General features: G+C 38.1%; 31 protein-coding genes. 23 read left to right on the top strand and 8 right to left on the bottom strand.

The window, feature by feature from the left end:
* Window positions 1-150: 150 nt before the first annotated feature.
* From BC008_RS45650 to BC008_RS45640, 3 genes are all read left to right on the top strand, one after another.
* Window positions 151-1,797 (top strand): dynamin family protein, encoded by a 1,647-nt coding sequence (locus tag BC008_RS45650; RefSeq protein ID WP_036265505.1) that lies wholly within the window; start codon window positions 151-153, stop codon window positions 1,795-1,797.
* A gap of 71 nt (window positions 1,798-1,868) precedes the next feature.
* Complete coding sequence (locus BC008_RS45645) at window positions 1,869-3,881, top strand: dynamin family protein (RefSeq protein ID WP_027843392.1); 2,013 nt, start codon at window positions 1,869-1,871, stop codon at window positions 3,879-3,881.
* Window positions 3,882-4,004: 123 nt separating this feature from the next.
* Window positions 4,005-4,346 (top strand): hypothetical protein, encoded by a 342-nt coding sequence (locus BC008_RS45640; RefSeq protein WP_027843393.1) that lies wholly within the window; start codon window positions 4,005-4,007, stop codon window positions 4,344-4,346.
* Window positions 4,347-4,418: 72 nt separating this feature from the next.
* On the opposite strand, the gene BC008_RS45635 is transcribed toward BC008_RS45640, so the two are convergent.
* On the bottom strand, window positions 4,419-5,276 hold the full coding sequence (locus BC008_RS45635; RefSeq protein WP_027843394.1) for an alpha/beta fold hydrolase: 858 nt from the start codon (window positions 5,274-5,276) through the stop codon (window positions 4,419-4,421).
* 417 nt (window positions 5,277-5,693) lie between these two features.
* Window positions 5,694-6,431, bottom strand: coding sequence for a M50 family metallopeptidase (locus BC008_RS45630; protein ID WP_027843395.1), 738 nt, complete (start codon window positions 6,429-6,431; stop codon window positions 5,694-5,696).
* Between the two features lie 569 nt (window positions 6,432-7,000).
* Here BC008_RS45630 and BC008_RS45625 point away from each other — a divergent pair.
* Together BC008_RS45625 and BC008_RS45620 are read left to right on the top strand one after the other, a co-directional pair.
* Window positions 7,001-7,639 (top strand): DJ-1/PfpI family protein, encoded by a 639-nt coding sequence (locus BC008_RS45625; RefSeq protein WP_027843396.1) that lies wholly within the window; start codon window positions 7,001-7,003, stop codon window positions 7,637-7,639.
* A gap of 187 nt (window positions 7,640-7,826) precedes the next feature.
* On the top strand, window positions 7,827-8,801 hold the full coding sequence (locus tag BC008_RS45620) for an aromatic ring-hydroxylating oxygenase subunit alpha (protein WP_058184911.1): 975 nt from the start codon (window positions 7,827-7,829) through the stop codon (window positions 8,799-8,801).
* 100 nt (window positions 8,802-8,901) lie between these two features.
* Here the strand turns inward: BC008_RS45620 and BC008_RS45615 are convergent, their stop codons facing one another.
* Complete coding sequence (locus BC008_RS45615; protein WP_321170117.1) at window positions 8,902-12,693, bottom strand: WD40 domain-containing protein; 3,792 nt, start codon at window positions 12,691-12,693, stop codon at window positions 8,902-8,904.
* 187 nt (window positions 12,694-12,880) lie between these two features.
* Here BC008_RS45615 and BC008_RS45610 point away from each other — a divergent pair, with 187 nt between their 5' ends.
* Window positions 12,881-13,381, top strand: coding sequence for a cupin domain-containing protein (locus tag BC008_RS45610; RefSeq protein WP_058184909.1), 501 nt, complete (start codon window positions 12,881-12,883; stop codon window positions 13,379-13,381).
* A gap of 44 nt (window positions 13,382-13,425) precedes the next feature.
* On the opposite strand, the gene BC008_RS45605 is transcribed toward BC008_RS45610, so the two are convergent.
* The gene (locus BC008_RS45605) at window positions 13,426-13,926 is read right to left on the bottom strand and encodes a hypothetical protein (RefSeq protein ID WP_027843398.1); all 501 of its coding nucleotides are present in this window, start codon (window positions 13,924-13,926) and stop codon (window positions 13,426-13,428) included.
* Between the two features lie 223 nt (window positions 13,927-14,149).
* Window positions 14,150-14,527, bottom strand: a complete 378-nt coding sequence (locus BC008_RS45600; RefSeq protein ID WP_027843399.1) for a hypothetical protein — start codon at window positions 14,525-14,527, stop codon at window positions 14,150-14,152.
* An 872-nt stretch (window positions 14,528-15,399) separates the two neighbouring features.
* On the opposite strand from BC008_RS45600, the gene BC008_RS45595 reads away from it, so the two are divergent.
* The 9 genes from BC008_RS45595 (at window position 15,400) to lpxB (ending at window position 30,213) form a co-directional block, all read left to right on the top strand.
* Window positions 15,400-16,548 (top strand): NAD-dependent epimerase/dehydratase family protein, encoded by a 1,149-nt coding sequence (locus BC008_RS45595; protein WP_027843400.1) that lies wholly within the window; start codon window positions 15,400-15,402, stop codon window positions 16,546-16,548.
* Between the two features lie 754 nt (window positions 16,549-17,302).
* The gene (locus BC008_RS45590) at window positions 17,303-18,439 is read left to right on the top strand and encodes a glycosyltransferase family 4 protein (protein ID WP_027843401.1); all 1,137 of its coding nucleotides are present in this window, start codon (window positions 17,303-17,305) and stop codon (window positions 18,437-18,439) included.
* 706 nt (window positions 18,440-19,145) lie between these two features.
* On the top strand, window positions 19,146-21,755 hold the full coding sequence (locus BC008_RS45585; RefSeq protein WP_027843402.1) for a GAF domain-containing protein: 2,610 nt from the start codon (window positions 19,146-19,148) through the stop codon (window positions 21,753-21,755).
* 219 nt (window positions 21,756-21,974) lie between these two features.
* Window positions 21,975-22,724, top strand: a complete 750-nt coding sequence (gene purC, locus BC008_RS45580) for a phosphoribosylaminoimidazolesuccinocarboxamide synthase (RefSeq protein WP_027843403.1) — start codon at window positions 21,975-21,977, stop codon at window positions 22,722-22,724.
* Between the two features lie 126 nt (window positions 22,725-22,850).
* On the top strand, window positions 22,851-25,790 hold the full coding sequence (locus BC008_RS45575) for a BamA/TamA family outer membrane protein (protein ID WP_235596039.1): 2,940 nt from the start codon (window positions 22,851-22,853) through the stop codon (window positions 25,788-25,790).
* A gap of 305 nt (window positions 25,791-26,095) precedes the next feature.
* Window positions 26,096-26,971 (top strand): UDP-3-O-acyl-N-acetylglucosamine deacetylase, encoded by an 876-nt coding sequence (lpxC, locus tag BC008_RS45570; protein WP_027846569.1) that lies wholly within the window; start codon window positions 26,096-26,098, stop codon window positions 26,969-26,971.
* Window positions 26,972-27,071: 100 nt separating this feature from the next.
* Window positions 27,072-27,602, top strand: coding sequence for a 3-hydroxyacyl-ACP dehydratase FabZ (gene fabZ, locus BC008_RS45565; protein WP_027846570.1), 531 nt, complete (start codon window positions 27,072-27,074; stop codon window positions 27,600-27,602).
* A 197-nt stretch (window positions 27,603-27,799) separates the two neighbouring features.
* Window positions 27,800-28,615 (top strand): acyl-ACP--UDP-N-acetylglucosamine O-acyltransferase, encoded by an 816-nt coding sequence (gene lpxA / locus BC008_RS45560; RefSeq protein WP_027846571.1) that lies wholly within the window; start codon window positions 27,800-27,802, stop codon window positions 28,613-28,615.
* Between the two features lie 356 nt (window positions 28,616-28,971).
* Complete coding sequence (gene lpxB, locus BC008_RS45555; RefSeq protein WP_027846572.1) at window positions 28,972-30,213, top strand: lipid-A-disaccharide synthase; 1,242 nt, start codon at window positions 28,972-28,974, stop codon at window positions 30,211-30,213.
* Here the strand turns inward: lpxB and BC008_RS49185 are convergent.
* Window positions 30,149-30,388 carry a hypothetical protein gene (locus BC008_RS49185; protein WP_161938236.1) on the bottom strand — a complete coding sequence of 80 codons (240 nt, stop codon included), beginning with the start codon at window positions 30,386-30,388 and terminating at the stop codon, window positions 30,149-30,151. The two genes, lpxB and BC008_RS49185, sit on opposite strands and share 65 nt — an antisense overlap.
* The gene (locus BC008_RS45550; protein WP_027845059.1) at window positions 30,385-31,350 is read right to left on the bottom strand and encodes an aldo/keto reductase; all 966 of its coding nucleotides are present in this window, start codon (window positions 31,348-31,350) and stop codon (window positions 30,385-30,387) included. Before BC008_RS45550 ends, BC008_RS49185 begins: the two co-directional genes overlap by 4 nt.
* A 579-nt stretch (window positions 31,351-31,929) precedes the next feature.
* Here BC008_RS45550 and mnmH point away from each other — a divergent pair.
* Window positions 31,930-32,997, top strand: coding sequence for a tRNA 2-selenouridine(34) synthase MnmH (gene mnmH / locus BC008_RS45545; RefSeq protein WP_027845058.1), 1,068 nt, complete (start codon window positions 31,930-31,932; stop codon window positions 32,995-32,997).
* Between the two features lie 332 nt (window positions 32,998-33,329).
* Here mnmH and BC008_RS45540 read toward each other — a convergent pair whose 3' ends face one another.
* A complete protein-coding gene (locus tag BC008_RS45540; protein ID WP_027845057.1) occupies window positions 33,330-34,160 on the bottom strand; it encodes a prohibitin family protein in 831 nt (276 codons plus the stop codon).
* A 407-nt stretch (window positions 34,161-34,567) separates the two neighbouring features.
* Here BC008_RS45540 and nfi point away from each other — a divergent pair, with 407 nt between their 5' ends.
* From nfi to BC008_RS45505, 7 genes are all read left to right on the top strand, one after another.
* Window positions 34,568-35,239: a deoxyribonuclease V gene (nfi, locus tag BC008_RS45535; RefSeq protein WP_027845056.1), complete on the top strand. Its 672-nt coding sequence runs from the start codon at window positions 34,568-34,570 to the stop codon at window positions 35,237-35,239.
* A 135-nt stretch (window positions 35,240-35,374) separates the two neighbouring features.
* Window positions 35,375-36,070: an FHA domain-containing protein gene (locus BC008_RS45530; RefSeq protein ID WP_082650762.1), complete on the top strand. Its 696-nt coding sequence runs from the start codon at window positions 35,375-35,377 to the stop codon at window positions 36,068-36,070.
* Window positions 36,071-36,267: 197 nt separating this feature from the next.
* Window positions 36,268-38,283: an FHA domain-containing protein gene (locus BC008_RS45525; protein ID WP_027845055.1), complete on the top strand. Its 2,016-nt coding sequence runs from the start codon at window positions 36,268-36,270 to the stop codon at window positions 38,281-38,283.
* Between the two features lie 259 nt (window positions 38,284-38,542).
* On the top strand, window positions 38,543-39,274 hold the full coding sequence (locus BC008_RS45520) for a GDSL-type esterase/lipase family protein (RefSeq protein WP_036266902.1): 732 nt from the start codon (window positions 38,543-38,545) through the stop codon (window positions 39,272-39,274).
* A gap of 478 nt (window positions 39,275-39,752) precedes the next feature.
* Window positions 39,753-40,178: a hypothetical protein gene (locus BC008_RS45515; RefSeq protein WP_027845053.1), complete on the top strand. Its 426-nt coding sequence runs from the start codon at window positions 39,753-39,755 to the stop codon at window positions 40,176-40,178.
* A gap of 676 nt (window positions 40,179-40,854) precedes the next feature.
* Window positions 40,855-42,534, top strand: coding sequence for an iron uptake porin (locus BC008_RS45510; RefSeq protein ID WP_027845052.1), 1,680 nt, complete (start codon window positions 40,855-40,857; stop codon window positions 42,532-42,534).
* Between the two features lie 372 nt (window positions 42,535-42,906).
* Window positions 42,907-43,134 (top strand): DUF4277 domain-containing protein (locus tag BC008_RS45505; protein WP_153009509.1); only part of this gene is annotated, 228 nt, incomplete at its 3' end.

Raw genomic sequence — 43,134 nt, 5'->3', positions numbered from 1 at the left:
TCATAAATCGGAAATTAGAGATTTGAAAAAAGATTTAGAAATTATTGTTCCAAAGGCAGCTTGAGCATTTCATTCACGGGTATTGCGTTTAAGCAATGTACTGTAATTGCAAATTGTCTTTTTTCTGAGAATAAAGAATTAGGAAAGCAGATGTCTGCATTTTTAACAGCCATTAATCACAGACAAACTCTACCAGGATTTCGCCTCGCATTTGTTGGTGAGTTTAGTCGGGGTAAAAGTTACCTAATTAATCGCTTATTAAATAGAAATATTTTACCTGAAGGTAGCTTACCCACCACAGCAAGTCTCACCTCTATTGTTGCAGCTTCCGAAGAACAGATCGAAGTCAGAGTAAGGGGAAAAATAGATATTCGACCTCTAGAAGAAGCATCTTGGGAGCAACTATTCGCAACTGATCGAGCAGGTTCCGAACAAGAAGTATTTGCTGGGGTACGTATTAACTTGAATCACGAATGGTTGCGATCGCTAGATGCAGAAATTATTGATACTCCCGGTGCAGGAGACCTGAGTGATCGGCGAACAAATATGGTTTATGACTTATTAAACCAATGCGATGCAGCAGTTTTACTTGTCAGTGCAACCTCTCCATTCAGTATGACAGAAGCAGCTTTTCTCGAACAAGAAGTAATCGGTCGCCATATCCCTCGTATTATGGTTGCAGTATCTAAATTAGATATGATTCCTGCAGAGGAAAGAGCGAAGGTAATGGAGAGCATTAAGCATCGAATTGCTAATGTTGCGAGTAATGTTCCTGTACTTTCGACATATCCCATTGCACAATCACAGCAAGACATAGACGCTTTAGCAAGTATCAGAACTCAAATAGAATTTTTAGTAGCTCAAGGTGAACGTCGAATATGGCGCAGTCGTCAAGTATCCGAACAACTTAGTGACTGGCTAACTCAGGTCGTAGAGATAGCGCAAGGGGCTATCTCCACTATACAGATGAATGCAGAAGAAAGAAAACGCTCTATGCAGCAAGTTGAGAATGAACTGGAAAAAGCAGACATCAATTGGGAGAATCTAAGACTTGAACTAGATACGTTACGGTTGAAACGGGCTCAAGAAATACGTCACAAAATTACAGATTGCAAAGAAGAACTTATTGAAAACTTAGAATTTGAGATTCAAAGAACTCCAGATTTAAAACTTTGGTGGGAACGGGACTTACCTTTTCGTCTCAGACGTGAATTAACAATTTTGAGTCGTAAATTCGAAAATTCTTTATTGAAATTTTTAACTCAAGATATTGAATGGTTACAAAATGAGGTAGAAACACTTTTTCATACAACAGTAAAACACCAAGTTTTTACACCACAGCAAAATACAGGAATTCAGTTTCAACTTGAGAGTCGAGACATCACTGACGTAAAAAAATATCGCTTACTTACAAGAATTGGTAGTACCGCAGCAATGATTAGTGGTTCAGTTTTAGGTGGTCCAATTGGAATCGCCGCTAGCACAGGAGTTTTACTAGTCAGCGAACAGTTTCTTAACAAAGAGTTAGATGTACAAAGAGAAGTTTTATCAGAGGAATTGAAACGTGTAGTTGAAATTTCTATTGATGAGTATTGTCAACAAGTTTCAGAGCGTTTACGCCAGTTATATCAAAGAATTATAGATGATGTACAAACAGAACAAAATGCTTGGATATTTACCAATAAAAACGCTTTAGATATCAAAAACTCTGTTGTTAACAATGAAAATGATTGGCAAAAAATTATCGAATTAAGTTTAAATTTGCAGCAAGAAATAGTTTCTGCTTTTTCAATGTAAATGATTAGAAGTCAAAAGTTAAAAGTTAGACATCTGCTTAAAGTAAATAAAAATTCATGGAGGATAAAAATATGCTACAGACAATAAATTATAAAGGCTATGAAGAATTTAAGGAAAAGACTAGTATTTTAGTCAATCTAATTGAGCGTCAAATTGGTGTTGTACGACTCCTCAATCAACCCGAACGAGAAACAAATCTTCAATTGTTGAAAGATTTAGTACAGTCGAGTAGTTTTAAAGTTATGGTACTTGGCGAATTTAAACGAGGCAAAAGTACATTTATTAATGCCTTATTAGGTGAAGAAATTTTGCCTGCATACTCTACACCAACTACTGCAATTATTAATGAAGTGAAATGGAGTGACACCAAAAGTGCTTTGTTGCATTTTAATAAATCTGATGGGAAATCATTACAACAGCCTTTAAATGTACCAATAGATCAAATTGAAGAATATGTAGTTATCAAAGATGATGAAAATGAAAGTGAAGCAATTAATGAAAGTCCATATGAAAAACTGGAACTTTTTTGGCCTTTGGAACTTTGTAAAAACGGTGTAGAAATCATTGATTCTCCTGGTTTAAATGAGCATAAAACCCGTCAACAAGTTACTGAGAATTATCTCATTAACGTTGATGCAATAATTCTTGTACTTTCTTGCGAACAACTATTTGCTCGTTCTGAGCAAGAAGTGGTTGATAATAAACTGATACCGATGGGACATGAAGATATTTTCTTTGTCTGCAATCGTATTAATATGATTCGTAAAAATGACATTGAAAAAGTCAAAAATTTTGCTATTAAGAAGTTATCTTCCCGTACTAGAAAAGACGCAAAACGAATTTTCTTTATCAATGCTCTGGGAGCATTAGATGGTAAACTAGACGGCGTACAAGAGGAATTAGAAAAATCTGGCGTACCACAATTAGAAACGGAACTACAGAACTTTTTAACAAATGAAAGGGGTCGAATCAAAATTCTTCGCCCTGCTCAAGAGTTAAAAAATTCAATTCGAGAAGTTAGAACAAGCATACCGGAGCAAAGGAATATGCTTCAGACCGACGTAGTAGAATTGGAACGGCGGTATGCTGCAGCACAAGAACCCTTAAGAAATTTAGAAGGAAAACGTCTGAGTATTGTTAGAAGATTAGAAAACTTAATTCAAGAATCTAAAGAGCAAGTCAATTATAAAACTAAAGATTTTTGTCGAGATTTAGTTCCTAAAATCAAAACTGTCGCTCAGGATTATGAGCTTGAGAGTGAGATTAAGTTATTATTTACTGACCCTCGACCGAGTATAGAAGCAGCAGTAAAAGAAATAGTTAGTTATTTAGAAAGTAAATTAGAAGCAGAGTTTGTAAATTGGCAAAATTTAGAACTAGAGCCATTACTAGAAAAAAGGATGGAATACATTAGAGATTCTCTTGATGTTGAAGCTACAGAATTTGTCAAGCGAGTAGATAAGCTTCGTTTGGAAATCTCTGGAGTTTCTGTTTCTAGAGTAGATGTATCAAAAGGAGATGTTGGTGTTAGGGATGTTTCTGCATTTGAAAGAGTTCTTTCCGCTGCAGGTGGCTTTTTAGTAGGAGGAATTGGTTCGGCTACTATCGGTGCAAGATTTGGCTATCAAGAGATGTTGAAAAGTTTAATTCCACAACTAGTAATTGGAATTATAGGTTACGTAATTTTAGGGGTTAATCCTGTAACTTTAGTACCAATGTTAGTAGCTGCCTTAGTTCACGGTAAATTAATGGAAGGCGGACTTGGAAATAAAATAAAGCAAGAAGTAGCTAAAAAATTCTCAGAACAACTAAACAACACAACAGTTGAGATTATTGAAAATGTTGGTAATAGTGTTTCTGCAGAACTCAGTAAAGTTAAAGACCTTGTAGATGAAGGACTAGGAGCAGAAATTCAAAATATCCGACAACAAGTTAATAATGTACTTGCTGAAAAACAAAAAGGTCAAAAAGAAGTTGATAAAAAACTCAAGCAATTAGATACATTAATTCAAAACGTGAATCGAATTGACCAGGAATTAGACGATTTAATCTCTCAAGTCGCTATTTCCGGTACAAACAAATAAATTCAAAATTCCATCCCATCAAAATACTTTTCCCCAGAAATGTTCTAATTCTCTAGCTCGAATTAATTTAAATAGAGGAGTTGAACAGATTCAGTAGTAAAAATTACTTAAAAGTTAGAAACAATGAATTACTCACTCATCCAAAATATTTCCTGTATTTTCAAATTTACTATCTTGTTAGTTAGTAGTTTTATGTTTGCTTCCAGTGCAAAAGCCGATATTCTTGACGGTTTACAGCAAGAGCTTAATAATACCAATGTGACGATTGGAGAGGCTGAACGAGAAATTGAAAAGCTTCAACCGGAGATACAAAAGCAACGACAGTATGAAGTCCAATTATATAATGCTTGTATTAGGGGCAACCAGTACGCTTGCAAAAAATATCAGAACATACAGAGAAAAAAGCAAAATTGGATGGAACAAAATAACTGTCGCTACAGAACTAGTTTAAACAGATGCAAATGATAGACAAATAACAGACAAAAATACCTTATTATTCCTTAAGTTTTTTAATAAAGGAAAATAATTTTCGTCTTTCTATTTGTTTTCAGTATCTTTACACCGGACAAAAGGTAAGAGGTCTTGCAAAATTACCTCTTGGTGATGTTCCTGGGAGTAATGTCCAACATTATTAAGTTTGATTATCCCTCCATCAGGTAAAGAATCAGCAAACTTTTCTCCCATTTCCAGACTTAACCAGGGGTCATTTTTTCCCCATTGCAATAAAACTGGATTTTGCCATTCTTTAAAACCAGACTCAATTTCTGCTGTAATTTTTGGTAGTTGCAAATTACGAATAGTTGCCAGTAAACTACGACCTGAAGCTGAAGCAGTTAAGAATGGTTTGCGGTAAACTCCCAAATGTTCCTCAGCAATCACATAGCGACTACCTCCTTCCAAGGTTCGGTCTACTAGTAATGGATCCTGAGTCATCATTTCCCCAGCTAAAGGTAAACCCATCTGTTGAATTTTCCAGGGAACTTTAGCTGTAGTGGAAACTGGGGTGTTAAGAATTGAGATATTAGCAATTTTTTCCGGATGACGCAGGGCATATTGTAATCCTACAGAACCTAAAAAACCCTGGATAACTAGAGAAAAGCGTTCCAGTTCTAAGGCTTGAATAAATTCTTCAAAAGCTTTAATAAAAGCATCTGGGGTATATGCAAAGTCTCGTTTTTCTGGTTTTGCAGAGAAACCACATCCAATCCAATCCGGCGCGATCGCTCTTGTTCCTTGTTTTGCGAGTTCAGGTAAAATATAGCGCCAGCTATAACTTTGGGAAACTAAACCATGAAGTAAAACAACTGGAAGTAAATCGCTTCTACCAACCGGTTCGGCTTGACGATAAAACCATTCTAGTGAGTTGACGGTAATTTTATGTTCTGTTATTGACACTGTTTTTAAAGGTTTTTAATTAGTTTAAATTAAAGTTGGTAATAAAGAATACTTTATTAAGGTTCCTAAGGTGCGAACCCTCTCCTAACCTCCCCGAGGGAGGAACTTTGCTTACCTAATTAAAAATTTTTAATTAAAGGTTTGCTGTAGAGAGGTGATCTAACACTTCTCTACATCTATATATCAACAATCATCTCACGAATTGGCTCAGCAATTGGCTTGTGGATATAAACTTGTAGATATAATTCACTGATGTTTTGTTGTAGATTATTCTTTGTCGAAAGTGACACAAGAGGATAACACGGTTTTCGAATACTATCTGTAAAAGATAAGGACGCACCGAAATGCGCCCAACAGGAGTAGTATATTTTTGCTTGTAAATCTTGTATTTCGTTAATTAAAGATTTAAATAACAAACTATATAAAATAAGCAATCCTTAGACTTTGGAGTAAGATTTCTAAAGATGCAATTGTCATAATAATTCCCCAAAACCAGTGAGGTAAAAATAAGTTTTCAGCAATTCTAGCGGTATCGGAAAATCCCCCAGGTATCTGATAAGTAAATAAATAGCCAAAGTTTTTAAACGTACTTATACAAGCCTGAACTCCAATAAATTGAACTGCGAACTTCTGCACATCCAGAGGAGTTTTCAGCGCAATGACCAAAATAAAGAAACCTAATAAGGGAATGACTAAAATTCCAAAACTAGTTCGTACCCAAACTATAGCAGAAAAGATTAAAAATAAACCAAGAACCACTAAAAGATTGTGGGATATCTGCAAATTACGGGAAGCTATAATTAACCCCCCACCAACAATGGGTGGAAACATGGAACCTGAAGCATAAAACAAAGCATTACCAACTCGTCCCAAAAAAAAATTACCACTGCATCGGGCTAATCCATTACCGTTTTTTTCAATTTCTAACCTTTCAAAATCCCCTCCCAAAATTATTCCCATCAACCCATGTCCCATCTCATGAAACCAAGTAGCTAGAATTGTGAAAGGGTAAATCAGGATTTTTCCTCCTGGAATTTGCCATAAAAACACGGTAGCGATCGCAATAGTAATTAATAAAAATAATTCTGGACGAGCATCAGGACTAAGGGTACTAATTCCCAACTCGCGAGCTAAATCATTCCACGATTGGCTCATAAATAATATTCCTAAACATACCGGGGCTATTGTGATTGACCAATAGTTTTTAACTACAGGGCTTATACGAGTTATCCGTAAAAAGACTGGTAGGATTTATTCACATAAGTATCGGACACTTGGTTATTTTATGCTGTATTCTTAGGTTTATGTGATATTCGCGATCAGCATAATTAAAAACTGACAAATACACAAAAAGTATTTATCAGCAAAACTTTGGATAAGAAATATTAGATATATCTTATCAGTAACTCTTTAAGTTGTTCTCTTAAGTTGCGAAATTCACTGGTAGCTTTTCATCAGTTTGTGCAAACTGAATATGTGAATTTCAATTTTCTAATTCTATTGAATTTACAGAAGATTCCTAAAGGTTCTGAAGATATCGGTGCAGTAATTACATACAGAATTGCAATTGAAAGGCAACTAAATCAACAGGATCAATTGAGAAACTGAATAGCTTTTTACCGAGCTAAACACGGTAATTAGTCTGCCTCAAATCATTCAAACACCGGCATTGCAGCCTTGAATCATATCAAAACGAACTCCAGTAAAGATGAAAGGAGAAAATTATGGATATCGCTATTTTACTTTATGATGGATTTACCGCTCTCGATGCGGTTGGACCCTACGAAGTACTAAGTCGTCTACCAGAAGCAAAAGTTTACTTTGTTGCGAAAAACAAGGGACCAATCATAACGGATAATAAAATACTCTCATTGGTTGCAGATTTTGAGCTTTCTGAGGTTTTAAATCCAGATATTATCCTTATCCCTGGGGGAATCGCAGGTACTCTCGCCTCAACCAAAGATGAAATCATTCTCGATTGGGTACGAACAACTCATAGATCTTCCCAATGGACAACATCAGTATGTACTGGCTCACTAATCCTTGGTGCAGCAGGGATTCTTCAAGGTTTGAAGGCTACAACACATTGGTTCGCTAGAGATTTCATTTCAGATTTTGGAGCCGAATATGTAAATAAACGGTTTATTCAAGAGGGAAAAATCATCACCGCTGCTGGGGTTTCAGCTGGTGTTGATATGGCTTTGCACCTGGCTAAAGAAATTGCAGGTTCTGATATAGCCCAAACGATTCAGCTTCTGCTCGAATACGATCCACAGCCACCCTTAGATTCTGGTTCGCTCGAAAAAGCATCCGCCAAAACTATCGAAATTGCTAAAGGTGCAGTTGAAACACTAATGGCTTAAAAAAGCTCACAAATTTTCATATTTTCCTCAAGTGGGCAAATAATGCCCACATTTACTATAAAACTGATTTCAACTTTGATGGTTTTATGTGTGTTCGACAGAATTACGTTTTGGCTGGACTATGCAATCACTGTAATTATATTATCCGTGCCCAAGTCCTATTTGTATTATATCGGAGAATTAAACTATGATTTTCAACTATTGGTACGCTATTTTTGAGTCGAAAAAGCTACGTCATAAGCCAGTTCATATTAAGCGTATGGGTGAAGAGTTGGTTCTTTGGCGAGATGCTAAGGGTAAGGCCATCTGTATGATAGATAGGTGCCCTCATCGAGGAGCTGCTCTAAGCCTCGGAAAAGTAAAAAATGATTGTATTGAGTGTCCCTATCATGGTTTTCAGTATGATATCAAGGGACAATGCAGACTAATGCCCTGCATAGGGAAAAACGCCCTAATTCCACCCGGATTTAGGGTAAAGAAATTTCCTACTCGTGAAGCTCAAGAATTTATTTGGATTTGGTGGGGTGAAGAGCGATTGTCTCTCCCCGATTTACCTTGGTTTGAGGAACTCCCCAACGACTTAGCCCATACTGCAGAGAGTTCCCAGGTGTGGGATATTCATTATTCCCGAATCATGGAAAATAACTTTGACATTCACCATCTACCCTTTGTACATCGTTCTGTTACTCCTGGTGTAGGTACCCTTCTCGACCCCTATAAGGTTGAAGTGAACGGTGATTTTATTCGCACTTGGGGACAATTGCGCCAAGATAATGGCAAATCTGCAGAAGAATCACCAGGGTGGTTTTTTCGGATTATAGTTATCTTTCCCCAATTAACCTTACTGGAGTTGGCACCAAAAGTGCGCCTTGTTGTTGTGGTTACACCCATTGATCGAGATTATTCGTGGGTTGCAATTCGCTACTACCAAGATTATGTCAAATTACCAGTGATTGGTTGGTTTGTATCATGGCTTATTCTGATGGTTGAATTCAAGATCTTCCAAGAAAAGCAAGATTTACCCATACTGCGATCGCTAAAACCCAAAAACGCGAAAAAAAGTACTAATAAACTAGTTTACCCAGATACTGGAAGTGCACACTACTTGAAACGACATGAGCAATTAATGTATCAAAATACTCATAAAAATATAGAACCATAAAAATTAACTTCCCTATACTGGGCAACTTTCCAGCAAGGTTGATTGGCTTGGGGATTTGTCCCATTCATATAGAGATACAGCGATCAACTTAATTATAATTTTAGTATGAAAAAGCACCTAAATCATACAGAGTCGATTTCTGTGCTTCTGATAAACCTGTTACTCCTGTAATATTTGTGCCTTCATAGGGTCTGTCAGTTCTCAAGGTTTTCAAACATTCACCTGTTTTGACATCCCACAATTTAATTGTCTCATCGGCGCTACTACTTGCTAAGATTTGACCAATTCCTTTTCCCGGTGACATTTCAATTACGGGATTCCAAGCTATCGAGCCGACCTGATTGGTATGTCCTTGCAAACTTTGAATACATTCACCGGTATTAATATCCCAAAGTTTTACTGTCTGGTCAGCGCTACTACTAGCAATGATTCCGTCGCTACACTCCGTCGAAACTGAGTCAAAAGGATTCCAAGTCACCGACCCCATTTGACTAATACTTCCCTGCAATATTTTCAGACATTTACCCTTTTGGATATCCCAAATTCTAATTGTTTGGTCAGAAGAACTACTAGCAAGGATTTTGCTGATTTCCCCTGTTGAAGTTTTTCTTGGCGGACTCCAAGCTACAGACCGGACCCAATTTTCATGACCTTGCAAGGTAAATAAACATTCACCTGTCTTGGGATCCCATAACTTCACGGTTTTATCATAGGAGCCACTGGCTAAAATTTGCCCGTCTGGACTCCAGGCTACGGAGTGAATTAAATCGTTGTGTCCATCTAAAGATAACAAACATTCACCCGTACTAATATCCCAGAGTTTTACAGTTCTGTCGTTACTGCCGCTAGCAATTATTTTTCCATCAGGACTGATTGCTACTGACCAAACTAAACCCCTATGTCCAAATAAGGTTTTGATGCATTTTCCCTGTTTGGGGTCCCAAATCTTCACGGTTTGGTCATCGCTACCACTGGCAATAATTTGCCCAATCTCTCCTGAAGATTTAATGTTACAAGGACTCCAGGCTACTGATAAAACAAAACCCCCATGTCCAGATAAGGTTTTGATGCATTTTCCTTGACCGATATCCCATAGCTTAATACTTCGGTCCTCGCTGCAACTAGCAAGGGTTTGTCCGTCTGGACTCCATGAAACTGAAAATATCCAGTTGGTATAACCTTGCAAAGTTCTGATACATTGACCTGCGGGAACATTCCAGATTTTCATACTCTGGTCGTACGAACCGCTAGCAAGAGTTTTCCCGTTGGGACTCCAGGCTAATGACCAGACCCATTTACTGTGTCCGTGCAAGGTTTTGAGACATTTGCCTTGGTTAAAATTCCAAAGCTTAATAGTGCGATCGTGGGAACTACTAGCGAGAGTTTGTCCATCCGGACTCCAAACAACTGATGATACCCAATAGGTATGCCCTGTTAAAGTTTTAAGACATTCTCCAGTGTTAGGATTCCAAAGTTTTATTGTGCGATCGTCGCTTCCAGTAGCAATTACTTGTTCGGTACTCTGTGGAGATTCTTTGCTTACAGGTCTCCAAGCAACAGTTCTGATCCAATTTGTATGATCAGATAAAATCTTGATGCACTTACCTTGAGCAATATCCCAAATCCTAACAGTTCTGTCATCGCCACCACTAGCGAGAATTTGAGCTTTAGTTTTACCAATGTCCTGGGGAGAAATTGTACTTCCAGGACTCCAGGCTATAGATAACACCCAGTTATGATGTCCAGTTAAAATTTTTACGCATTGTCCTGTACGGTAATCCCAAAGTCTGATTGTTCCATCGTCACCACCACTGGCAATGGTATTACCATCTGGACTCCAGGCTACTGACAAAACCCAATTGGGATGTCCAGTTAAAGTTTTTACACATTGCCCTGTATGGGGGTTCCACAGTCTTACAGTTCTATCGTAAGAACTACTAGCAAGAATTGTATCTTCTTTATCTGGAGATTCTAAGTTCATGGGTCTCCAATGCAATGATACAACCCAACTACTATGTCCTTCAAAGGTAAGGAGTAATCGCGATGAGGCTACTTGCCACAAATAGATCTGACCCTTGGTATCTCCCATGGCTAAAAATTTACCAGTTGGGCTAAAAGATACGGATAAAATACTTCCAAAGGTTTGAGTAAAAACTGACTTTGCGAAATCAGCGTGGGCAAAATTAACCCGATGCAAGGCTAATCCTTGCAGATAAGCTTGCCAAATTCTTAAACTGGAAAAATCATAACCACTCAAATCAATATGGAGGTGATAAGCAAGATGGATTAGGTTACTAGTTCCATAGCCAGATAATGGAATCTCTGAATCCCTTAATAATTTGAGTATGTTCTGTAACTGCCGTTCTATTAATTTTGAAGAGCCAAAATTTCGGTTTAAATGAGCAGCAATGGGTTTTAAAATTACGCGAATTTGACTTTCTCTGACATAGTCTTTAGCAGTAGCCTTAATTAAAGCGTAACTGCAAAACAAGTTTGGAAAAGAATTCACCCGTGCTATTTCGCTACTTACTTCCCCAATCAAGCGATCGCTGACATACTCCATAACTACTGGTTGTTGAGTATAGCCACCAAATTGCCTTTCCATTAGTCTTGGGCTATCTTTCTCAATCAGAGAGCGCCACCTTAAAGATTCTAATGCTTCTAATAAATCGGCTTTAGAAACAGCAGGAAAAATATCTTCTAATAATTCAGAAATAGTAGTCCACTCTCGGTTAATCGCCAACCAATACATTATTGTTTGCTCTAGAGGAGAAAGACGTTCAAATTGTTGGGCTAAAAGTTTCTGAATACTGTTAAAAATTGTTGTATCCTGAGCGAGAAAAGCTTCGATATCACCATCAAATAAATCTTGAATCGAAGTTGCAACAATCTTGATCGCTAAAGGATTGCAGCCATAGCGATCGCATAGTTCTTGTCTTTGAGTTTCGGAGCCGGATAGCCCTTTTGCTTGGAGTAAAGCCCTTGCAGCAAGGAGCGAACCTCCAACTTGTAAAGAGCGAACTGATAGTTCTGTTCCTTCCAAAGTAGCTATTTCGGCAGGTTTTTCTCGACTGGTTAGTAGCAGACAACTTGAATGAGCAGTCTCCCCAATTAACCGGAGCAATTCACCATAGTTTTCATAACCCGACCGATATTGGCCAGCACATTCACCAGGAAGTAAAATAGTCTCAATATTATCTAAAATTATCAGGTTTCTTCTCGAACGCAAACATTGGAGAAGTAACTTAATGTCTCCTTGGTTTTCCCGTCCTTCTGATAAAAATGAGACTAGTTCGCCCAGAAGATTTTCTAAGAGTGGAGCGTTACGCAAACTTCGCCAGATGACAAATTCAAACTGATATTGCAACTGTTGGGCTATCTTTACAGCCAACGCGGTTTTTCCAATACCTCCCATACCTAAAACAGTCACTAACCGACAACGATCTCCCAGGAGCCATGTTTCTAAGGTTGCTAGTTCTTCTGCTCGACCATAAAACAGGGAAACATCGATAGCTTCATCCCAATCTTGTTGAATCGGAGTGACCCGTTGTTGATAAATTTTTGTTTCCGAAGTTGGTAAAACGTAATCCCTGAGGGTCAAAGTGAGATTAAAAGTATTAAAGTAGTCTTCCAGCGATCGCTTATCTACAGGACTTTGACGTCGACGAACTTTAGTGAGGGTATGGGGACTCAATCCTGTTAGTTCATTTAAATCTTCTAAAGTGTAAGATTCTCCTTTGTTAGCTTCAATTTCTGATTGTGCCTGTGCTGAGTATAGACGCTGCCAACCTTCCGGAGAGAGAATTACTCCCCGTTTACGTTTTGATCTGTGGTGAAAGTTAGGCATCTTGAGGACAACAAGTTGAAATATTAGCGGACCCGCTAACGTCATAGACGCGCCAAAACCTATGAGTATTCAAGTTTTGACTTTTAGCTTGCGCATAGCGCTCGCTATATTTATTCTTTTATCTTAGGGTGAATTGAGTCTTAAGTTGTCTGCTTAACTTCTCATTTTGACTGGTACTTTTTTTTCGTAGCAACTAAAAACTATAGGTGTAGTTATTAAAACGACAGACACCATGTTATCCAAAGTTTTAGAAATAGCCAAAACAATAATATTAAAATTCACCCTCATTACTATTTCTCTTGTAGTATTATTTACAGGAATTCTGTTTCCTACCCAGTCTGCTCTCTCCTTAGAAAAGAGCAATAGCACTATTGCGAATCTATCAAGCTTGAGTTGGAAGCCGATAGATGGAATACCCCAAGGGGCACAAGTCGCTGTTTTGAACGGTAACACTACAAAGGGAGCATCAGAAGTAATGATTCGATTACCTGCTGGTTATACTTTTCCCCACCATTCCCATAGTAGTCGCGAAGTTCTCTTTTTAAGTGAAGGCGAAATCACATATATCGCTGACGACGGTAACAAGCAAAAATTACCGGCTAACTCCTATCTAGATTTACCAAGTGGTACAAAGCATTCCGTTCTGTGTGGTCAAAATCCTTGTTTGGTATTTGCCCGATATGAGCAGCCCTTCGATCTGATTTTGAGCCCTGCACCCAAAACCAAATCCTAACTTTCATAAATCCTAATCTTCAAAAGTTCTAACCTTTACAAGTTCTAACCTTCAGCAGCATAACCCTGAAGATTTTCCGGTTCGAACTGACGCAAAATACCAGTCGCACTCTTAATGATACTTTCGCTTCCCTGGACTATGACTAAATATTTACCAGCATTAAGGCGGTTGCGATAGGGTAACGCATCGCCACCACCGGAAATCAAACCTACACCTCCCCCAGCTACAATACTTCCCATTGCTCCACTTGCTGCTCCGAGCAAACCGCCAACAACATGATTTCCAATTTCACCAGCCCAGGCGAAAGTATCTAAACCAGTAATAACACTAAAAGTGGTACCAGCAAAAAAACCAAAAGGAACTAACCAAAAAGCCATTAAACGTGCCTGCTTTTTAGCTTGCTCTTTTGGGTCTATCAAGCCAAACTCATCAGCACTTTTGTAGCCCTTACCCAAAATAGTGCTGTTAATTTCTTTTTTTTCTAAAGCCACAGAAGCAGCTTCTGCTTGAATGCGATCTGGTAGTACGGCAACAAGGTAATTCATTGCGATATAAAAATAAATTGTTTAATTGTAGTTTGGTATGTTAGTAGCCTAATAGATTCTGATAAATTAAAACAGTTCGTAATTCGTAATGTGGCTAACGCTGCAGGCTCTAGTTACTACACCCGCGATCGCACATTAACCGTTAACTGGTAACTGACAACTGTAGCCCGTAAGGGCGTGGCGTTGGCCATAAACTGGTAACAGTTAACAGTTAACTGACAACTTATTTGATTCCATCAAGTGGTTCGCAAAAATTACTTACACCCTGCTTGAGAATGTACATCAAGACAGGCAAAATTAAAATATTTGGGAATTCAGAAATGCTTTCCAAGTGTCCAATTATCCCGCCCACAGAACCTTCTCGCAAGTCGTTACGATACTCACTTTGACAAATAACAGCACGCCATTTTCTCGCTAAAGCATCCAACCACTCACAATTTGTAATATCTGGCTGTTGACCGATTTTAATTGCAAGTGTCATCGCCGCATCTCCCAAATCCCCTTCACAGTCCTCTATCAGGTCCAGAACTTCCATTGCTGTATTATTCTCAGCTAACTGGGAACGAAACTGAGCTATTTCTTGTGATGTTACTTGAGTCATATAATTGTCTGGCTAGAAAACAAAAAACTAAAAGTGATTCGGCAATTCGACTGTCTTAAACTGAAGCACCTGGAAACATGAGGCTATACAAGACCTATTGTGTCATCTTATGAATGCTCGGCAGCTTTTTCCCTTGATTTTGACTGACATTTTGTCTTTATCTGCTTTTTTAATATTCTTTGATCGCGAAATTTATGCTGAAAAGCAACAGAATCAAATTTGAAATTTGCTATTCATTGTAATATGGCATGCATTTATTAATTAAGTGATTTGATTTTCTGTGTATTATTCCAAGTTGCTGATTTCAATCTCTAACAGAGTATTATGTCGCTGTTTTCTGTTTTCCCATAATTTTTTGGACGAGCATTTTTTCCTGTTCGCTGTTTGCTAAAAACGATAATTCTGTACTTCATCCAAATGAGAATCTTTACAATAACAAAGATTAATTAATATGCAAATAATTTGATTTTAGTCAAGATCTATAAAGTGCAAATAATTTTTTCTTCTTATTTTTCCTGTTTTTAATTAAAATTTTAAAGTAAATCGAATTTCAGATTAATTGTTGTATTTAGTACTTGATTTTAAGCATATAAAATAATACTGAGCAGATTAATTCCAGTCGCGCTCGCTTCACACCGGCGCTCTAGCGCCAATTACACATGTTATTTGTTACAGCTATCTATTAAAAAAAATTGATGGATGTAAAAATTTTAGATTCTTAACAAGCATTAATACTGATTTGTCTAAAAGGCTCTCGCCCTTGCTATTTCTACTTTTGAGACTAATCGGGATAATTTTATTTGAAATAATGGTGGTTAGATGGGGACATAAACCTGGTAGATTTAGCTATCAGCGAGTAAAAACTAGTGAAAATGAAAGTCCTGGTAATTGGTGGCGATGGTTATTGCGGTTGGGCAACTGCTCTTTACCTTTCTAATCAAGGTCATGAAGTTGGAATTTTAGATAGTTTAGTGCGGCGGCACTGGGATAATGAACTAGGAGTTCAAACTCTAACCCCAATCGCCCCCATTGGACAACGCCTCCAGCGCTGGAAAGATTTGACTGGTAAATCCATCGACCTATTTGTTGGCGATATTACAAATTACGAATTTCTCCATAAAACGTTACGTAAATTTGAACCCCAAGCAATCGTGCACTTTGGGGAGCAGCGTTCGGCTCCTTTTTCCATGGTAGACCGCGAACATGCGGTTCTCACCCAAGTGAATAACGTAGTTGGAACTTTAAATTTACTGTATGCAATGCGTCAAGACTTCCCCGATTGCCATTTGGTGAAGTTGGGCACAATGGGTGAATACGGTACACCTAATATTGACATCGAAGAAGGCTACATCACTATTGAACACAATGGGCGCAAAGATACTCTCCCGTATCCAAAACAACCTGGTAGTTTTTACCATTTAAGTAAAGTCCACGATAGTCACAATATCCACTTTGCTTGTAAAATCTGGGGTTTGCGGGCAACAGATTTAAATCAAGGTATTGTTTATGGCGTCTTGACCGATGAAACTGGTATGGATGAGATGTTGATTAATCGCCTGGATTATGATGGCATCTTTGGTACAGCACTCAACCGTTTCTGTATTCAAGCAGCGATTGGTCATCCTTTGACAGTTTATGGTAAGGGTGGGCAAACCAGAGGATTTTTGGATATCCGCGATACCGTTCGTTGTATTGAGATTGCAATTTCTAACCCAGCAGCTCCTGGTGAATTCCGCGTATTTAACCAATTTACGGAATTGTTTAGCATCGGTGATTTGGCAATGATGGTCAAGAAGGCTGGAAATTCTATGGGATTAAATGTAGAAGTCGACCATTTAGCAAATCCCAGAGTTGAGTTAGAAGAGCATTACTTCAATGCTAAGAATACCAAGTTACTCGATTTAGGATTAGAGCCACATTTGTTGTCTGACTCTTTGCTTGATTCTTTATTGAATTTTGCAGTCAAATATCAACAACGTGTAGACAAGCAAGAAATTCTACCAAAAGTATCTTGGAAATAAAATAAATTATCTTCCCAACATGTAGAGACGTATTAGCTAAATGTGACCGTAAGGTCACAACTTTACGTCTCTGCACAAAATATAAATGTTACTCAAGTATTATCAAAATTTACACCGCTTCTACATCAGACAGATTAAAAGTTGCTTTAACACATCTTACAATTTAAAATTTATTTTAGAACTTATCTTTTAAACAAAGCCTGCAACGTAGTTCACTATCATGGGCAAATAACTTGTGAAATAATATAATTTTTAAAATAATTTGTAAAAATAATTTTCTAATCCTGGAACTTCGCCCAAAATTTTGTGTACAAAATCACATAACACTGAAATCTAAAGAAAATGTAAGATAAATTTTTGATAATCTGTGTGAAGAGGACAGGAAAAAGTTTATCCTATCTTTTAGTGTTGTCTGAGAGGATGTTCTGAAATAAAAGTATTTTTTCTAACATCATTTTGGTTTTATCCTTCTTTTTTGCTTCTATTGAAGAAGTATTGTTTTAGAAAGATATAAGAAGTATTCCGATTTAATTGATTACTTCCAAATATCCTTTCAGGCTCACAAACTGTAATACCAAATGTAAAAATTATTGCTACATGTGAATCTTCCATCGGATTAGTCTCAGGTTTTTGTTCTTGATGTCTAAAACTGCGAGGTTTTATCCTTGGGAAGAAACATGATGTTTTACTTTTCTCAATTGGTGCAGACAACTAAAAAACCCACATTTTATAGCGATTAAACATCCTCTAATTTATGCGAATTGCCTTACTCACCGAAACTTTTCTACCTAAGGTAGATGGTATTGTCACTCGCCTGATTCATACTGTCGAACATTTGCAACGTAACGGCGACAAAGTGCTAGTAATTTCGCCGGAAGGTGGTATCACAGAATACAAAGGAGCTAAAGTTTACGGTGTTTCCGGTTTTCCTTTACCATTATATCCAGAGTTAAAACTGGCTGTACCCCGTCCGGCAATTGGTGATGCTTTGGATGATTTTAAACCCGATCTTATTCATGTGGTAAATCCTGCTATGTTGGGATTTGCAGGTATATTCCATAGTAAGGTTCATAATATACCTTTAGTTGCTTCCTATCATACTCATTTACCCCAATATCTTCAGCATTACGGGTTTGGAATGCTGGAAGGATTTTTGTGGGAACTATTAAAGTTGACTCACAATCAAGCAGCATTGAATTTATGTACTTCAACTGCCATGGTGGAAGAATTAAAAACCCACGGCATTGAACGGGTAGACTTATGGCAAAGGGGAGTAGACATAGAAATATTTCACCCTGATCGCGCTTCTGAGGAAATGCGCAACAGGTTATCAGAAAATAATCCCGAAAGTCCTTTGTTGCTTTATGTTGGACGTTTGTCTCCAGAAAAAGAAATCGAACGAATTAAACCAATACTTGAAGCCATACCAAATTCAAGGTTAGCTTTAGTCGGAGATGGACCTCATCGTCAGGCTTTAGAAAGTTATTTTGCCGATACAAATACTAATTTTGTTGGTTATTTGACCGGAATTGATTTAGCTTCAGCTTTTGCAAGCGCGGATGCATTTGTCTTCCCATCGCGCACGGAGACCTTGGGTTTGGTGTTGCTAGAAGCAATGGCTGCAGGTTGTCCTGTGGTCGCTGCGCGTTCTGGAGGAATTCCCGATATCGTTACTGATGGAGTTAATGGGTTTTTGTTCGCACCTACAGAAGATGACGAAGGAGCGATCGCTGCAACTATTCGTTTGTTAGAACAGAAACAAGAACGGGAAGTTTTGCGACAAAATGCTCGCTTAGAAGCAGAGCGTTGGGGATGGGGAGCAGCAACAAGTCAATTGCAAAATCACTATCGACAAGTACTCAATAAAGAAGAATTTCCCCAAGCTGCATAATTTATTAGCACAATTTAATTTTTTGGATGGAATCACCAATTAGTAATAGATACGACCAAAAATTAATTATGTGTCAATATAATTTACTTGTAGAGACGTAGCATGCTGCGTCTCTTTACATAATTTCTAAATTTTATATCCCTAAATTTTATACCTCTAAATTTTATATTTCTAGATCCAATATCTCTAAATAATTTTTAGATGGAATACATATAAAAAATTTTGATACTTGGCATCTCTACATAAAATTTTCACCAAAATAAAATATCTAATTGTATTATTAGCGATTAGTTATTTTCGTCTAAGGTTGTACTATTTATAGCAGAATTGTGTGCATCGCAGAATTATGAGCCTGCATATCCGTTAAACCGGCCATAAATTATCAGTGGTAAGGTTTACTATGACTCAGTCGTACCGGAATTATTGTATCTACCCCTGAGTAAAATTCAGCGATTAAAGTTGAGAAAAATATATGCCTTTGGTTTTTACCATTGGCTTTATAAATGATCGTGCCAAACCTTAAATGTACTTCACCTAAAAAGTATTTCTCCTAAAACAGATTTACAGATCGCTTTGATAACTTATACTATTACTCGCTAACTCGCTAATGCATAAACCACTATAAAATTAGGATTCTATAATTTATAAATTTAAATCTTAAATTCAAATCTTAAATTGCCACATATAAATAAATTTTTATTATCCTATGAACCTTATTAATCCCGGTAGCATTTTAGCTACATTAACAGAATTAACACAAGTGAATCGTACACATGCTCTACTTCGACGCGTAAAAGATCTATCAGTTAATGAATTTGTTTGTTTACTCGATTTTATTACTGCGGAATTCCAACAATTTTTACGAGCGATTGAACTAATTAACAACGAAGCCCTAGAAACTATGTTGGAAAAGGTTCTAGAGGCTATCACACTCAAGATTGGACAAATCTTGCAAGCAGAACAAACAACTATTTTTTTGGTTGATAACGATAAGGGTCAATTATGGGCAAAAGTTATCAAAGATAACAGTCACAAACCCTTAGAAATTCGTATTCCAGTTAACGTCGGTATCCCCGGACATGTAGCCAAAACAGGAGAATGCTTAAACATATCTAAAGCTAGTAAGCATCCTTTATTTAGTCCAGAGTTAGAAAAACAAATGGGCTACAAAATTTGTAATATTTTGTGTATGCCAGTTCTAAGCAGCAAACATCAGGTGGTTGCTGTGGTGCAGCTAGCCAATAAAACTGGTAGTATACCCTTCGATCAGGAAGACGAAATTCACTTTCGAGATTTTGCAGCTTCAATTGGAATCATTCTCGAAACTTGTCAATCTTTTTATGTTGCAGCTCGTAACCAAAGAGGAGCAACAGCATTACTGCGGGCGACTCAAACATTAGGACAAAGTTTGGATCTGGAAGCGACTTTAAAAATAGTCATGGAACAAGCCCGGATTTTGATGCAAGCAGACCGCAGTACTTTATTTTTGTATCGCAAAGAAATGGGTGAGTTGTGGACTAAAATCGATGCTGCTGATGGGTCAACAGTCCATGAAATTCGCATTCCGGGTAATCGTGGGATTGTTGGTTATGTTGCTTCTACCGGTCAAGCTTTAAATATTCCAGATGCTTATAAAGATCCACGTTTCGACCCATCAACCGATAGAAGAACTGGCTATGAAACCCGAAATATTTTGTGTTTACCGGTATTTAATTCCGCCAACGAATTAATTGGTGTTACTCAGTTAATTAATAAACAGCAAGGAAGTTTTTCTAACTCCGACGAAGAATTTATGCGGGCGTTTAATATCCAAGCAGGAATAGCCCTAGAAAATGCTCGGCTGTTTGAAAATGTATTGTTAGAAAAGCAATATCAAAAAGATATTCTGCAAAGTTTATCTGATGCTGTAATTTCTACTGACATGCAAGGTAGAATAGTTACAATTAACGATGCTGCACTGGAATTATTGGGCTGCAACTTAAACGAAGACAATACTAAAAATATTAATAATAAAAACTTTTGGGAGAGAAACTTAATTGGTCGCTTAGTATGGGAAGTAGTACCGATTGAGAACTTACAATTTCGTCTGGAAGATAGTTTAAAAACTGGAGCAAAACATTTTGTTCCCGAACAACATTTGACAGGAATATTTTCTTTGAGAATCCCGTATGAAGGAACTACATTGGAAGCTTCAGATCCAAGCAAAAGTGAGTTCTCGCCAGAAACGTGCATTTTAGCTGTGCGGGAAGATGAAGATTCAAATATATTTATTCCTTGGAATCAATTACTTAGCCCTCGTTTGGAATTAGTGGATGACGAGAAAATTAAAATTCAGGAAGTCGAACGCAGCATTAATTTAACTGTAAATCCTTTAACTAATCCTGAAGGGGGGGTGCGGGGCGGGTTAGTAGTTTTAGAAGATATCAGCCAGCAAAAGCGGATGAAAACTACTATGTACCGTTACCTTACTCCTACTGTAGCGGAACAGGTTATGGAGCTTGGTGAAGATGAATTAATGAAGGGTAAGCGTAAGGAAGCAACTATATTATTTTCAGATATTAGAGGTTATACAACCCTTACAGAAAATCTTGGTGCATCAGAAGTTGTATCACTTCTGAATCAGTATTTTGGCACGATGGTGGAAGCAGTATTTAATTACGAAGGAACTTTAGATAAATTTATTGGTGATGCATTGATGGCGGTATTTGGCGCGCCACTGGAGCTAGAAGACCATGCTTGGCGAGCGGTACAATCTGCATTGGATATGCGACAGCGTCTGAAGATATTCAACGAAAGGAGAATTATTCAAGAACAGCCACAAATTCGAATTGGTGTTGGTATTAGTTCGGGTGAAGTGGTCTCCGGAAATATTGGTTCCCATAAGCGTATGGATTACACAGTTATTGGTGATGGTGTAAACTTGAGCGCTCGTTTAGAGACGGTTACCAAAGAATACGATTGCGACATTATTTTAAGCGAATTTACTTATAACTTATGTAGTGAAAGAATTTGGGCGCGACAGTTAGATACAATTCGAGTTAAAGGTAAATATCAAGCCGTTAATATCTACGAATTAATTGGCGATCGCAGTATGCGTTTAACAGATTCGACTCAAGAGTTTCTGTCTCACTACGATGCTGGGCGCAGAGCTTATTTGTCAAGAGACTTTCAGTATGCTGTTATTCGTTTCGATGCAGCAAGAAGAATTAGACCTTCAGATAAAGCAGTTGCTATTCACTTAGAACGTTGTAGTAATTACTTAAAAAAACCACCACCACCTTCATGGGATGGGGTACGGGTTATGGAAGTTAAATGAGTAACAAGTAACAAGTAACAAGTAACAAGTAATAAGTAATGGGTAATGGGTAATGGGTTACTCTCATTGTTCATTAAAGATTATCCATCACCAAAAAAATAAGATTCAGAGATATTTAACCCCATTAATACTTTTAGTGGATATCTAAAGATAGAATAGTTAAACTTTAGTGCTTTAGTGCTGCAAAATCTCCCATCATCAGTAAACATCACTGTCATCATGTCTGTAAAATCAAAGTTATACGAGGGTAAGGCTAAAATCCTCTACTCTACGAGCGAGGAATCTGTACTATTAGCTGATTTCAAAGATGACGCTACTGCTTTTAATGCTCAGAAACGCGGCAGCATTAAAAATAAAGGAAGCATAAATTGTCGTATTTCCACCAAGATTTTTCAATATTTAGCAAATAAAGGAATTAAAACCCATTTTATCGATAGCCCTGCTCCTAACCAAATGTTGGTGAAGGCAGTTAAGATTTTACCGTTGGAAGTAGTAGTAAGAAATATTGCGGCTGGTAGTCTTTGCAAACAAACAGGATTAACTTTAGGCACAGTCTTATCCGAACCGTTAGTAGAATTCTATTACAAAAATGATGATTTGGGAGATCCTCTACTGACGCGCGATCGTCTCAGACTTTTAGATTTAGCAACTCCGGAACAAGTTGAGACAATTGCACATCTTGCATTGCAGATCGACAGATTACTGATAGATTTTTTTCGGAGGTGCAATATTACTTTAGTTGATTTTAAATTAGAGTTTGGTTTAAACTCACAAGCCGAGTTGATTTTAGCGGATGAAATCAGTCCCGATACTTGTCGGTTGTGGGATAACTCAATTGAAACTGATACTGAAAACAATCTCGATAGTCGAGTGCTAGATAAAGATAGATTCCGCCGAGATTTGGGTAAAGTTGAAGATGCTTATGAGGAAGTTTTAAAAAGAGTGCTTTCCAAGCTAGATGGCGAATAATAGTCAAAATAATCGTACTTACTCGCGAATGTGTTAAGTTTACCCGATGCTTTTTCCTTGACAAACAGCGAACGATTAATGACTAATGACTAATGTCTGATTTTTCTGATGGTGTGTGGAAGTGATATGAGTATAAATAAAAATAATATGCGTTTATCTCCATTTTTGGTCACGTTTGTTACAATTGCTGCGCCTCTGGGTAGTTCATTAAGTGTTAATGCTCAGACTGTCAATAATAAACAATCGGCACAATCTTTAGGTAACTCGTTAAGTGTCGGTGTCAAAAGTACCGAAAATACTGCACGTTTGCTAGCCCCAAAAGGAATCAGGAAACAGGATAAACCAACTACATTTCCCACCTTTGGTACAGTACAGAACAATTTATCTGTTACTGTTCCTACTGTTAATAAGGCTACAATATCTCAAAAATCAAAAATAAATACTGTTACTTCCGCCAGAGTTGTTAATCAAAAACTTGATAATCAAGCAATTACTACTCGGAAAAATGAGTATAAAGTGGCTCCTCTATTTCCTGTAAAAGCAAAAGCAACAAAAACAAAAAGAAAAACAAAAGGAATATCTGCACGGCTTTTAGCCTCAAAAAAAGCAACTACAGCACAAAAAATATCTCAACAACAGCCATCAGATACGACAAATCCGGTCATAATAAATCAGCAACAGCAAAACCAACAAGAACAAAACCAACAACAAATTCAACAAAACCAGCAGCAGCAAAACCAGCAGCAACAAATCCAACAAGAACAAAATCAACAACAAATTCAGCAAAACCAGCAGCAACAAATCCAACCAGAGCAAAATCAACAACAAATTCAACAAAACCAGCAGCAACAAATCCAACAAGAACAAAATCAACAACAAATTCAGCAAAACCAGCAGCAACAAATCCAACMAGARCAAAATCAACAACAAATTCAGCAAAACCAGCAGCAACAAATCCAACCAGAGCAAAATCAACAACAAATTCAACAAAACCAGCAGCAGCAAAATCAGCAACAACAAACCTCACCCAACCCAGAAGCTGCGCCAGTACCTCAAGAAAGTACCCCACTACAACCAAACTTAAATCCACAACAAACACCTCAATTTCCTACTGGTACTGATGACAGCACTCAGTCCGACCAAACGAGCCCAGAAGCGGAAAGCCGTGTCTTAGTGTCAGAAGTTGTTGTGCGTTCAGAAACAGGAAGACTCACACCTGATTTAGAAAATGAAGTTTACAGAGTAATTAGGACGCAAGCAGGACGAACAACTACTCGTACCCAATTAGAACAAGATATCAATGCTGTATTCTCCACAGGTTTCTTTTCTAATGTTCAAGCAGTACCGGAAGATACACCTTTGGGGGTAAGGGTTAGCTTTGTCGTCAGACCCAATCCTGTCTTGAGCAAAGTTGAAATTCAAGCAAATCCCGGGACTAATGTCCCTTCCGTATTATCCTCAAAAGAAGTTGATAAAATATTTGGCGAACAGTACGGTAAAATTCTCAATCTCCGCGATTTACAAAATGGTGTTAAAGAGTTAACCAAGCAGTACCAAGATAAAGGTTATATACTGGCTAATGTTGTTGGTTCACCCCAAGTTTCACGCGGTGGAGTAGTTACCTTACAAGTAGCAGAAGGGGTTGTAGAAGACATAGATGTGCGCTTCCGTAATAAAGATGGCGACTTTAAAAACGATAAAGGGGAACCGATCAAAGGACGGACACAGAAATATATCATTACAAGAGAAATACAACTCAAACCAGGACAAGTATTCAATCGTAATACAGTTCAGAAAGACTTACAGCGAGTATTTGGGCTAGGTTTGTTTGAAGATATTGGTCTTTCCTTTGACGCTGGTAAAGACCCAAGTAAAGTAAGGGTAGTGTTTAACGTTGCCGAACGTAACAGTGGCTCGATCGCAGCCGGTGCAGGTATCAGTTCCGCAACTGGATTATTTGGTACGGTTAGCTATCAAGAACAAAATCTTAACGGTCGCAATCAAAAGTTAGGAACAGAAATTCAGCTAGGACAAAGGGATACTTTACTTTTCGATCTTCGCTTCACAGATCCTTGGATTGCAGGTGATCCCTATCGCACTTCCTACACCGTAAACGCTTTCCGTCGTCAGTCAATTTCCTTGATTTTTGACGGTGATGGTGATGGAAATGGCACAGTTGCAGGTGTAACTGATGTTGATAATGAAATTAGAACCATCGATGATAACGATCTTGATGATGAAGGCGATCGCCCCCGTGTTGTTCGAACAGGTGGTGGTGTAACTTTTAGCCGTCCCCTATCGAAAAATATTTACGAACGTTCTGAATGGAAAGCCACAGCAGGTTTTCAGTATCAACGCGTTACTATCCGCGATCGAGATGGTGACATTAGACCGGAAGGTGCACTATTTGGTAAAAGAATAGTTAATGGTCAAGAAGTTGATGCTATAGCCAGTGAAAGAATACAACTAAGTGAATCTGATGATGGTAAGGACGATCTATTTTTATTCCGGTTTGGTGCAACCCGCGATCGCCGCAATAATGTCTTGCAACCCACCAAAGGTTCTTTCCTGCGTTTGGGAGTAGACCAATCAGTTCCGATCGGTAAAGGAAATATTCTTCTGACCAAACTACGTGGTAGTTACAGCCAATATTTTCCTGTAAACTTCACTAACTTTACTAAAGGTCCAGAAACCTTAGCATTTAACATCCAAGCTGGAACAGTGTTGGGCGATCTACCCCCCTACGAAGCATTTTCTTTGGGTGGTAGTAATTCTGTCCGTGGTTACGATGAAGGTGCATTAGGTAGTGGACGCAGTTACGTCCAAGCTTCTGCAGAATATCGTTTCCCAGTTTTCTCCATCATTAGCGGAGCACTCTTCTTAGATTTTGGTAGTGATTTGGGAAGTGAAACAGACCCTGCAAGAATACTTGATAAAAATGGTACTGGCTTTGGCTATGGTATAGGCGTCAGAGTGCAGTCACCACTGGGTCCAATTCGGGTTGATTATGGTCTCAACGATGACGGAGACAGCCGAATTAACTTTGGTATTGGGGAAAGATTTTAGATCGGGGATTGGCGACTGGGGACCGGCGACTAGGGATTGGCGACTAGGTATAGGTATGAATAAATGAATAAGGGTAATTGGTAATTGGTAATGGGTAATGGGTAATGGGTAATGGGTAATGGATTATAGATATTCCCAATCCCTAATCCCCAATCCCCAATCCCTAACCCCCTATCAAAAATCAACCTGTTTCACCGTAAACTTGTCAATTTTGGTATTTACGCGGATACTAATCGAGAAGGCTTCGCCTCTATGCCCCAATTGAAAGCTCACGCTTACTAACTTCGGTAAATTTAATGATGCCCATGCAACAACATACTTTAGGAGACACAATTACTCAAACCGGTATTGGACTGCATAGCGGTGTTGAAACTCATGTTCGTGTCTTTCCCGCATCAGCAGGTAGCGGGCGCTATTTTGTTCGAACAGATTTACCCGAACAGCCAATAATCCCTGCGCAGATCGCAGAAGTTAGTCAAACGATGCTTTCAACTCAATTGGGTCGTGGAGAATCGACTGTGCGTACTGTAGAACATCTATTAGCGGCTTTGACTGCTATGGGTGTCGATAATGCTCGAATTGAAATTAATGCCCCAGAAGTGCCGCTTCTTGATGGTTCGGCACAAGTGTGGGCTAATAGCATCGCATCTGTTGGTTTAGTACCACAATCCTCCGAACGAGTAGCGGCGGTAACTATAAAAGAAGCTATTTGGGTTAGCCAAGAAGATGCTTTTGTGTGTGCTATGCCGGCTTTAGAAACTCGTTTTAGTTATGGTATCGACTTTGAATTGCCAGCAATTGGTAATCAATGGCACAGCTGGTCTTTGAATACATCTTCCCATGATGTAAGCTCTACATTTTATGCGGAGATTGCCCCCGCTCGTACATTTGGTTTGTTGCATCAAATCGAACACCTACGTCAATCGGGTTTAATTAAGGGTGGAAGTTTAGATAACGCTTTGGTTTGTGGACCGGAGGGTTGGTTGAACCCACCACTACGATTTCCAAATGAACCCGTACGTCATAAAATTTTGGATTTAGTTGGAGACTTGAGTCTATTGGGAACTTTACCCCAGGCTCATTTCTTGGCTTATAAAGCCAGCCATAACTTACACACTAAATTGGCACAAAAGATTTTAGAGGAATTTGCAACTAGTACCCAGCCAGTTGCTATGAACTGAAAGTTTACGTAATTCAGATAACTTTAAATCTTAAAATCATGGGGGAGGTATTTGTAGTCCTCTACGAATTAAATCAAAATCAAACATAAACACAGTTCTAATGTCAACTGCTACCGAAGTTAATGCTGTGGAAACTACCACAGAAACATCTACCGAAAACCAATCCGATCTGAATCAAAGTAATAATTCGGATATCAAGACTACTTTTTCGGTTGAAGAGATTCAAAAACTATTACCCCACCGCTATCCTTTTGCTCTTGTAGATCGAATAATTGATTATATACCCGGGGAAAAAGCTGTCGGCATAAAAAATGTCACTTTTAATGAACCCCATTTTCAAGGACATTTTCCCGGACAACCAATTATGCCAGGGGTGCTAATTGTTGAAGCGATGGCACAGGTAGGCGGTGTAGTTATGACCCAAATGCCCGCATGCGAAGGCGGTATATTTTTGTTTGCTGGTATTGATAAAGTCCGGTTTCGCCGTCAAGTTGTTCCCGGAGACCAGCTGGTTATGACAGTGGAACTGTTATGGGTCAAACAACGTCGATTCGGTAAGATGCAAGCAAAAGCCGAAGTAGATGGTCAGCTTGCTGCTTCCGGCGAACTCATGTTTTCCCTTGTTGGTTAATTCCCAAACATGTAGGGGCACATGTTTTAAGTGCCCTTGCTTCATCCTCAATCGGGATCTGGTGGAAATTTTCTACTACGCCGCGCAGGATGAATTTTCTATTTTCGCTTTCCTCACACACAGAATGACTAACTCACACTTTCGGCGACCGAATATTCACTTATGCTCAACACGCTTAGTGTTTTGGAGATGTACCCTTGAAGACACTTATTCATCCTACAGCTGTAATTCATCCTGATGCGGAGATTCACCCGACAGTACAAGTCGGTCCTTATGCCGTAATTGGCGAAAATGTCAAAGTTGGACCGGGAACCATAATTGGTGCCCATGCGATCTTAGAAGGTCCTTTGGAAATAGGGGCGGGAAACAAAATTTTTACTGGTGCAGCAATTGGTACTGAACCCCAAGATCTCAAATTTGCTGGGGAACATAGCTGGGTAAAAATTGGTGACAACAATTTAATTCGTGAGTACGTCACTATTAATCGTGCAACCGGCGAAGGCGAAGCTACAATTATCGGCAACGGTAATTTATTAATGGCTTATGTTCATGTCGGTCATAATTGTGTTATTGAAAATTCAGTAATTATAGCTAATTCTGTGGCATTAGCTGGTCATGTTTATATTGAGTCACGTGCGAGATTAAGTGGCGTTTTAGGGGTACATCAGTTTGTCCATATTGGTAGACATGCGATGGTTGGTGGACTAGCGCGAATTCACCGCGATGTACCTCCCTATATGACAGTGGAAGGAAATCCGGCACGTGTCAGAACTCTAAATATGATTGGTTTGAAACGGGCTGGTTTTGCTACAGAAGAATTACAAGCTCTCAAGAAAGCTTTTCGCATTCTTTATCGTTCTGGTATTACCTTTGAAGATGCTTTAGATAAATTAGAGTATTTGGGTGAGACTGAACATTTACAACATTTACGTTGCTTTCTATCGCTTTCACAAATGCCGGGTAGGCGTGGCTTAATTCCTGGGAAATCTAAAGGTGTAAGTAGAAGCGAGTAATAAGTAAGAGTAATGAGTAAGAAATTTTATTATTATCTCCGTTATCATATGACGCTGTAGACGCTTACGTGTCTGCACTGATACCCTGCGTTGCTGAGGCGTTACGTCATACTTGTGATACGCGAAGCTAACATTAGTTGCCATATGCCCGATGCAACACTTTACTAATACCGCGTTGATAAAGGTTTAGGTGTTACACCTCCCATTAACTTATGGCTGAAACCTTTAGACGCGGGTTTTTACAAATATCAATCCTCATATGATATGGCTAACGCCATGCTAGACCGCGCCTAACGGCGAATGAAAACACCGCTCACGGCGCGGGCGTACCCTAATCCCCAATTCCCGATCCGCAAATGCGCATATTTATTAGTACTGGTGAAGTCTCTGGTGATTTACAAGGTTCTTTATTGATTCGATCACTTCAAAGTCAAGCCGCTGCATCTGGCTTAGAATTAGAAATTGCTGCGCTGGGTGGAGATAAAATGGCCGCCGCAGGTGCAAAAATTATTGGGAATACTGTTGCTATTGGCTCTGTTGGTTTGGTAGAAGCACTACCTTATATTTTGCCCACTCTGCAAGTTCAGCACCAAGCAAAAGCCTATTTAAGAAAAAATCCACCCGACCTGGTAGTGTTGATAGACTACATGGGCGGAAATATCAGCGTTGGTAACTTTATCCGCCATCAATTTCCCCAGGTACCAATTGTATACTATATTGCACCACAGGTTTGGGTATCTTCAATTACTAAAAGAGATACAGAGCAAATTCTTAATGTCTGCGATCGAGTTTTAGCTATTTTCCCAGCAGAAGCCCGTCATTTTGAAGCCGAAATTGAAAAAAAACAAATAAAAACTAAAAATACAAACACAAATACAAATATAAATACAAATATAAATACAAATATAAATACGAATAAAAAAATTACATGGGTTGGTCATCCTTTAGTGGATAGAATGCCGACATTTCCTACTCGGGAAGATGCACAAAGCAAATTAGGAATGAAGAACAATGTGACTAATATTGCCTTATTGCCTGCCTCTCGCCGTCAAGAAATTAAATATTTGTTACCAGTAATATTTCAAGCAGCACGTCAAATTCAAGATAAAACATCCGAAACCCACTTTTGGATTCCTCTATCTTTGGAAAGATACCGACAAGATATAGAAAAAGCAATACAAGAATATGGGCTTCAAGCCACTATTATTTCTGAACGCAAAAAAGAAGTGTTAGCTGCAGCTGATTTAGCAATTACTAAATGTGGAACGGTTAACCTGGAACTGGGATTATTGAATGTTCCTCAGGTGGTAGTGTATCGTCTGAACCCAATTACTTACTGGATCGCCAAGAAAATTCTCAAAGTCACTTTTCTGTTTGCTTCCCCAGTAAACTTATTAGTGATGAAAGAAATTGTCCCGGAATTACTCCAAGAACAAGCCACCGCTGACAATATCACTCAAGCTGCGATGGAATTTTTATTTAATCCCCAACGTTGTGCTCAATTAAAATCAGACTACCAAGAAATGCGTCAGTCTATGGGAGAAGAAGGAGTTTGCGATCGCGCTGCTCGAGAAATTTTGCAGATGGGGATTGGGTAATGGGTAATGGGTAATGGATAATGGATAATGAATGGGTAATAAATAATGAGTAATAAGTAATGAGTAATGAGTAATTTGCTCTTCCCCATCCTCCCACACTCCCCACACTCCCCACACTTCCCACACTCCCCACACTTCCTCCAAGTCCCCACACTTCCTCCAAGTCCCCAATCACGTCCAAACTCGGAAAAAAGTTCCATCTTGCCAAACTTTTGCTGTTTTTTGCTCAATTGTTGCTAATTCTTGTGCATCAAGTTGTTTGAAGGCTCTCGCAACATTAGTATTTTCTTCTAACTGTTTGATGTTTTCCGCCGCAATAATACAACAATGAACCCCTGGTTGAGAAAGGCTATATCCCATTGCTTGCTGCATCCCATCTAATCCACCAGGCTTAAATAAGCGACCGTAAGCTGGTACTTTCATCGCAATTACACCAACATTTTTTTTCTGCGCTACTGGTAAAACTACCGGGAGAAAAGGACGTGGATGGAATTTATCCGCAGCATTCACTGGAATTAAAGTAGTATCGAAGGAGTAACGACGCAAACCTTCAGCAATGACGTCAGGCTCGTGGTGTCCGGTAATCCCAGTAAATCGAATAATTTTTTGCTCTTTTGCTTCTTCCATGGCTTTAACCGCACCGGATGCAGAAAATATGGTATCGAGATCTTCTGCAAAAGAAACATGGTGCATTTGCCACAAATCAAGATAATCGGTTTTGAGACGTTTCAAACTTCTTTCTAACTCTCGCCATGCTCCATCGCGATCGCGTTTGTCGGTTTTACTTGCCAAAAATAAACCAGAACGCTGAGATGGTAATACCTTACCCAAATAATCCTCAGAAGGACCATAACTTGCTGCTGTATCAAAATAACGGATACCCAGCTGTAAAGAACGTTCGATCAGCGCGATCGCTTCCTTTTCTTGTCCCTTGTGGGATAGTGGCGTTTGTCCTGCACCACCCAAACCAAAAATGGGTACTTTAACCCCTGTATTCCCCAAGACTTTCTCCGGGATGGTTTTAGGTGGTGCTGCATTAGTGCTGGAGTTTTCCTGTAAAGCTTTACATCCAACAACACCACTAGCTACAGCAACAGATGCAATCAAAAAATTTCGCCTTGTACTTTTGCTTGCCATACTCGAATTTGCTGAAACTACTCTATTAGTTGTATGTTAACGAGAAGATGATAAAAATGCTGATGCTGTTAAATTTTGTCAATTTTAAATTTTCTCAATTATTAATCAATTATTAATAAATATCCTGCGGGCTGTATGAAATAAATTTTGTTTACTTTGACTTTAAGATCTGCAAATCGATTAGAACAATCAAGGTGCTCTAAATAAGATTTTCATTACACTTAATACTTTATCTTTTATATTGCCTATATAACGATATAAAAATATAAGATATATCTATAGGCATACCCTAAAAGCCCTACAGCGCAAATTAGTCAAACTCTATTTCTGTTTAAGTCAGTTTTGTATAGGAAAATATACAAAATAAAATTAAATATAGCTAATAGCAAGTAACGAGCTATGCTTGACTTGGGTATTTGAAGGTGACGATGGACAATAAATAATAATTATTAATAAAGCCTTAGCAATATTTAGTATTTCATTTAACTCTGACTGAACAAGTTTCAAAATAATGTTAATAAATCACGCCCAATGCTACCGCTACAGTGTAAAAATAGAGGGAGATTTTGTTTGATAGCAATGCCTCCTGCTCCTAGATATACTCAAGAACCCTGGAGAGAAACATTCAGCGAAATTATTGACGTGCGTTCTCCAAGTGAATTTGCCGAGGACCATGTCCCTGGTGCGATTAATTTACCTGTCTTAAATGATGAAGAACGTGCCGAAGTTGGAACGGTTTACAAGCAAGTTTCTCCTTTCTGTGCAAGAAAAATTGGTGCCGCTTTAGTAGCCAAAAATATTTCTCAGCACCTTAGGGGACACTTTGCGACAAAAGGAAAAGATTACAGCCCTTTGGTGTACTGCTGGCGAGGGGGACAACGTTCAGCTAGTATGGCAACCGTATTATCACAAATTGGTTGGCGGATTACCTTACTAGAAGGTGGTTACAAAACTTATCGTACTTATGTGCGGCAACAACTGGCTATTTTACCAACACAGTTCACCTATAAAGTATTATCTGGCTTGACCGGTAGTGGAAAAACTTACATTTTGCAAAAAATGCGTCAACATGGCGTGCAAATTTTAGATTTGGAGGATATTGCGAAGCATCGCGGTTCGCTTTTGGGTCAACAATGGAAAGGAAAGCCTACACCGCAACCTTCACAAAAATTTTTTGAATCTTTACTAATTGAAAAACTACTTACTTTAGATCCCCGTGAAGATGTATGGATAGAATCAGAAAGTAATAAAATCGGTAAAATTTATTTACCCCCGTCTTTATGGGGAGAAATGAAAAAAGCTAGTTGTGTAGAAATTCAATTACCAATTAAAGCTAGAGTCCAGTTTTTATTACAAGAATATCCTCATTTCATGGACCGTCCCGATTTATTGAAGGTTAAGTTAGAAAAGTTAAAAAATCGCCATGGTTGGGAAAAAATAAGCCAGTGGTACCAAATGATTGACTCTGGTGAATGGGAAAAGTTTGTCGAAGATATCTTGTTTTGTCATTACGACTCTACCTATAAAAAATCGATGCAAAATAAATTTTCTCGAGTGGACAAAGTATTGTCTATGTCAGATTTATCTGATAGTAGTATTGAAAATCTTCTGGATTATTTAGTGCCAAAATATGCTTCTATGACGTAGAAGATATTAATTTTTTAGAATATAAGTTCATTTTTTAGCGAATACATGCCCTGCATCTCGCAGGCATTTTTTATTTATTTTTGATTATCGATTTTTTAGCGCTCTACCGATTTAATTTGAAAAGTTTAAATCTACCATATTTAAACTTTACAATATTTAAATATTTAATTGCTGAAATTGTTGGGTTTTGAAGATTTCTTAGAAAAGTGTGAAGAATTAGTGCAATTATAAAATTACACCAATAAAGTCCCCTCAAATTCAATTTCTAGGTTGTGAACTAACAACTCAAATTCTCATGTTGCGATACTCCTACAGTGCTAAATCCTAGTTATCTATCTCTTAGGTAACTTATCAGGAGAAATATTAATAAAAGGTAAAGTCCCATCACCACTCATCACTGTTGGGAATCTTCCATCCCATTTTTCAATTGCTTGCTTTTGCAATAATTCTGGAGTGATAGTTTGTCTTTGCAATCTTTGTGCTTCTGCTTGTCCTTTAGCGCGGTTAATTTCTGCTTGTGCTTCTTGAGTTGCTTTTTTGGCAATAAATTCAGCTTGCTTGGCTTCTTGTTCTGATATTTGTTTAGCCTCGATTGCTTTACTGAATTCTGGTGAGAATGAAAAATCTACTAAAGAAACGTCATTTACTATTACACCATAGTCAACAAGACGATTTTTGAGACTAGTATCGATTTCTGCTTTGAGTTCCGTTCTTTTAGTTATAATTTCTTCTGCTGTTTTTTTTGCAGTTGCAGCTTTGAGTACTTCTGAAACAGCAGGCGTCATAATTCCATTAACGATATCTTTTTCTTCCCCGATCTGTTGATAAACGCGGTTGACTTTTTTGGGATCGATGCGCCAGTTAACGGCAATTTCTGTTGTTACTTTTTGGAGATCTTTAGAGGCTGCATCAGCTTTAAATGTGTCTTTCTTAACGCGAATATTTAAAGTTTTCACTGATGTAACTACAGGCATAACTGTGTGAAGACCTTCTCCTAAGACCCTTTCTTGGACTTTCCCAAACACCATTACTACACCTCTTTCCCCTGCGTTAACTACAGTAAAAGGACGGAGTAGAAATGCTATAAATAACAAAATAAAACCACCAGTAACATATAAGTAAAAGTTAAAATTGGGGTTGGCGCTTCTTACGGAACTACGCATATATACTCCTATATGTTTCTAGCTATCTGCAGTGGATAGCAAATTAGTGATGAAAAATAACAATCTCAAAGTCAAGTATAAAAACTATTTCATTCCCATTAATTCCCAGCTTACTTCTACCAATTTATGAATTTCGTCAACGGTAGCTTGATGGGAATAAAGCAACATATACTAAATAGTGAAAAATTATTCTTGCCTTCATCAATTGTCATATCACGTAGTCACTTGATGCTATAGCCACTGATAATAATCGGTCAGAGTGAATTTTATTTATATTATCTTTTCACCTGATTATCAATAGATACATATTGAAAGCCAATTATTTCGGAAATCCAAAAAACTAAATCCAAGAGACTAAATCTAAAAAATTAAACCTAAAAAATTAAATCTAAAAAATAATATTAAATATGAAGATTTATAAACGACATAGCTGGGATCTCAGCTTGGACGAAGCAGTTGCAATTCAAGAAAAGTTACAAGCAGAGGTAATTACACAAGATCAATTTAAGGAACCCATTAAATATGTAGCCGGTGTAGATATGGGGTTTGAGGATGATGGGAGAATTAGTCGTGCAGCGGTAGCAGTTCTCAGCTTTCCCGATTTAGAGTTGCGGGATACTAGCATTGTCAAGCGTCCAACAAGTTTTCCTTATATTCCTGGTTTCCTCTCATTTCGTGAAATTCCAGCTTTACTAGATGCTCTAGAAAAAATTACAATTACTCCAGACATCATATTTTGTGATGGTCAGGGAATTGCACACCCTCGCAGGTTTGGTATTGCTTGTCATTTGGGCTTGTTTGTCGATTTACCCACGGTTGGTGTGGCAAAATCCTTATTTGTTGGTAAGCACGAAGAATTACCCCAAACCCGTGGTAGTTGGCAACCACTGATTTATGAAGCTGAAACAGTGGGTGCTGTTCTAAGAACTCGTGATGGAGTCAAACCTGTGTATGTTTCCAGTGGTCACCGCATCAGCTTGACAACCGCAATTGATTATGTGTTGCGTTGTACGCCACAATATCGACTACCGGAAACTACCCGTGTTGCGGATAGATTAGCTTCCTCAACGAAAGATTAAGATTTTTATCGCAATATCTTGGCTGTTTCTTGAAAATCCTTGCTTCCTTTTGTATTTTCATGTTAGGAATCGCACAAGGAATTATTGAAGTTAGATAGTGAGTCAATTCAGATAGTGAGTCTATATGTAGGAACCATGAATTCACTAACTTTACAGTGGTATGACGCAGAACAACTTAAAATTCAAATCCAAAGAATTGAGATTCCAGAATTTTTAACCCCAGAAGTTCAAGGTCAAGAAGTTCGGGTCCAACAAAGGTATGAGCAACAATTAAGTAAAAATGCTGGAACATACCGTATCGGTAGAGATCCTTCCCGTTGCGACCTTGTATTAGGAAACCCCACGGTTTCTGGTTTACATGTTGAAATATTTTTTGATTCTCAACAGCAAGGTTTTTTTATCCGGAATTTACGACAATCCAACCCACCCTTGGTCGATGGCCAACAATTATTGGATAATGTACTACCCCTATTTGAAGGTAGCACTATTTATTTGGGACAACAGGAATTAAAGGTTGCTGCAGTTTCTATCACTAAAGTTAATACCATACCTCCAACAGTATTAGCCCCACCACCAGTACCCAACTCTCGACCAATAATTCCCCAACAAAAATCTCAACCCAACAAACAACACACACAACATCACCATCACCATTTCCCAAGTGAACAGCCGCCAAATGGACAATCCTCAAATGAAGAACCTATGTATGGGCTGCAATGTCCCAAATGTGCAAGAGTGTCGTCCCTGGAACATCTACAAGTTGGTTGTCCTTGGTGTGGAACATCTTTAGCTGCTGCACTTAGTGTTTTAGTCGCACCCAGTGAAGAATAAAAAATAATAAAAGTTGGTACTTAGTGATTCGAGGTAGAGAAATTTGCTCGCAGTTTGGATATTATTACTGTATTAAATACTTTTTAATATAATCTAGTTACTCATTTATCAATCCCCAATCTAGATATGGCGCTAACATGCCAAGAAATAAATATATCACCCTTGCGCCGAATGCTAATCTCGATCCCCAATAATAAATGACTAATAATTTACCAATTCAATTAAATTGGAAAGATCCTATTACAGGAGAAACTCGCGATCCCCGATTAACTCCACCGATTGCTTTTGGCAGAGAATTTGTCCGGATGCCACCCGAATATCAGGGACAAAGAGTTACTCGAATGTTACTCAATCATGATGAAGTATCTCGCTTCCATGCTTTACTTGAATGGCAGTATAACCAACTAGTGGTAAATGACCAAGGTAGCGTTAATGGAATTTACGTTAACGGTCAACAACTGCAGCATAGTGTTATTAACAGTGGCGATACGCTACAAATTGGTCCATACATCATAACTGTTACCTATACTATTGCAGCAACACAACCAACTAACACGCCACAAGTAAATAACAGGCCACAAATAAGCAATTCTCCACAAGCAAATATTCGTGGTAATTCTACAATCCAATTTAATCCCAGTACCAATCTTCCAGATCCCAGCATACCCCAACCCCAACAAGTAACACCTTTGGGAAGTAGTTTTCCACCTCCCATTTTTCAAGAGCAATTAGTTCCCGTTCAAGGGATTCATGCCACCGGTTTGCCAGTTGACGAATGTGAATACTTAACCGTGGGTGGGGGTTTAGGAAGTTTTATTTATGTTGATTTATTAAGACTAAGTGGGGTCAAAACGGAAAAAATAATAACTTTGGGGTTGGACGATCAACCTTACAGTCGTTATAAGTGCTTGTGTTTAAATTCACAAATTCCTTTACATGAAAGACTGCGTTCTAATTCCGACTCTTGCCCTGATAACATTTGGGGATGGCCTAGTTATGCTTTGCGGGAAGCTTGGCATGACTTTATCAGGGGTAAAGTAAATAATTCTGCTCAATACTTGTGGAAAGTTTTTGCTGAACCAACTTTTGCTGAAACCTATACTCCCCGTGCTGGAAATGTATTCGACTCCATTGATCGGGAAACGAAACGAATTGGCTGGGAGCGAATGTATCGCTATGGGCGAGTTAGAGCAATTCGTAAAACCGATGATGGCAGATATTGTGTTGCTTATTCTCGTGGTCGGGGAGATCATGCCTTTATGGTTTGCCGTTATCTGCATTTAGCAACAGGTTATCCAGCAATTCAGTTTTTACCCGACCTGCAAGCATATCGAGAAAAGTATCGAGACTTTAAATCTGTCGTTAATGCCTATGAGGATCATAACCATGTCTACCAAAAACTAGAAAGTCAAGGAGGAAAAGTATTAATTCGAGGACGAGGTATTGTTGCTTCTCGAATTATTCAACGCATTTATGAGGCTAGAAAGAAAAATCCTCATATTACTATTTTGCATTTAATGCGATCGCCAAAACCACAAGGTAATAAATTTGCTCGGGCGCAGCGTCCGGTTAAAAATCATTTTGAATTTCAACCCTTTAATTGGCCTAAAGCTTGTTGGGGAGGCGATCTACGTGTCATGTTAGAAAAAGCTTCTCCTGACGAACGCCAAAGCTTATTAGCCCAGTGGGGTGGAACAACTACCGCCGATAGAATTGATTGGCAGAATATTACTGAAGAAGGCTTAAGTGAAGGTTGGTACAAAATCGAATTTGGTAAGGTAACCAAAGTCGAACGGGATGCCCAAAATCGTACTATTACCCACATCGAAGAAAAAGGTTTTGGGGAAACAACCTTAGATTCAGATTTTATTATTGATGCTACAGGACTTGATGCCAAGGTAGAGGCGAATCCATTACTTGATGATTTTGTCAAACATTATCATTTGCCATTGAATAAAATGGGGCGTTTAGAAGTCGCAAATGATTTTGAGTTATTGGAAATGCGCAATCAGAAGGGCAAAATGTACGCAGCAGGAGCGATTACTTTAGGTGGACCATATGCCGCAGTTGATAGCTTTTTAGGTTTGCAATATTGTGCTTTGCGTACCGTAGATGCACTTGCGAAGTCCCGCGCTCCTAATCTGCAACGTCTTAATATTTTTTCCTCTTTTGGTCAATGGTTGAAGTGGGCTTTGAACCAGTCCCCATCATAAATCTGTTAGAGTTCCTAACTTGGCTGATTATTTACCGGATATTACTTTTTATAGATGAAGATATTGTAAGCTTCTATATTTTCGCTGAAAAATTAAGACTAAACTTCAACATACCGATAAAATATTTAATATTAACTTGATAATTAACATAAATAATCTGTGAATTCACTATTTCTTATTTAAATTAAATATAAAATTAATTATTAACGGTGTAGAAATATATAGAATTGTTTAAAGATATAAAATACGATCTTATAGTATGCAATTACTTCAAACATCATCCTCAATGCAGCTATCTCTAAACAAGAAACGGGTTCAGCCATTGAAGATCGTAGCCCTGGGTGATAGTTTAGTATACGGTTTTGGCGATACAGAAGGAGGAGGTTGGGTTGAAAGACTAAGGCGCAGTTGGATGCAACCCAGTAGCCCAGGTCATGTCATATATAATTTGGGAGTAAGAGGCGATCGCATAGGGCAAGTTGCTAAAAGATTAGAAGTAGAATTTCGTCATCGTGGAGAATTACGTAACCGCGTCCCCGACATGATTATTCTCTCCGTGGGAGTAAACGATTCCGCAAGGGTGGGTCGTCCTAATGGGAAGAATTATACTAATTTTGCAGTATTTGAAACTGAGATCGCTTCATTATTAAAACAAGCAAGTTTACTTTGTCCGGTATTATTTATTGGCATGGTACCAGTAGATGAAACTAAAATGCCATTTATGGATTGTTTGTATTACAACCACAGTGACCAATATCGTTATAAAGAAGCAACTCGGCTAGCTTGTGTTAAAAAAGGAATTCCCTACCTGGATATTTTTCAGAAGTGGATTGGCTTGAGTGAAGAGTGGAGAGCAAAACGTTTAAGTGCAGATGGTTTACACCCAAATGTTACAGGATACAGGGAGTTACTAGAAGAAGTTATAAACTGGAGTGCGATCGCCAAGCACAATCACAATTCTCATCATGTTACTAATTTTCGTGAACTCTAATTTTCGTGAACTCTAATTTTCATGGACTCCAACTTTATGAATTCTAATTTGTTAGTTCTATTTTTTATTAGTTCTGACTCTTAGAAGTTCCGATTTAATGAACTCTGATTTTCACGATCAATAATCATTAATATTTTTCCAGTATCAGCACGCTCCACATAATTTGTATTTCACACTTATTTGGCAAATTTTCGCTTCGTTTAACCGTCAAGGAAACGGTTATAAGCAATTTTGGTCGGAATATTTTTTCGAAATATCTTTAATGGTAAATTTTCTTTACTTAAAAGAATTATTTTATGACTTGATATCTGTTGCTTGAAAACTGTAACCTGATATCTGCACGATGAAGAATAAATTGAGAATAAATTAACTTATATTTATTTTTGCCGATTTAACTTGCAGAAAATACCTTTGCCTTGCTGTAATTTTTGGTAATAGGTACTTGATGTTTGTATTTAAGCTTTAAAAATTACTTTTTATGACTCCAACTTTATTTGGTCGCTGGCAAACTCGAATACTACTTTTTGCAACTGTCGGAGTAGTGGTATCCTTACCCTTTGCAATGGGTTTAATTGGTTTTGAGCGAAGCATGATTTATTTTTTCGTACTTTTTTATGTCGCTCTTTTTGGTATGGTATGGGATATAGTATACGATCAAATTCAAAAGTCTCTTTGGGATAGGGATTGGCCTGCAATATATCAATTATTTGCAGGTATTTGGGAAATGTTTTTTGTTTTCTGTGGTGTTAAAATTATTGGTTTACCGGCAGTTTCTAAAGATTTACCAATATTGGGTTTTTTTGTCCACTATATTAGTGTTTGGCTAACAATTTTTGTTGTATCTCAAAGTCTGATGCGAATTTTATTTGTCCGCTGGCGTTTTCGAGGCGGTCAATGGCTATAGTGCTTTTTAATGATTCATTTTGTCACACTCTATTGGGAGGTTAGGGATTCTTTATTTATGTTTGCCTCAAACTAAAATATGGTTTTTAAATATACTTTGGAAAAGTATATATTAATTATAGCTGTCCTGGAATCATTTATAAAAATCAATATTGTATAAACGTGGTCTTCTCAGCGTTTTTGCTTGGAAATATGTGAAGTTTTCATATGATTTATCGCTTATAAATTTGCAGAGAATTGCTATAGTATTTTTTCTATTTTCTAAGTCTTGATAATCTTTGTACCTCTAAGAGAAATTATATTTGCACTTAGCAATACCTGCATTGTGTCTTCCCTGTATGGAGGAGTAAAAATCAAATTTTAGATATTTTTGTTCCTTAAGCATAAAATCAGAGTATAAAAGGAAGCAATAAATTGGATTACATTAACACAAATATTTTCTGTATTCAATAAATCAGCAAATGCAAATAAAGGCGATTTTTTGGAAGATTAAGAGAGTATTAGGGAGTTTCTTAACACCAACACATAACTATTTTTACGTTTTGTATATTTAGGTACTAAAATATAGTTTACACTTGGTAATATTATTCCTTGTGTGGTTATACGTAAAATTTGTTGCAAATAAAAGTGAGTGCAACGATAAAAATTTATTAATAGAAAAGTGCGGGGAGAACAAAATGTCTAATGTGTGGTGGAAGACTTTAATTCTAAGTCCAGTGGTCTTGGAATTGTTTGCAATTGGAGTGACAGGTTTTAGCTCAACTGCACATGCAGAGGAAGCTTTGGTAAAAGAATCAAAAGCTCCCCAGTTACTTGCTCAGTCTCAAACAAACGACGACAGTGTTTTAGAACAAGTTAATAAGTATGGGAGTGAAGGAAGCACAGCTAAAACTAACGCTTCTTTATCCCAAGTTACCTCTGTTTCTCAGTTTTCAGATGTTCAGCCTACAGACTGGGCTTTTCAAGCTTTACAGTCCCTGGTTGAACGCTATGGTTGTATTGCTGGTTATCCCAATGGTACATATCGTGGTAACCGAGCATTAACCCGTTATGAATTTGCTGCAGGTTTAAATGCTTGCTTGGATCGAGTTAATGAATTAATCGCCACTGCTACAGCAGATTTGGTAACCAAAACCGATTTAGCGACTCTGCAACGTTTACAGGAAGAGTTTTCTGCTGAATTGGCGACTTTACGCGGTCGGGTAGACGCTTTAGAAGCGCGTACTGCTGAGTTAGAAGCAAATCAGTTTTCTACTACAACTAAACTGGTTGGTGAAGTCATATTTGCAGCGACTGACAGCTTTGGCGAAAACGACAATAACAATACAGTTCTTCAGAATAGGGTTCGTCTCGACTTACAAACCAGTTTCACTGGTAAGGATATCTTACATACTCGACTCGCTTCTGGTAATGCAACCGGGCTTGACATTGCCAATGGAAATGGAACATTCGAGGGGACTCAAACCTTTAACTTATCTCCTGGTAATGGCAATGATGTTGCAATTGACTGGTTAGCATACTATTTCCCTGTCGGTAAATCTCAGGTTTACCTTGCTGCAACTGGAGGTATCCAAAGCGATTACGTTCCTACTGTCAATCCTTACTTTGAAGACTTTGATGGTGGTAATGGAGCTTTATCTACTTTTGCAAGTGAAAGTCCCATCTACCGAATCGGAGGTGGTGCTGGTGCTGGTGTTAACTTAGTTTTTGGTGAGGGTGGTGGAGTCCTCAAACCTAGTTCTTTAACTTTAGGCTACTTAGCATCTGAAGCTGCTGATTCCGATCTCGGTTCTGGTTTATTTGATGGTAACTATGCTGCATTAGCCCAGCTAAACTTCAGCTTTAGCGATCGCATATCCTTAGCTGCAACCTACGTCCATGGATATCATGGTACGGGTAGTGCTTTATTTGATGCAGGTGCTGTCGATAGTGCAGTTGTGGGAACTAGCCAAGCTAACTTTGTTGCTAATGGTAATCCATATTCAAGTAATTCCTATGGTGTAGCATTAGCACTGAGACCAACCAATAATATTTCAGTTAGTGGTTTCTTATCCTATAGCGACATCACAGGCTTTGGTAGTAACGACGACAGTGAAGTTTGGAGTTATGGAGTTGGGGTCGCTCTACCTGACTTTGGTAAGAAAGGTAACCTGTTAGGAATTTTTGCTGGTGCTCAACCATATTTGGGAGCAGCAGATGGAGAAAGACCATATCACATTGAAGGATTTTACCGCTATCGTTTGAACGATAACATTTCACTTACCCCTGGTGTGATTTGGTTAACAAATCCCGGTCAAAATGCAAACGACAATGATGATGCAGTGATTGGTACATTTAGAACAACCTTCACCTTCTAAAATTTCTGTACCCTTCTAACACTTTAAAATCACTTTTTTGGGGATGTAGCATTGCTACGTCCCCACTCTATATTATTTCCAAAAATTTTATCTATTAGCGTGGGTTGCCAGTTACTTATTATCCCATCTTCCGCACCCTAACTGTCACACACCAAGGGGATGAGATTTTTTAGTACATATTTATTAAACAAGACTTAGATATTCATGAGACTAATGGGAAGTTATCTCATTAAATTTGGGATCTATCAAAAAGTATTTTGAGTTGAAGTCTTTGATGAGGCTAAAAAGATTCTTAAAAAAGTAAGAAAATATTTTTGCTCGAAATAATAATGTGAGAATTTAAACAGAATTGTGTTGTAAAATTCTGTTTTTATGTTTGATATAAAAGATGTTGAAATACAAAATATAGACCATTTAGGGATAGTAGCAGGAATCGTAGATTCCATTGGATTAGTAGAAATAATTAATGATTTATTAGGGTCAAAACCAGGAGAAAAAGTCAGTGCAGGACATGTTGTCAAAGCAATGATTTTAAACGGATTAGGATTTGTGTCTAAACCGTTATATATGTTCCCGAAGTTTTTTGAGCAAATAGCTTGT

This window comes from Mastigocoleus testarum BC008 (assembly GCF_001456025.1).
Lineage (GTDB): Bacteria > Cyanobacteriota > Cyanobacteriia > Cyanobacteriales > Nostocaceae > Mastigocoleus > Mastigocoleus testarum.
Note: the sequence above shows the minus strand (reverse complement) of the source record. Positions and strands in the feature narration are given on the sequence as shown.

Bases quoted from the DNA above. Each gene is read 5' to 3' on its own strand.
- BC008_RS45650 (WP_036265505.1), top strand. From the start codon at position 151: ATGTCTGCATTTTTAACAGCCATTAATCACAGACAAACTCTACCAGGA.
- BC008_RS45645 (WP_027843392.1), top strand. From the start codon at position 1,869: ATGCTACAGACAATAAATTATAAAGGCTATGAAGAATTTAAGGAAAAG.
- BC008_RS45640 (WP_027843393.1), top strand. From the start codon at position 4,005: ATGAATTACTCACTCATCCAAAATATTTCCTGTATTTTCAAATTTACT.
- BC008_RS45630 (WP_027843395.1), bottom strand. From the start codon at position 6,431: ATGAGCCAATCGTGGAATGATTTAGCTCGCGAGTTGGGAATTAGTACC.
- BC008_RS45625 (WP_027843396.1), top strand. From the start codon at position 7,001: ATGGATATCGCTATTTTACTTTATGATGGATTTACCGCTCTCGATGCG.
- BC008_RS45620 (WP_058184911.1), top strand. From the start codon at position 7,827: ATGATTTTCAACTATTGGTACGCTATTTTTGAGTCGAAAAAGCTACGT.
- BC008_RS45615 (WP_321170117.1), bottom strand. From the start codon at position 12,693: ATGACGTTAGCGGGTCCGCTAATATTTCAACTTGTTGTCCTCAAGATG.
- BC008_RS45610 (WP_058184909.1), top strand. From the start codon at position 12,881: ATGTTATCCAAAGTTTTAGAAATAGCCAAAACAATAATATTAAAATTC.
- BC008_RS45605 (WP_027843398.1), bottom strand. From the start codon at position 13,926: ATGAATTACCTTGTTGCCGTACTACCAGATCGCATTCAAGCAGAAGCT.
- BC008_RS45600 (WP_027843399.1), bottom strand. From the start codon at position 14,527: ATGACTCAAGTAACATCACAAGAAATAGCTCAGTTTCGTTCCCAGTTA.
- BC008_RS45595 (WP_027843400.1), top strand. From the start codon at position 15,400: ATGAAAGTCCTGGTAATTGGTGGCGATGGTTATTGCGGTTGGGCAACT.
- BC008_RS45590 (WP_027843401.1), top strand. From the start codon at position 17,303: ATGCGAATTGCCTTACTCACCGAAACTTTTCTACCTAAGGTAGATGGT.
- BC008_RS45585 (WP_027843402.1), top strand. From the start codon at position 19,146: ATGAACCTTATTAATCCCGGTAGCATTTTAGCTACATTAACAGAATTA.
- purC (WP_027843403.1), top strand. From the start codon at position 21,975: ATGTCTGTAAAATCAAAGTTATACGAGGGTAAGGCTAAAATCCTCTAC.
- lpxC (WP_027846569.1), top strand. From the start codon at position 26,096: ATGCAACAACATACTTTAGGAGACACAATTACTCAAACCGGTATTGGA.
- fabZ (WP_027846570.1), top strand. From the start codon at position 27,072: ATGTCAACTGCTACCGAAGTTAATGCTGTGGAAACTACCACAGAAACA.
- lpxB (WP_027846572.1), top strand. From the start codon at position 28,972: ATGCGCATATTTATTAGTACTGGTGAAGTCTCTGGTGATTTACAAGGT.
- BC008_RS45550 (WP_027845059.1), bottom strand. From the start codon at position 31,350: ATGGCAAGCAAAAGTACAAGGCGAAATTTTTTGATTGCATCTGTTGCT.
- mnmH (WP_027845058.1), top strand. From the start codon at position 31,930: ATGCCTCCTGCTCCTAGATATACTCAAGAACCCTGGAGAGAAACATTC.
- BC008_RS45540 (WP_027845057.1), bottom strand. From the start codon at position 34,160: ATGCGTAGTTCCGTAAGAAGCGCCAACCCCAATTTTAACTTTTACTTA.
- nfi (WP_027845056.1), top strand. From the start codon at position 34,568: ATGAAGATTTATAAACGACATAGCTGGGATCTCAGCTTGGACGAAGCA.
- BC008_RS45530 (WP_082650762.1), top strand. From the start codon at position 35,375: ATGAATTCACTAACTTTACAGTGGTATGACGCAGAACAACTTAAAATT.
- BC008_RS45525 (WP_027845055.1), top strand. From the start codon at position 36,268: ATGACTAATAATTTACCAATTCAATTAAATTGGAAAGATCCTATTACA.
- BC008_RS45520 (WP_036266902.1), top strand. From the start codon at position 38,543: ATGCAATTACTTCAAACATCATCCTCAATGCAGCTATCTCTAAACAAG.
- BC008_RS45515 (WP_027845053.1), top strand. From the start codon at position 39,753: ATGACTCCAACTTTATTTGGTCGCTGGCAAACTCGAATACTACTTTTT.
- BC008_RS45510 (WP_027845052.1), top strand. From the start codon at position 40,855: ATGTCTAATGTGTGGTGGAAGACTTTAATTCTAAGTCCAGTGGTCTTG.